Source organism: Kitasatospora sp. NPDC088548, assembly GCF_044753005.1.
Lineage (GTDB): Bacteria > Actinomycetota > Actinomycetes > Streptomycetales > Streptomycetaceae > Kitasatospora.
Window position 1 is genome coordinate 168008 of record NZ_JBIVMI010000013.1, and the last position, 53228, is coordinate 221235.

General features: G+C 70.9%; 41 protein-coding genes, 2 tRNA genes and 1 pseudogene (1 of these 44 cut by a window edge). 32 read left to right on the plus strand and 12 right to left on the minus strand.

Translation table 11 applies throughout. From position 1 onward, the window contains the following. On the plus strand, window positions 1-316 hold the final stretch of the coding sequence (locus ACIP82_RS18895; RefSeq protein ID WP_363605865.1) for a UDP-N-acetylmuramate dehydrogenase. It extends 725 nt beyond the left edge of the window; 316 of the gene's 1041 nt are visible here — the last part of the coding sequence; its start codon lies beyond the left edge, outside the window; its stop codon occupies window positions 314-316. Here ACIP82_RS18895 and ACIP82_RS18900 read toward each other — a convergent pair. Then, window positions 306-1358: an adenosine deaminase gene (locus ACIP82_RS18900; RefSeq protein ID WP_363605863.1), complete on the minus strand. Its 1053-nt coding sequence runs from the start codon at window positions 1356-1358 to the stop codon at window positions 306-308. The two genes, ACIP82_RS18895 and ACIP82_RS18900, sit on opposite strands and share 11 nt — an antisense overlap. Window positions 1359-1497: 139 nt before the next feature. Continuing rightward, a complete protein-coding gene (locus tag ACIP82_RS18905) occupies window positions 1498-2745 on the minus strand; it encodes a pyridoxal phosphate-dependent aminotransferase (RefSeq protein ID WP_363605861.1) in 1248 nt (415 codons plus the stop codon). 239 nt (window positions 2746-2984) lie between these two features. On the opposite strand from ACIP82_RS18905, the gene ACIP82_RS18910 reads away from it, so the two are divergent. The 14 genes from ACIP82_RS18910 to ACIP82_RS18975 all read left to right on the plus strand — a co-directional run bounded on the left by ACIP82_RS18910 (window position 2985) and on the right by ACIP82_RS18975 (window position 23380). Then, window positions 2985-3057 (plus strand) — tRNA-Trp (locus tag ACIP82_RS18910). A 150-nt stretch (window positions 3058-3207) separates the two neighbouring features. Beyond that, window positions 3208-3567: a preprotein translocase subunit SecE gene (secE, locus tag ACIP82_RS18915; protein WP_363605860.1), complete on the plus strand. Its 360-nt coding sequence runs from the start codon at window positions 3208-3210 to the stop codon at window positions 3565-3567. 210 nt (window positions 3568-3777) lie between these two features. Further along, the gene (gene nusG / locus ACIP82_RS18920; RefSeq protein WP_400654499.1) at window positions 3778-4683 is read left to right on the plus strand and encodes a transcription termination/antitermination protein NusG; all 906 of its coding nucleotides are present in this window, start codon (window positions 3778-3780) and stop codon (window positions 4681-4683) included. Window positions 4684-4845: 162 nt separating this feature from the next. After that, window positions 4846-5280: a 50S ribosomal protein L11 gene (gene rplK, locus ACIP82_RS18925; protein ID WP_363605859.1), complete on the plus strand. Its 435-nt coding sequence runs from the start codon at window positions 4846-4848 to the stop codon at window positions 5278-5280. Between the two features lie 77 nt (window positions 5281-5357). Further along, a complete protein-coding gene (gene rplA / locus ACIP82_RS18930; RefSeq protein WP_363605858.1) occupies window positions 5358-6080 on the plus strand; it encodes a 50S ribosomal protein L1 in 723 nt (240 codons plus the stop codon). A 197-nt stretch (window positions 6081-6277) separates the two neighbouring features. Further along, the gene (locus ACIP82_RS18935; protein ID WP_400654502.1) at window positions 6278-7072 is read left to right on the plus strand and encodes a hypothetical protein; all 795 of its coding nucleotides are present in this window, start codon (window positions 6278-6280) and stop codon (window positions 7070-7072) included. Between the two features lie 107 nt (window positions 7073-7179). Then, window positions 7180-7386 carry a hypothetical protein gene (locus ACIP82_RS18940; protein WP_400654504.1) on the plus strand — a complete coding sequence of 69 codons (207 nt, stop codon included), beginning with the start codon at window positions 7180-7182 and terminating at the stop codon, window positions 7384-7386. 52 nt (window positions 7387-7438) lie between these two features. Next, a complete protein-coding gene (locus tag ACIP82_RS18945) occupies window positions 7439-8305 on the plus strand; it encodes a hypothetical protein (protein WP_400654506.1) in 867 nt (288 codons plus the stop codon). Between the two features lie 363 nt (window positions 8306-8668). Continuing rightward, entirely contained in the window at window positions 8669-9232 is a 564-nt protein-coding gene (gene rplJ / locus ACIP82_RS18950) for a 50S ribosomal protein L10 (RefSeq protein ID WP_363605851.1), read from the plus strand. Window positions 9233-9346: 114 nt separating this feature from the next. Further along, window positions 9347-9727, plus strand: a complete 381-nt coding sequence (gene rplL / locus ACIP82_RS18955) for a 50S ribosomal protein L7/L12 (RefSeq protein ID WP_363605850.1) — start codon at window positions 9347-9349, stop codon at window positions 9725-9727. 731 nt (window positions 9728-10458) lie between these two features. Then, window positions 10459-13935, plus strand: coding sequence for a DNA-directed RNA polymerase subunit beta (gene rpoB / locus ACIP82_RS18960; RefSeq protein ID WP_363605848.1), 3477 nt, complete (start codon window positions 10459-10461; stop codon window positions 13933-13935). Between the two features lie 101 nt (window positions 13936-14036). After that, on the plus strand, window positions 14037-17930 hold the full coding sequence (locus tag ACIP82_RS18965; protein ID WP_400654509.1) for a DNA-directed RNA polymerase subunit beta': 3894 nt from the start codon (window positions 14037-14039) through the stop codon (window positions 17928-17930). A 243-nt stretch (window positions 17931-18173) separates the two neighbouring features. Further along, window positions 18174-18247, plus strand: a tRNA-Met gene (locus tag ACIP82_RS18970). A 273-nt stretch (window positions 18248-18520) separates the two neighbouring features. Then, a complete protein-coding gene (locus ACIP82_RS18975) occupies window positions 18521-23380 on the plus strand; it encodes an AAA domain-containing protein (protein WP_400654511.1) in 4860 nt (1619 codons plus the stop codon). Window positions 23381-23744: 364 nt separating this feature from the next. On the opposite strand, the pseudogene ACIP82_RS18980 reads toward ACIP82_RS18975, so the two are convergent. Then, a pseudogene (locus tag ACIP82_RS18980) lies at window positions 23745-24084 on the minus strand (AAA family ATPase); the annotation flags it as partial. A gap of 112 nt (window positions 24085-24196) precedes the next feature. Here ACIP82_RS18980 and ACIP82_RS18985 point away from each other — a divergent pair. The 3 genes from ACIP82_RS18985 to ACIP82_RS18995 all read left to right on the plus strand — a co-directional run bounded on the left by ACIP82_RS18985 (window position 24197) and on the right by ACIP82_RS18995 (window position 27711). Continuing rightward, window positions 24197-24937, plus strand: coding sequence for an NAD-dependent deacylase (locus ACIP82_RS18985; protein ID WP_363605837.1), 741 nt, complete (start codon window positions 24197-24199; stop codon window positions 24935-24937). A gap of 81 nt (window positions 24938-25018) precedes the next feature. Continuing rightward, entirely contained in the window at window positions 25019-26233 is a 1215-nt protein-coding gene (locus ACIP82_RS18990) for a cytochrome P450 (RefSeq protein ID WP_363605835.1), read from the plus strand. A 104-nt stretch (window positions 26234-26337) separates the two neighbouring features. Continuing rightward, window positions 26338-27711, plus strand: a complete 1374-nt coding sequence (locus ACIP82_RS18995) for a serpin family protein (RefSeq protein WP_363605834.1) — start codon at window positions 26338-26340, stop codon at window positions 27709-27711. A 12-nt stretch (window positions 27712-27723) separates the two neighbouring features. Here ACIP82_RS18995 and ACIP82_RS19000 read toward each other — a convergent pair whose 3' ends face one another. From ACIP82_RS19000 to ACIP82_RS19015, 4 genes are all read right to left on the minus strand, one after another. Beyond that, window positions 27724-28824: an ADP-ribosylglycohydrolase family protein gene (locus ACIP82_RS19000; protein ID WP_363605833.1), complete on the minus strand. Its 1101-nt coding sequence runs from the start codon at window positions 28822-28824 to the stop codon at window positions 27724-27726. A 55-nt stretch (window positions 28825-28879) separates the two neighbouring features. Continuing rightward, complete coding sequence (locus ACIP82_RS19005) at window positions 28880-30181, minus strand: DUF2786 domain-containing protein (protein ID WP_400654515.1); 1302 nt, start codon at window positions 30179-30181, stop codon at window positions 28880-28882. Window positions 30182-30304: 123 nt separating this feature from the next. Next, window positions 30305-31945, minus strand: coding sequence for a transporter (locus ACIP82_RS19010; protein ID WP_400654517.1), 1641 nt, complete (start codon window positions 31943-31945; stop codon window positions 30305-30307). 5 nt (window positions 31946-31950) lie between these two features. Then, the gene (locus tag ACIP82_RS19015) at window positions 31951-32757 is read right to left on the minus strand and encodes an ABC transporter ATP-binding protein (RefSeq protein WP_363605830.1); all 807 of its coding nucleotides are present in this window, start codon (window positions 32755-32757) and stop codon (window positions 31951-31953) included. A 258-nt stretch (window positions 32758-33015) separates the two neighbouring features. Between ACIP82_RS19015 and ACIP82_RS19020 the strand changes: the two genes are divergently transcribed. The 9 genes from ACIP82_RS19020 to ACIP82_RS19060 all read left to right on the plus strand — a co-directional run bounded on the left by ACIP82_RS19020 (window position 33016) and on the right by ACIP82_RS19060 (window position 44053). After that, a complete protein-coding gene (locus tag ACIP82_RS19020) occupies window positions 33016-33624 on the plus strand; it encodes a DUF1707 and DUF4190 domain-containing protein (RefSeq protein ID WP_363605828.1) in 609 nt (202 codons plus the stop codon). Between the two features lie 427 nt (window positions 33625-34051). Continuing rightward, complete coding sequence (rpsL, locus tag ACIP82_RS19025; RefSeq protein WP_014144289.1) at window positions 34052-34423, plus strand: 30S ribosomal protein S12; 372 nt, start codon at window positions 34052-34054, stop codon at window positions 34421-34423. A gap of 2 nt (window positions 34424-34425) precedes the next feature. Next, window positions 34426-34896 (plus strand): 30S ribosomal protein S7, encoded by a 471-nt coding sequence (gene rpsG, locus ACIP82_RS19030; protein WP_030055803.1) that lies wholly within the window; start codon window positions 34426-34428, stop codon window positions 34894-34896. Window positions 34897-34935: 39 nt separating this feature from the next. After that, window positions 34936-37041 carry an elongation factor G gene (gene fusA, locus ACIP82_RS19035; RefSeq protein WP_363605827.1) on the plus strand — a complete coding sequence of 702 codons (2106 nt, stop codon included), beginning with the start codon at window positions 34936-34938 and terminating at the stop codon, window positions 37039-37041. 197 nt (window positions 37042-37238) lie between these two features. Then, the gene (gene tuf, locus ACIP82_RS19040; protein ID WP_363605826.1) at window positions 37239-38432 is read left to right on the plus strand and encodes an elongation factor Tu; all 1194 of its coding nucleotides are present in this window, start codon (window positions 37239-37241) and stop codon (window positions 38430-38432) included. 208 nt (window positions 38433-38640) lie between these two features. Beyond that, window positions 38641-39834, plus strand: a complete 1194-nt coding sequence (locus ACIP82_RS19045) for an acyltransferase family protein (protein ID WP_400654521.1) — start codon at window positions 38641-38643, stop codon at window positions 39832-39834. Window positions 39835-40037: 203 nt separating this feature from the next. Next, window positions 40038-41051 (plus strand): glycosyltransferase, encoded by a 1014-nt coding sequence (locus ACIP82_RS19050; protein WP_400654523.1) that lies wholly within the window; start codon window positions 40038-40040, stop codon window positions 41049-41051. A gap of 99 nt (window positions 41052-41150) precedes the next feature. Continuing rightward, complete coding sequence (locus tag ACIP82_RS19055) at window positions 41151-43556, plus strand: hypothetical protein (RefSeq protein WP_400654525.1); 2406 nt, start codon at window positions 41151-41153, stop codon at window positions 43554-43556. Window positions 43557-43585: 29 nt separating this feature from the next. Next, window positions 43586-44053: a GtrA family protein gene (locus ACIP82_RS19060; protein WP_400654527.1), complete on the plus strand. Its 468-nt coding sequence runs from the start codon at window positions 43586-43588 to the stop codon at window positions 44051-44053. Here ACIP82_RS19060 and ACIP82_RS19065 read toward each other — a convergent pair. From ACIP82_RS19065 to rfbA, 5 genes are all read right to left on the minus strand, one after another. Continuing rightward, window positions 44040-45233 carry an acyltransferase family protein gene (locus tag ACIP82_RS19065; RefSeq protein WP_400654529.1) on the minus strand — a complete coding sequence of 398 codons (1194 nt, stop codon included), beginning with the start codon at window positions 45231-45233 and terminating at the stop codon, window positions 44040-44042. The two genes, ACIP82_RS19060 and ACIP82_RS19065, sit on opposite strands and share 14 nt — an antisense overlap. Window positions 45234-45348: 115 nt before the next feature. Continuing rightward, a complete protein-coding gene (locus ACIP82_RS19070; RefSeq protein ID WP_400654531.1) occupies window positions 45349-46305 on the minus strand; it encodes an NAD-dependent epimerase/dehydratase family protein in 957 nt (318 codons plus the stop codon). A gap of 27 nt (window positions 46306-46332) precedes the next feature. Continuing rightward, window positions 46333-47235 carry a glycosyltransferase family 2 protein gene (locus ACIP82_RS19075; protein ID WP_400654533.1) on the minus strand — a complete coding sequence of 301 codons (903 nt, stop codon included), beginning with the start codon at window positions 47233-47235 and terminating at the stop codon, window positions 46333-46335. Between the two features lie 155 nt (window positions 47236-47390). Next, a complete protein-coding gene (locus ACIP82_RS19080) occupies window positions 47391-47990 on the minus strand; it encodes a dTDP-4-dehydrorhamnose 3,5-epimerase family protein (protein WP_400654535.1) in 600 nt (199 codons plus the stop codon). After that, on the minus strand, window positions 47987-48862 hold the full coding sequence (gene rfbA / locus ACIP82_RS19085) for a glucose-1-phosphate thymidylyltransferase RfbA (protein ID WP_400654537.1): 876 nt from the start codon (window positions 48860-48862) through the stop codon (window positions 47987-47989). Before rfbA ends, ACIP82_RS19080 begins: the two co-directional genes overlap by 4 nt. Window positions 48863-48944: 82 nt before the next feature. Between rfbA and rfbB the strand changes: the two genes are divergently transcribed. The 5 genes from rfbB to ACIP82_RS19110 form a co-directional block, all read left to right on the plus strand. After that, entirely contained in the window at window positions 48945-49919 is a 975-nt protein-coding gene (rfbB, locus tag ACIP82_RS19090) for a dTDP-glucose 4,6-dehydratase (RefSeq protein WP_363605812.1), read from the plus strand. Further along, window positions 49916-51232 (plus strand): hypothetical protein, encoded by a 1317-nt coding sequence (locus ACIP82_RS19095; protein WP_400654540.1) that lies wholly within the window; start codon window positions 49916-49918, stop codon window positions 51230-51232. Before rfbB ends, ACIP82_RS19095 begins: the two co-directional genes overlap by 4 nt. A gap of 110 nt (window positions 51233-51342) precedes the next feature. Beyond that, window positions 51343-51744, plus strand: a complete 402-nt coding sequence (locus tag ACIP82_RS19100) for a DUF2304 family protein (RefSeq protein ID WP_400654542.1) — start codon at window positions 51343-51345, stop codon at window positions 51742-51744. After that, window positions 51741-52517 carry a glycosyltransferase family 2 protein gene (locus ACIP82_RS19105; RefSeq protein ID WP_400654544.1) on the plus strand — a complete coding sequence of 259 codons (777 nt, stop codon included), beginning with the start codon at window positions 51741-51743 and terminating at the stop codon, window positions 52515-52517. The genes ACIP82_RS19100 and ACIP82_RS19105 overlap by 4 nt, the downstream gene beginning before the upstream one ends. A 364-nt stretch (window positions 52518-52881) precedes the next feature. After that, on the plus strand, window positions 52882-53228 hold a 347-nt coding region (locus tag ACIP82_RS19110), incomplete at its 3' end, for a hypothetical protein (RefSeq protein ID WP_400654546.1).

Sequence of the window (53228 nt, forward strand, 5' to 3'; positions counted from 1 at the left end):
CAACCCGGTGCTGACGGCCGCCCAGTACGAGTCCTTCCGCACCCGCCCGGGCACCGAGAACGCCCCCGCCTACCCGGCGCCGGACGGTTGCACCAAGACCTCGGCGGCCTGGCTGATCGACCGGGCCGGCTTCGGCAAGGGCTACGGCGACGGCCCGGCCACCCTCTCCACCAAGCACACCCTGGCCCTGACCAACCGCGGCGCCGCCACCGCCGACGACCTGCTGGCGCTGGCCCGGGAGATCCGCGACGGGGTCCGGGCGGCCTTCGGCGTCGAGCTGGTCAACGAGCCGGTGATGGTGGGCGTCAGGCTGTAGGCCACGGGCCGGTGCCGTCCCCCAGCCAGGTGTCGATGTCCGCCAGCAGTTCCTTGCGGACGCTCTCCGGGGCGCGCGAGCCGCGCACCGACTGGCGGGCCAGCTCGGCGAGCTCGGCGTCGCCGAAGCCGAGCACGTCGCGGGCCAGGGCGTACTGGTCGGCCAGCCGGCTGCCGAACAGCAGCGGGTCGTCGGCGCCGAGCGCCAGCGGCACGCCGGCGTCGAACAGCCTGCGCAGCGGGACGTCCTCGGCGAACTCGTAGACGCCCAGCGAGACGTTGGAGGACGGGCAGACCTCGCAGGTGATCTGGCGGTCCGCCAGCCGCTGCATCAGCCAGGGGTCCTCGGCGGCCCGGACGCCGTGACCGATCCGGCCCGCGCCCAGGTCGTCCAGGCAGTCCCGGACGGACTCCGGCCCGGCCAGTTCGCCGCCGTGCGGGGCGGCCAGCAGACCGCCCTTGCGGGCGATGTCGAAGGCCCGGTCGAAGTCCCGGGCGAGGCCGCGGCGCTCGTCGTTGGAGAGGCCGAAGCCGACCACGCCCCGGTCGGCGTACCGGACGGCCAGCCGGGCCAGGGTCCGGGCGTCCATCGGGGACTTCATCCGGTTCGCGGCGACCAGCACCCGGATGCCCACCCCGGTGGCCTCGGCGGCCTGCTCCACGGCGTCCAGGATCAGCTCCAGGGCGGGGATCAGCCCGCCGAGCATGGGCGCGTACGAGGTCGGGTCGACCTGGATCTCCAGCCAGCGGGAGCCGTCCCGCCGCTCGTCCTGGGCGGTCTCCAGCACCAGCCGGCGGATGTCGTCCTCGCCCCGCAGGACGGAGCGGGCGGTGTCGTAGAGGCGCTGGAAGCGGAACCAGCCGCGTTCGTCGGTCGCCCGCAGTCTGGGCGGCTCGCCGGAGCTGAGCGCCTCCGGCAGCCGGATGCCGTGTTTGTCGGCCAGTTCCAGCAGGGTGGCGGGGCGCATCGAGCCGGTGAAGTGCAGGTGCAGGTGGGCCTTGGGGAGGTCCCTGACGTCTCGCGGATTTGGCAGGCGTTCCATTCGCCGATACTGCCGTATCGGGCCCGGATACGGGAACCGCCCCCTTCGCATCCCCCGAAGGGGTGAAAAGGGGGCGGTTCCACTCAATGCGCCCCGTCAATGCGCCGGGTCGGCGCCGACGGGGGCGGTGCGGCGCGGGTCAGTCGCGGGCCTCGCCGAGCAGCTTCTGGATCCGGCTCACGCCCTCGGCCAGGTCGGCGTCGCCGAGCGCGTAGGACAGCCGCAGGTAGCCCGGGGTGCCGAAGGCCTCGCCGGGGACGACCGCGACCTCGGCCTCGTCCAGGATCAGCGCCGCCAGCTCGCCGGAGGTCTGCGGGCGCTTGCCGCGGATCTCCTTGCCCAGCACGCCCTTGACGGACGGGTAGGCGTAGAACGCGCCCTCGGGCTCGGGGCAGAGCACGCCCTCGATCTCGTTGAGCATCCGCACGATGGTCTTGCGGCGGCGGTCGAAGGCGGTGCGCATCTCCTCGACGGCCGTCAGGTCGCCGCTGACGGCGGCGATCGCGGCGCGCTGCGCGACGTTGGAGACGTTCGAGGTGGCGTGCGACTGCAGGTTGGTCGCGGCCTTGACGACGTCCTTGGGGCCGATCACCCAGCCCACCCGCCAGCCGGTCATCGCGTAGGTCTTGGCGACCCCGTTGACCACGATGGTCTTGTCGGCCAGCTCGGGCAGCAGGGCCGGCAGCGAGGTGAACGTCGCGTCGCCGTAGACCAGGTGCTCGTAGATCTCGTCGGTGAGCACCCAGAGGCCGTGCTCCAGCGCCCAGCGGCCGATCGCCTCGGCCTCGGCCTCGGTGTACACCGCGCCGGTCGGGTTGGACGGCGAGACGAAGAGCACCACCTTGGTGTTCTCGGTGCGGGCGGCCTCCAACTGCTCGACCGAGACCTTGTAGCCGGTGGTCTCGTCGGCCACGACCTCCACCGGCACACCGCCGGCCAGCTGCACCGACTCCGGGTAGGTGGTCCAGTACGGGGCCGGGATGATGACCTCGTCGCCCGGGTCGAGGATCGCGGCGAACGCCTCGTAGATCGCCTGCTTGCCACCGTTGGTCACCAGCACCTGGGAGGCGTCCACCTCGTAGCCGGAGTCGCGCAGCGTCTTGGCGGCGATCGCGGCCTTCAGCTCCGGCAGGCCGCCGGCCGGGGTGTAGCGGTGGTTCCTCGGGTCGCGGCAGGCCTCGACGGCCGTCTCGACGATGTAGTCCGGGGTCGGGAAGTCCGGCTCACCGGCACCGAAGCCGATCACCGGACGGCCGGCCGCCTTGAGGGCCTTGGCCTTGGCGTCGACGGCGAGGGTCGCGGACTCGGCGATGGCGCCGATCCGGGCGGAGACCCGTCGGTCGGCGGGGCGGACGGAACTGTCGGGCTGCGGGGTGGAAGCGCTCATGCCTGCATCGTCGCAGAACCGGGACGGACCGGGCATGGCGGTTTCACCATGCGTACCCGCTCGTCCACATGGCGGCCCGGACCTGCGACGGCTCGAAGAAAAGGTTCGACCAAACACCCCCGGACCACGTACACTCACTGCTCGACGGCCACCGAGAAGCCAAAGCTTCCACTGCCTGTACAGACAGCGGCGGGAGATGAGGTAGGTTGGTGGTCGCTACCGGAGCCGCGAGGCACCGTAGGGCAATAGCTCAATTGGTAGAGCACCGGTCTCCAAAACCGGCGGTTGGGGGTTCAAGTCCCTCTTGCCCTGCTGCTTGATCCGTATTCAGCCCGTTCGCTCCACAGAGCGAGCGGGCTTGATGCGGAGAGGGCACCGATCAGCACCCGCTTTAGCCGGCCGCTCGTGCCCTGTCGGGCACGCAGGTGATGCTCGGCAGGACCCGGATTCAGGTGAGGACGAGTGACGGAGACCACGGGCTCCACCGCAACGCCTGAGAGCGGCAACCCCGAGGGTGCCGACGGCGCTGCCGAGACCACGCCCGCCGAGGGCGATGAGAAGGCCCTTTCGCGCCGCGACCGCAAGCGGGCAGACCGTTCAGGCGACAAGAAGTCCGGCAAGCGGGCCAAGAAGGGCGCGTTCGCCCGTCTTGCCCTGTTCTACCGCCAGATCATCGCCGAACTGCGCAAGGTCGTCTGGCCCACCCGCAGCGAGCTGGTCAACTACACCACCGTCGTGGTCGTGTTCGTCGTCGTGGTGATGGCCTTCGTGGCCGGCCTCGACTACGGATTCTCCAAGCTCAGCCTCTGGATCTTCGGCTGACCGAGCGTCCCACCTGTGAAACAGCTTCCCGACCCGGGCCGATCCTCGGCCCGGGTCGAGCTGTCGGCGCCGAACGTACGAGGCCGCTACCGTTGACTCGGTACTGTTGAAGTCTCCGAGACGTCTCCTGGCGCCCGCGTGAGCGGAGCCGCGCCGAAGTCGATCCCGGAGCGCGCCACCTTCACCATCTCCAGGAAAGAAGCAGCCACCGTGTCTGAGTCCCCCCTGTACGACGCCGACGAGACCGTCCGCGAGGCGGATGTCGCCGCCGAGCTGGACGCGGCCGAGCTGGCTGTCGAAGCCGAGTCCGCCGAGCAGATCGTGGACGCCGCGGACAGCGACGAGGACGAGGCCGAGGCGTACGACGAGGCCGAGGCCGGCGAGCCCGCCGAGGAGGCCGCGCTGCACGTGGAGTCCGACGAGGAGCCCGCCGCCGAGGACGCCGACGAGGCCGCCGCCGACGAGGAGGCCACCGACGAGGCCGACGAGGAGGCCGAGCCGGCCGTCGAGGTCGACCCGGTCGCCAAGTTCCGCGAGGACCTGCGCTTCATGCCGGGCGAGTGGTACGTGATCCACACCTACGCCGGCTACGAGAACCGGGTGAAGCAGAACCTGGAGCAGCGCGCGGTCTCGCTGAACGTCGAGGAGTACATCTTCCAGGCCGAGGTGCCGCAGGAGGAGGTCGTCCAGATCAAGAACGGCGACCGCAAGACCATCCGCCAGAACAAGCTCCCCGGCTACGTCCTGGTGCGCATGGACCTCACCCCCGAGTCCTGGGGCGTCGTGCGGAACACCCCCGGTGTCACCGGCTTCGTCGGCAACGCCTACGACCCGTACCCGCTGACCCTGGACGAGGTCGTCAAGATGCTCGCCCCGGACGTGGAGCGCCAGGCGGCCAAGGAGGCCGGCAAGCCCTCCCCGGTCAAGCCCAGCGAGATCCAGGTGCTCGACTTCGAGGTCGGCGACTCGGTCACCGTCACCGACGGCCCGTTCGCGACCCTGCAGGCGACCATCAACGAGATCAACCCGGACTCGAAGAAGGTCAAGGGCCTGGTCGAGATCTTCGGCCGGGAGACCCCGGTCGAGCTCTCCTTCGACCAGATCCAGAAGAACTAGTACGAAGCCACTGCTTCGGGGCGGGGCTTCGGCCCCGCCCCGAAGTCGTTTTGGTCCAGCGGCGCATCCGCGTTAGCCTGGTCCGATGTGTGTGCAGGCGGCCGGGTGTCGCCCCGGCCTCGCACGCGCCAGCAATCACCTCTCGGAAGGACCCGGAGAGAAATGCCTCCCAAGAAGAAGAAGGTCACGGGGCTTATCAAGCTCCAGATCAACGCCGGTGCGGCCAACCCGGCGCCGCCGGTCGGCCCCGCGCTGGGCCAGCACGGCGTCAACATCATGGAGTTCTGCAAGGCCTACAACGCCGCGACCGAGTCGCAGCGCGGCATGATCGTGCCGGTGGAGATCACGGTCTACGACGACCGTTCCTTCACCTTCATCACGAAGACGCCGCCAGCCGCGCGCCTCATCCTGAAGGCCGCGGGCGTCGACAAGGGCTCCAGCGAGCCGCACAAGACCAAGGTCGCCAAGCTCACCAGCGCCCAGGTCCGCGAGATCGCCACGGTCAAGATGCCCGACCTGAACGCCAACGACCTGGACGCGGCGTCGAAGATCATCGCCGGCACCGCCCGGTCGATGGGCATCACCGTCGAGGGCTGACCAGCTCTTTTCGTCCCTGTGGTAGGGCCAGCGCGGCCCGTTGATACCACAACTCCATTCATCATTCAGGAGCAGCAGTGAAGCGCAGCAAGGCTCTGAAGGCCGCGGACGCTCAGGTCGACCGCGAGCGCCTTTACGCCCCCCTCGAGGCCATCCGCCTCGCCAAGGCGACCAGCACCACCAAGTTCGACGGCACCGTCGAGGTCGCCATGCGTCTGGGCGTCGACCCGCGCAAGGCCGACCAGATGGTCCGCAGCACCGTGATCCTCCCGCACGGCACCGGTAAGACCGCTCGGGTCCTGGTCTTCGCGACCGGCGAGCGTGCCGAGGCCGCGCGTGCTGCGGGCGCCGACATCGTCGGCTCCGACGAGCTCATCGACGAGGTCGCCAAGGGCCGCCTCGACTTCGACGCCGTCGTCGCCACCCCGGACCTCATGGGCAAGGTCGGCCGCCTCGGCCGCGTGCTCGGTCCCCGTGGCCTGATGCCGAACCCGAAGACCGGCACCGTGACCCCGGACGTGGCCAAGGCCGTGAACGAGATCAAGGGCGGCAAGATCGAGTTCCGCGTCGACAAGCACTCGAACCTGCACTTCATCATCGGTAAGGTCTCCTTCACCGACGAGCAGCTGGTCGAGAACTACGCCGCCGCGCTGGACGAGGTGCTCCGCGCCAAGCCGTCCGCCGCCAAGGGCCGCTACATCAAGAAGACCGCGGTCTCCACCACGATCGGCCCCGGCATCCAGGTGGACCCGAACCGCACCCGCAACCTCCTGGTCGAGGAGGACCCGGCCGCCCTCTGAGCCTCCCGCTCCGACCGGTAGCCGCGTCCTGGGCGCAGCAGTAGTCCGTACGACGGGCCCGTACCCCCTTCACCGGGGGTGCGGGCCCGTCGTCGTTCCCGGACCGGGACCGGGGCGGGGCGCGACCGGTGCGCGGTCCGTCGTACGCTCGGCCGGTCCGCGCATGTGATCGATCAGCCGACCGCCGGAGTGTTGCCGTGCCGCCAGCCCTTCGACCCGCCGCCCTCGTGGCGGCCCTGTTGCTGCTCGGCGCCACGGCGGCGTGCAGCGGGATGGGAGTGCCGGGGAACCGCACCCCCGACGGCGAGCGGGGCACCGTCCGGCCGCCCAAGCAGGTCCTGCTCTCGGCCGTCCGGACGCTGGACGACGCCGGCGGCGCGCGGGTCGACGTGGTCGAGGAGGGCCCGGCCGGGCGGCGCACCGCGAGCGGCACGCTGGTCTGGGGCGCCCGCGACACGGCCGATCTGACCGTCACCGACGAGCTGGGCACCGGCCTGCTGACCGCCCGGAACGGCGCGCTCGACCTCGCGTACCAGGGCGGGCCGGCCAGGCACGCGGACCGGGCCGACGCCGAGTCGCTCGACCCGCGCGCGGCGGCCGGCGCCGGCCCGGGCGGCTACGCGGGCGGCTGGATGACCGGGCTGGTCGCCAACCCGGGCGGCCGGGCGTACACGATGGCGCTGACCGGCAGGTTCACCTCGCTCGGTGGCGAGGAACTGGCCGGCGGCACGGTGGCGCACTACCGGGCCACCGCTCCGGTGACCGACTTCTTCGGCGCCGACCAGGGGCTCACCGCCGACCGGCTCGCCGCGGTGCTGGCCTACTACCGGGAACGCGGGGTCACGGCGATCGGCTACGACTTCTGGGTCGCGCCGGGGGACCGCCTGCTGCGGCTGCGCGCCACCGCCCAGGGGACCGGCGCGACCGTGGTCACCACGACGGACGTCTCCGAGCCCGGGGCGGGTACGGAGCCACCGGCCGCGACGGACTGAGCCGCCGGGGGCCGCGCGTTGTGGCCGGGCGGACCTGGCGATCCGTTAGAGTCCGCTGCACATGAGCTGAGAATCAGCTTGGAGTTCGATCACACGGGGGACCCCCCATGCGCGCTCCGCGCCTCGCTTCCGTCGCCGTCACCGCGGCCGACGTGACGGGCGAGGGGGAGGCCGGGGCGATCGGGATCCGGGTGGTCGGCACGGACGGCGACCTCGGCGGCGAGAAGGACCTGCTCGCGCTCTTCGGCCGAGCCCGCCCGGCTCGCGTACGAGGGGGGTGGCGGCGGCAGGTCGCGGAGCGGGTGGCATGGTGAGCGGGGAGCGGAGCCGCCGGGACGGGTGGCCGGTCGAAAGGGGAGTCGGGCAATGGTGGTGCGGCGGCGACTGGCGGCCACGGTGGCCGCCGTGCTGCTGGCGAGCGGTCTGACGGCGTGCGGCCAGGCCTCCGGCCTCTCGCCGGAGCCGTCCGGCACCCCGACCCCGACCGCGACCAGCGCCTCCCCGACCGGCCCGGCCAAGCCGACCGACCGGTCGCCGCACGGTGTCCTGCTCTCGGCCCAGCTCGCGATGCAGACCGCCCGCCGGGCCAAGGTCAGCTACCGGCTGGGGGCGGACGCCGGCTCCGGACCGCTGTTCTGGCAGCCGAAGACCGCCCTCCAGGTCAAACGTTCCACCCCGGCCGACGCCGAGCAGCTGATCGTCGTGGACACCGTGGCCTACCAGGGCGGCGACACCGCCACCGCGGCCCGGCTGGGCGGGAAGCACTGGGAGCGGTTCTCCGGCGAGCCGGGCCAGGACGGCCACCGGGAGATCCCGTACGCGGGGCTGATCGACCTGCTCAACCCGGTCGAGGCGCTGGCCGCCGCCACCGCCGAGGGGACGGACCCGCAGTACGTCGGCGAGGAGAAGTTCGACGACTCGACGGTGGAGCACTACCGGGTCACCACCAGCGCCGAGCGGTACGCGGCCGCCCAGACCCAGCTGAGCCAGGCCCGCCGGGACGGGCTGCGGGCCGCGCTGGCCCCCGGCGGCTCGGTCTCGCTGACCCTGGACCTCTGGCTGAACGACAAGGACCAGCTGGTCAAGCTGGAGCGCACGGGGACCGGGGACAGCGGCCGGGCGGACGACTCGGTGCTCTACACCGACTTCGCCGGCCCCCTCTCGGTGCAGGCCCCCGCCGAGGCGGACACCAAGGACGTCGGCACCCGCACCGTCTCCTCACTGGCCCGCTGACCGCGCCGCCGGCCGTTCCGAGGGGCCGACCTGCGCCGATTTGCCCCGGACGGCGGAGTACGGCTACTGTTACCGGAGCCAAAGACCGCTGGTTGTCGCCGTGCCTCCGCGAGGAGTACGGGACCGAAGGATCTGCGACTTGTCGCAGGCAGCCCGCGCAGGAGTGTTTGGAGCTTGGACTTCCGGGTTCGCGCGTCTCGCGTGCACCTGTCGAGGTCGAACTGAGCCCCGTGCGCCTGCGCACCGGGGCTCATCTGCTTTTCCGCAGGAGCTTTCCTTCCGTACGACCGGTCGGTCCGAGGCGCAGATGGTCGACTTTCGCGGTCGGCCCGACTTCGACATCACGGAAGGAGGCGTAAGCCTATGGCAAGGCCCGACAAGGCTGCCGCCGTCGCCGAGATCACGGACAAGTTCCGTGCCTCGAACGCGGCCGTGCTGACCGAGTACCGCGGTCTGACGGTGAAGCAGGTTAAGACCCTGCGTCGCTCGCTGGGTGACAACGCCCAGTACGCCGTGGTGAAGAACACGCTGACCAAGATCGCTGCCAACGAGGCCGGGATCACGGAGCTGGACGACCTGTTCGCGGGTCCGACGGCTGTTGCCTTCGTCACCGGTGACCCGGTGGAGTCGGCGAAGGCTCTGCGTGACTTCGCCAAGGAGAACCCCGCTCTCATCATCAAGGGCGGTGTCCTTGACGGCAAGGCGCTGACCGCCGATGAGATCAAGAAGCTCGCGGACCTCGAGTCCCGCGAGGTGCTGCTCGCCAAGCTGGCCGGCGCCATGAAGGGCAAGCAGTCGCAGGCTGCCGCGCTCTTCCAGGCCCTGCCCTCGAAGCTCGTCCGCACTGTGGACGCGCTTCGCGACAAGGTCGAGCAGGGCGGTGCCGGTACGCCGGCTCCCGCCGCCGAGGACGAGGCCGCGGAGTAGTACCACCATGTCCCTCCAGGACGTGGCCGCAGGCTGACCGCCTCGCTGCGGGCCCGTGCCCGCCCAACCCGTACATACGGCACCACCTGCCGATTTAGTGGAAGGACGCCAATCATGGCGAAGCTGTCCCAGGACGAGCTGCTCGCGCAGTTCGAGGAGCTCACCCTCATCGAGCTCGCCGCCTTCGTGAAGGCCTTCGAGGAGAAGTTCGACGTCACCGCTGCCGCCCCGGTCGCCGTGGGCATCGCTGCCCCGGGCGCCCCGGTCGAGGCCGCTGAGGAGCAGGACGAGTTCGACGTCATCCTCGAGGGTGCCGGCGACAAGAAGATCCAGGTCATCAAGGAGGTGCGCACCCTGACCTCCCTCGGCCTGAAGGAGGCCAAGGACCTCGTTGACACCGCTGGTGCCAAGGTCCTGGAGAAGGTTGCCAAGGACGTTGCCGAGAAGGCCAAGGCCGCCCTCGAGGCCGCCGGCGCCAAGGTCACCGTCAAGTGACTTGTTCCCGGCCCTGACGGCCGGGAGGCAGTACCCCCGAGCCCCCTCTGAGGGGGCCCGAGGCCGGGCCGATCACCCTTGCGGGTGGTCGGCCCGGCCTTTTCGCGTACCCGGCCCCAGCGGGCCCCCGGGAGGCCCGCCGCCAGTGTGGCCGAGAGCCCACTCGGCACTGTCGGTGCGGGCGGGTATGGTGATCGCTGTCATCGTCTGTGGCCCCCACCACGGCTTCTGTAACGCCAGGGGGCTTCCGGCCGATGGACGGGTCGAGGTCCGCGCCGGAGGCCGGCCCTTGACGAACCAGGCGCGGCGCGCGATTCTCAAGGCGCGAGTCCGCCCGGTTGGTTCGCCGCTGGATGCATAACCAGCGGCTTCAGCGGGAAGTGACTCCACGTGAGTTATGGGGCCCGGCGGTGTCCGGGCCAGTGCAGTACCCGGTGGACGTACGCGTCCGCCGGCTACCGGGAGGAGTCTCCGATTCGGTCTCCGAATCAGAGCTGGACAGCAGTGTGCCGTTTGGCTACACTGTCCCTTTGCGCTGCCTGTTAGCTGCTCCGTGACTCGTCGCCCGGAGTCGGCGTTGCCCTGAAGGGGTCTGGCACTGCCTTCGCAAAACGGCTCTGACCTGGGATTTCGATCCCGGCGGAGGCCAGTGGCGGAAGGCGGCACCAAACCCGTCCAGGCCCGGCTGGTACGCGCGCAGTGAGCTCCGAGCCCTCGGAAGGACCCCCCTCTTGGCCGCGCCGCGCAACGCCTCGAACAATTCCGCCGCATCCACCGCCCCGCTCCGCGTCTCGTTCGCGAAGATCAAGGAGCCCCTTGAGGTCCCGAACCTCCTGGCCCTGCAGACCGAGAGCTTTGACTGGCTGCTCGGCAACGCGGCCTGGAAGTCCCGGGTCGAGGCGGCCCTGGAGAGTGGTCAGGACGTCCCCACGAAGTCCGGTCTGGAGGAGATCTTCGAAGAGATCTCCCCGATCGAGGACTTCAGTGGGTCGATGTCGCTGACCTTCCGCGACCACCGTTTCGAGCCGCCGAAGAACTCGATTGACGAGTGCAAGGACCGCGACTTCACGTTCGCCGCCCCGCTCTTCGTCACGGCCGAGTTCACGAACAACGAGACCGGTGAGATCAAGTCTCAGACGGTCTTCATGGGTGACTTCCCGCTCATGACCCACAAGGGCACGTTCGTGATCAACGGCACCGAGCGTGTCGTCGTCTCCCAGCTCGTCCGTTCCCCCGGTGTCTACTTCGACTCCACCCTGGACAAGGTGTCCGACAAGGACATCTACTCCTGCAAGGTCATCCCCTCGCGTGGTGCCTGGCTCGAGATGGAGATCGACAAGCGTGACATGGTCGGTGTCCGCATCGACCGCAAGCGCAAGCAGTCCGTCACGGTGCTGCTCAAGGCTCTCGGCTGGACCAACGAGATGATTCTCGAGGAGTTCGGCGAGTACGAGTCGATGCGCGCCACCCTGGAGAAGGACCACACCCAGGGCCAGGACGACGCGCTGCTGGACATCTACCGCAAGCTGCGTCCGGGCGAGCCGCCCACGCGTGAGGCCGCGCAGACGCTGCTCGAGAACCTCTACTTCAACCCGAAGCGCTACGACCTCGCGAAGGTCGGCCGCTACAAGGTCAACCGCAAGCTGGGCAACGCCGAGTCGCTGGACTCCGGCGTGCTCACCGAGCCCGACATCATCGGTGCGATCAAGTACCTGGTGAAGCTGCACGCGGGCGAGACCGAGTGGCGTGACGACGCCGGCCGCGACATCGTGGTCGAGGTCGACGACATCGACCACTTCGGCAACCGCCGCCTGCGCAACGTCGGCGAGCTCATCCAGAACCAGGTCCGTACGGGTCTCGCCCGTATGGAGCGCGTCGTGCGCGAGCGCATGACCACCCAGGACGTCGAGGCGATCACGCCGCAGACCCTGATCAACATCCGGCCGGTCGTCGCCTCCATCAAGGAGTTCTTCGGCACCAGCCAGCTGTCGCAGTTCATGGACCAGACGAACCCGCTGTCGGGCCTGACCCACAAGCGCCGTCTGTCCGCCCTCGGCCCCGGCGGTCTCTCCCGTGAGCGCGCCGGCTTCGAGGTCCGTGACGTGCACCCCTCGCACTACGGCCGCATGTGTCCGATCGAGACCCCCGAAGGCCCGAACATCGGTCTGATCGGGTCGCTGGCCTCGTACGGCCGGGTCAACGCCTTCGGCTTCATCGAGACCCCGTACCGCAAGGTCGTCGACGGTGTGGTCACCGAGCAGGTGGACTACCTCACCGCCGACGAGGAGGACCGCTACGTCATCGCCCAGGCGAACGCCCCGCTGACCGCGGACCTGCACTTCGCCGAGCCGCGTGTCCTGGTCCGCCGCCGTGGCGGCGAGATCGACTACATCCCGGGCAGCGAGATCGACTACATGGACGTCTCGCCGCGCCAGATGGTGTCGGTCGCGACCGCCATGATCCCGTTCCTCGAGCACGACGACGCCAACCGCGCGCTCATGGGCTCGAACATGATGCGCCAGGCGGTGCCGCTGCTGAAGAGCGAGGCCCCGCTGGTCGGCACCGGCATGGAGTACCGCTGCGCGGTCGACGCCGCCGATGTCATCACGGCCGAGAAGGCGGGTGTCGTCCAGGAGGTCTCGGCCGACTACGTCACCGTGGCCAACGACGACGGCACGTACACCACGTACCGCGCCGCCAAGTTCACCCGCTCCAACCAGGGCACCGCCTTCAACCAGAAGGTGCTCGTGGACGAGGGCGCCCGGGTCGAGTCCGGCCAGGTGCTCGCGGACGGTCCCTGCACCGACGAGGGCGAGATGGCCCTCGGCAAGAACCTGCTCGTGGCGTTCATGTCCTGGGAGGGTCACAACTACGAGGACGCGATCATCCTGTCGCAGCGCCTCGTGCAGGACGACGTCCTCTCCTCGATCCACATCGAGGAGCACGAGGTCGACGCCCGTGACACCAAGCTGGGCCCCGAGGAGATCACCCGGGACATCCCGAACGTCTCCGAGGAGGTCCTCGCCGACCTCGACGAGCGCGGCATCATCCGCATCGGCGCCGATGTCGTCACCGGCGACATCCTGGTCGGCAAGGTCACCCCGAAGGGTGAGACCGAGCTGACCCCGGAGGAGCGCCTGCTGCGCGCGATCTTCGGAGAGAAGGCCCGTGAGGTCCGCGACACCTCGCTCAAGGTGCCGCACGGTGAGTCCGGCAAGGTCATCGGCGTCCGCGTCTTCGACCGCGAAGAGGGCGACGAGCTGCCCCCGGGCGTGAACCAGCTGGTCCGCGTCTACGTGGCCCAGAAGCGCAAGATCACCAACGGTGACAAGCTCGCCGGCCGTCACGGCAACAAGGGCGTCATCTCCAAGATCCTGCCGGTCGAGGACATGCCGTTCCTGGAGGACGGCACCCCGGTCGACATCATCCTGAACCCGCTGGGTGTCCCGTCCCGAATGAACCCGGGACAGGTCCTGGAGATCCACCTCGGGTGGCTCGCCAAGCAGGGCTGGGACGTCTCCGGTCTCGCCGACGAGTGGGCCCAGCGCCTGCAGGCGATCGGCGCCGACACCGTCGAGGGTGGCACCAACCTCGCCACCCCGGTCTTCGACGGCGCCCGCGAGGACGAGATCACCGGCCTGCTGGACAACACCACCCTCACCCGTGACGGTGAGCGCCTGGTGAACTCCACCGGTAAGGCCCGGCTGTTCGACGGCCGCTCCGGCGAGCCGTTCCCGATGCCGGTCTCGGTCGGCTACATGTACATCCTCAAGCTGCACCACCTGGTCGACGACAAGCTGCACGCCCGTTCGACCGGTCCGTACTCGATGATCACCCAGCAGCCGCTCGGTGGTAAGGCGCAGTTCGGTGGTCAGCGCTTCGGTGAGATGGAGGTGTGGGCCCTTGAGGCGTACGGCGCGGCCTACGCGCTGCAGGAACTGCTCACCATCAAGTCCGACGACGTTCTCGGCCGCGTGAAGGTCTACGAGGCCATCGTCAAGGGCGAGAACATCCCCGAGCCCGGCATTCCCGAGTCCTTCAAGGTGCTCATCAAGGAAATGCAGTCGCTCTGCCTCAACGTGGAGGTGCTGTCCTCGGACGGCCAGTCCATCGAGATGCGGGACTCCGACGAGGACGTGTTCCGCGCCGCCGAGGAGCTCGGCATCGACCTGTCCCGGCGCGAGCCCAGCAGCGTCGAAGAGGTCTGACGGAGGTTGGGCCGGCTGCCCGCTGAGCAGCCGGCCCGCCCCCAGGCCCCCCTCAGACCACATGAACGACTCTCGACTTACGAAAGAGGGCTTGACGACCAGTGCTTGACGTCAACTTCTTCGACGAGCTCCGCATCGGCCTGGCCACCGCCGACGACATCCGCCAGTGGTCGCACGGCGAGGTCAAGAAGCCGGAGACCATCAACTACCGCACCCTGAAGCCCGAAAAGGACGGCCTCTTCTGCGAGAAGATCTTCGGCCCGACCCGGGACTGGGAGTGCTACTGCGGTAAGTACAAGCGCGTCCGCTTCAAGGGCATCATCTGTGAGCGCTGCGGCGTCGAGGTGACCCGCGCCAAGGTGCGCCGTGAGCGGATGGGCCACATCGAGCTGGCCGCTCCGGTCACCCACATCTGGTACTTCAAGGGTGTCCCGTCGCGTCTGGGCTACCTGCTCGACCTGGCGCCGAAGGACCTCGAGAAGGTCATCTACTTCGCCGCCTACATGATCACCTGGGTGGACGACGAGCGCCGTCAGCGCGACCTCCCGTCCCTGGAGGCGCACGTCTCGGTCGAGCGTCAGCAGATCGAGAACCGCCGCGACTCCGACCTCGAGGCCCGTGCCAAGAAGGCCGAGACCGACCTGGCCGAGCTGGAGGCCGAGGGCGCCAAGGCCGACGTGCGCCGCAAGGTGCGCGAGGGCGCCGAGCGCGAGATGAAGCAGCTGCGCGACCGCGCGCAGCGCGAGCTCGACCGCCTCGACGAGGTGTGGGCCCGCTTCAAGAACCTCAAGGTCCAGGACCTCGAGGGCGACGAGCTGCTCTACCGCGAGCTGCGCGACCGCTTCGGCACCTACTTCTCCGGCTCGATGGGCGCGGCGGCCCTCAAGGACCGCCTCGAGACCTTCGACCTGGCGGAGGAGTCCGAGCGCCTGCGCGAGATCATCCGCACCGGCAAGGGCCAGAAGAAGACCCGTGCGCTGAAGCGCCTCAAGGTCGTCTCCGCGTTCCTGCAGACCACCAACAAGCCCAACGGCATGGTGCTGGACTGCGTCCCGGTCATCCCGCCGGACCTGCGTCCGATGGTGCAGCTGGACGGTGGCCGCTTCGCGACCTCCGACCTGAACGACCTGTACCGCCGCGTCATCAACCGCAACAACCGCCTGAAGCGCCTGCTCGACCTCGGTGCCCCCGAGATCATCGTGAACAACGAGAAGCGCATGCTCCAGGAGGCCGTCGACGCGCTGTTCGACAACGGCCGCCGCGGCCGTCCGGTCACCGGCCCGGGCAACCGCCCGCTGAAGTCCCTCAGCGACATGCTGAAGGGCAAGCAGGGTCGTTTCCGTCAGAACCTGCTCGGCAAGCGAGTCGACTACTCGGCCCGTTCGGTCATCGTCGTCGGCCCGCAGCTCAAGCTGCACCAGTGCGGTCTGCCCAAGGCCATGGCGCTGGAGCTCTTCAAGCCGTTCGTGATGAAGCGCCTGGTCGACCTGAACCACGCGCAGAACATCAAGTCGGCCAAGCGCATGGTCGAGCGCGCGCGCCCGGTCGTGTGGGACGTCCTCGAAGAGGTCATCGCCGAGCACCCGGTTCTGCTGAACCGTGCGCCCACCCTGCACCGCCTCGGCATCCAGGCCTTCGAGCCGCAGCTGGTCGAGGGCAAGGCCATCCAGATCCACCCGCTCGTCTGCACCGCGTTCAACGCGGACTTCGACGGCGACCAGATGGCCGTCCACCTGCCGCTCTCCGCGGAGGCGCAGGCCGAGGCCCGCATCCTGATGCTGTCCTCGAACAACATCCTGAAGCCGGCCGACGGTCGCCCCGTCACCATGCCGACCCAGGACATGGTGCTCGGTCTGTTCTTCCTCACCTCGGACCGCGAGAACGTGAAGGGCGCCGGCCGCACCTTCTCGTCGACCGCCGAGGCGATCATGGCCTTCGACGCCCGCGAGCTGGACGTCCAGGCCCCGATCGAGCTGCGTCTGCCGATCGGCACCGTCCCGCCGCGCGGCTGGACCCCGCCGGTGGACGAGGACGGCCAGTCGTCCTGGTTCGAGGGCGAGTCCTTCCGCCTGAGCACCACCCTGGGCCGCGCGCTCTTCAACGAGCTGCTGCCCGAGGACTACCCGTTCGTCGACTACGAGGTGGGCAAGAAGCAGCTCTCCGCGATCGTCAACGACCTGGCCGAGCGCTACCCGAAGGTCGTCGTCGCGGCGACCCTGGACAACCTGAAGGCGGCCGGCTTCCACTGGTCGACCCGTTCCGGTGTCACCGTCTCGATCTCCGACGTCGTCGTCCCGCCGAGCAAGGGCCAGATCCTTGAGGGCTACGAGGCGCAGGCCGAGAAGATCCAGAAGCAGTACGAGCGCGGTCTGATCACCAACGACGAGCGCAAGCAGGAGCTCATCGGCATCTGGACCCGGGCGACCAACGAGGTCGCCGAGGCCATGAACGAGAACTTCCCGAAGACGAACCCCATCTTCATGATGGTCGACTCGGGTGCTCGTGGAAACATGATGCAGATGCGCCAGATCGCCGGTATGCGTGGTCTGGTGTCGAACGCGAAGAACGAGACGATCGCCCGTCCCATCAAGGCGTCGTTCCGTGAGGGCCTGTCCGTGCTGGAGTACTTCATCTCCACCCACGGTGCCCGTAAGGGTCTGGCCGACACCGCTCTGCGTACCGCCGACTCCGGTTACCTCACCCGTCGTCTGGTCGACGTCTCCCAGGACGTCATCATTCGCGAGGAGGACTGCGGCACCGAGCGCGGCCTGAAGCTGGCGATCGGCTCCGTGGGCGTCGACGGTGTGCTCCGCAAGGCCGACGACGTCGAGACCAGCGTCTACGCCCGCATGCTCGCCGAGGACATCACGGTGGACGGCAAGCTCCTTGCCACCGTCAACACCGACCTCGGTGACGTGCTGATCGACGAGCTGATCCGCCACGGCATCGGCGAGGTCAAGACCCGCTCGATCCTGACCTGTGAGTCGGCCGTCGGCACCTGCGCCATGTGCTACGGGCGTTCGCTGGCCACCGGCAAGCTGGTCGACATCGGTGAGGCGGTCGGCATCATCGCCGCCCAGTCCATCGGTGAGCCCGGTACCCAGCTGACCATGCGTACCTTCCACACCGGTGGTGTGGCCGGTGACGACATCACCCAGGGTCTGCCCCGTGTCGTCGAGCTCTTCGAGGCCCGTACCCCCAAGGGTGTGGCCCCGATCTCGGAGGCCCAGGGCCGGGTCCGCATCGAGGACACCGAGAAGACCCGCAAGCTGGTCGTCACGCCGGACGACGGCACCGACGAGATCGCCTACCCGGTCTCCAAGCGTGTGAAGCTGCTCGTCAGCGAGGGCGAGGCGGTCGAGGTCGGCCAGAAGCTGACCATGGGTGCCACCAACCCGCACGACGTGCTGCGGATCATGGGCCAGCGTGCCGTCCAGATCCACCTGGTCGCCGAGGTCCAGAAGGTCTACAACTCGCAGGGTGTGTCGATCCACGACAAGCACATCGAGATCATCATCCGGCAGATGCTCCGCCGTGTGACGATCATCGAGTCGGGCGACGCCGAGCTGCTCCCGGGCGAGCTCGTCGAGCGCGGCCGCTTCGAGACCGAGAACCGTCGGGTGGTCTCCGAGGGCGGTCACCCCGCCTCCGGCCGTCCGCAGCTGATGGGTATCACCAAGGCCTCGCTGGCCACCGAGTCCTGGCTGTCGGCCGCCTCCTTCCAGGAGACGACCCGGGTCCTCACCGACGCGGCGATCCACGCCAAGTCGGACCCGCTGCTGGGCCTCAAGGAGAACGTCATCCTCGGTAAGCTCATCCCGGCCGGTACGGGTCTGCCCCGCTACCGCAACATCCGGGTCGAGCCGACCGAAGAGGCCAAGGCCGCGATGTACTCGGCCGTCGGCTACGACGACTACGACCTGTCGCCCTTCGGCGCCGGCTCCGGCCAGGCGGTTCCGCTGGACGACTACGACTACGGCCCCTACACGGGCTGACGGTCTCGTACCGCAGGGCGGTCACCCCGATTCGGGGTGGCCGCCCTGCGGCGTTTCGGGGGCGGTCACCGCCGGGCGGGACGGTCGGGTACGCGGGTTGTCGCTACCGGGCCGGCTCGTCGGTGAATGGCGTAAATCGCCTCCGCCCGGCGGTGTTTCGCCCGGCTGCCCGGTGCGGCCCGAGGGGCCCGGGGAAACCGATTCGGTTTCCCGGCCGAAGTAGCGTAGAGTCAGGTTTACCGACGCGGGGTGGAGCAGCTCGGTAGCTCGCTGGGCTCATAACCCAGAGGTCGCAGGTTCAAATCCTGTCCCCGCTACTGCAGTGAAGGGCCCGGAGGCATTTCGCCTCCGGGCCCTTCGGCATTTCCGGGCGGGTGGGGCGAAGCCTGTGGTTCCAACTCGGTCTCGGCTTCCGAAGCCGTTTCAGAACGGGCGCGGAAGGCGCCTAGGCTTTCCCGGGCACACATTTCCTCCATGTCTTCTCCTTTCCTGAGTGAGGCCCGTTGTCCAGCCACGGCACCATCACCCCCGGGGACGCTCTGAGGGTCCGGCAGATCTTCCGGTACCTCGCAGAGGCGGGGGAGAGCCGGGTGAAGCCGATCCGTTCGCTCGACCAGGCCAAGCACGTGCTCTGGCTCGCTGAGGTGCCGAGGGAGACACCGCAGGTGCGGAGCTTCCTCGAAGCGCCGCTGGAAGGCGATGAACCTCATTGGCTCGCGGTAACCCGGCCGGAGCACCGGGATTGCCCACTGCCCGACGACACCCTGCGGCGCTGGCTGGAGGACGCCGACCTGACGGACCACCGGCTCGCAGGGCCGCCAGCCCTGCGGGACTCCGCCGAGCTGCCGCACGACGTGGTCCACCCGGACGGGTCGGTCGAGGAGACCACTCGGACGGTGCGGCGGTCCGAGTGGAAGGCCACACAGCGGCTGGAGGCGGACCACCAGGCCTGGTCTGCCGCGTGGAGCGACTGGGCTGCCTGGCAGAGCGCGACGGCGCCCCTGCGCCGGCTGTACGAGCAGCTGTACCGGATCCACGAGGATGCCACCGGCCTCGGCGAGAACTACGAACTCGTGCTTTCCTTCGGCTACCTCACCTGGGAGGCCTCCGACGAACCGATCCGCCGGCACCTGCTGTCCGTGCGGGCCGTGCTCGAACTCGACCGGCAGACCGGGCTGCTCACGCTGGCCGCCGACCCGGACACGCCGGGCCTGGCACTGGAGGAGGGGATGCTCGACGCAGGCCAGAAGATCCGCAGCGAGAGCCGCGAGACGATTCTCGGGCTGCTGGAGGAGGCTGGGAATGCCACGGGGCCGGATGGGATCGAGCTGGTCCACCAGGCGCTGGAGGTGTGGGCGATCGCAGCCCACGAGAGCGGCGGCTACCACCGCGACGTCCGGCAGCACCGGGCGACCGGCGGCGGTCGGCCCGTCGTGGGCTTCGCTCCCGCTGTGGTCCTGCGCGAGCGCAGCCGGCGGACCAACATCGAGGCTCTGCACGGGATAGCCCGGCAGATCGAGCAGGGCGCCGAGCCCACCGAGCTGCTCCGGTTCATCGCGGGCGCGGACACCGATGCGGAGACCGGGACGGATTCCGAGAACCCGGCCGACGGGGCTGGTGACACCGGGGAGACGTACTTCGCGCTGGCGTCCAACGAGGAACAGCGGACCATCGCCGAACGGCTGCGCGACAGCAGGCTGGTGGTCGTCCAGGGCCCGCCCGGCACCGGCAAGACCCACACCATCGCGAACCTGGTCACGGATCTGCTGGCGCACGGACAGCGGGTGCTGATCACCAGCCACACGGCACGGGCACTCAAGGTGCTGAAGGAGAAGCTTCCGGTCAGCATCCGCGAGCTCTGTGTCAGCCGGACCGACGACGGACTGGCCGCCCAGCAGGAGCTGCGTGGGTCGATCCAGGCGATCCTGGAACGCCAGGGCGGTTACGACCCCCGGGCCTATGCGCGGCGGATCGCGGAGCAGGAACAGCGACTGCGTGCGGCGCGTGGCGCCCAGTCGCTGGCCCTCGGTGAGCTGCGGGCCATCCGGGAGCAGGAGACCTACCGGCACCCGCCGGGGATCGGGGACTACCAGGGAACCCTCCAGGAGATCGCCCGGCGGCTCTCGGCGGAGCAGCCCGAGCTGGACTGGCTGGGTCCGGTGCCGGCCGAGCAGCCGCAGCCCGGAGCCGCGGCGGCACTGGCACTGCTGGCCGCGTCCCGCGCCTGCACCGCCGACCACCGGGCCGCCGTCGAGGGGGTCCAGGCGCTGCCGGACCAGGCCGAGCTGCCCGGCCCCACCGCGTTCGAGCAGGACGTGACAGCCGTGCGGAACGCCGAGCAGGGCCGCGCCGCGCTGGCCGGGAGCGAGTTGGCGGGCCTGCTCGACGAGGAGATCGAGCGGCTCGACCCCGTCGCGCAGGACACCCTGGCGACGGCGCTGGAGGCGTTCGAGACGGCCCGGGCCGTCGCCGAGAACCAGGCTCCGGCGTGGGCGGAGCCGCTCCTGGAGGAAGCGCTCACCGGCCAGGACTGGCAGTTGCGCGGCCGCCACGCGGCGACGGTACAGGCCCTGGAGGGCGCCCGGCAGGCCGTCCGGGCGCTCGGCGGTACCCAGGTGGATGGCCTGGACGCCTACGAACCGGCCCACGCACTGACCCTGGCCACCGTGCTGCGGGATGGCCTCGCGGCCGGGGAGAAGCTGCGCGGTGCACTCGGCCTGAAGACAAAGCTGCGCAAGGAGGTCGGCGACTTCCCTGAGCAGGTCCGGGTGGACGGCGCCGTCACCGACACCGAGGCGGCCGCGGCACTCGTGCTCCAGCAGGTGCTGCTCGAACGGCACCTCCAGGAGGTCGAGCGGGAGTGGGGCGAGGGTGCCCGACCGTGGCAGGCTCAGTCCCGTCGGCTGGCCGTTCTGGAGGCCGCGGCCGCCGTGCTCCAGCGGCTCGTCGACCTCGCGGCTCGGCGGGCCGACCTGATCGCGGCCCTGACCCTGGCACCGGTACTGACGGTCCGGCCCTGGCAGCGGCGGGAGACCTGCGAGGCCGCCCGGGACGTGCTGCGGGCCCACCGCGCCTTGCGGCTCGCCGAGGAGCCGCGTTCCCGGCTGGCCGGCCTCGAACAGACTCTGGTCGGCTGGGCCGACCGGCCGGGGACCGGCCGCGCGCCGCTGCTGCCGCTGCTCGGCGCCGTTCGTGCCCGGGATGTCGAGCGGTACCGTGAGTATGTCGGGGAACTCGCCGCGCTGTCTGCTTCGTTGGAGCTGTGGACCGCCTTTGAACAGGCGCGGGTGCCCGTCCAGCGGGCTCTGCCGGAGCTCGCGGACCGGCTGGCGCAGACCCCCGAGGACGGCGATTGGGACCACCGGTTGCCCCGGCTCGCCGAGGCCTGGGCCTGGTCGGTTTGGTCGGCGCGGATGCGGGAGCTGACCGACCCGGCGGCGGAGATGAAGCAACGGACCTTGCTGGCGGAGGCCGACGGCGAGATCCGGATCATGCTGGAGAAGCTGGCGGCGGACCGTTCCTGGGACGGCTGTCTGCGGCGACTGACCAACTCCGAGGCGGTGGCTCTCACTTCGTACCAGCAGAGCGTCGGCCGCTTCGGCAAGGGGACCGGTAAGTACGCCCACCGCTACCGGCAGCAGGCCCGGGACGCGCTGCGCGAGTGCCAGGGCGCCGTACCCGCCTGGATCATGCCGCTCTACCAGGTGACCGCTACTGTGCCGATGGAGGAGGCGGGCCGGTTCGATGTGGTGATCATCGACGAGGCCAGCCAGTCCGGGCCGGAGGCCCTGCTGCTGGCCTGGCTCGGCAAGAAGATCATCGTCGTCGGTGACGACAAGCAGGTCAGCCCGGCCAACGTCGGTCTGGACCAAGAGCAGCTCTTCCAACTGCAGAACCGCCTGCTGGACGCGTTGCCGGCCTCCCGCCGCAATCTCTTCAGCCCCACCGCCAGCTTCTTCGACATCGCCGGCGGGCTCGCCGGCGGGCGGGGCAAGCTGATGCTGCAGGAGCACTTCCGGTGCATGCCGGAGATCATCGGTTTCTCCAACGAACTCGCCTACAACGGCAGGCTTCAGCCGCTGCGTCAGTTCGGCGCCGACCGGCTGCCGCCGATCCGCACGGTCCACGTGCCGGGCGCCTTCATCGAGGGCACCGGCACCCGGCAGCGCAACCGGGCCGAGGCCGAGCGACTGTCCGAGGCGGTGGTTCGGTGCTGCGCCGACCCGGCGTACCGGGGCCGAACCATGGGCGTCATCACCATGCTGGGGAACGGCCAGAAACAGGAGATCGAGGACCTGCTGGCCGACCGGCTCCCGCTGGACGAGCGGCAGCAGCGGCGGATCAGGGTCGGGGACGCCGAGGACTTCCAGGGCGACGAGCGGGACATCGTCTTCATCAGCCTGGTGGTGAGTCTCGCCGACGAGCACGGCGCGCGCCGGCCGGGCCCGTTCTCCAGCGAGGCGATGCAGCAGCGGCTCAATGTCGCTGCCTCGCGTGCCCGGGACCAGGTCTGGCTGTTCCACAGCTTCACCTCGACCGACCTCGGGGCGACCGACCTGCGGCGCAAGTACCTGGATTACTGCACCCGGCCGGGCGAGGAGCAGGACGGCCTGGGCCTCGACGACGTGACGGCGGACGTCCGGCACGAGGCCTTTGACAGCCTCTTCGAGCAACGGGTGTTCCTCGCGCTGCGAGGGCGCCGCTTCCGGGTTCGGCCGCAGTACCCGGCCGGCCGGTACCGGATCGACCTGGTGGTGGAGGGGGGCACCCGGCGGCTGGCAGTCGAGTGTGACGGCGATGCCTTCCACAACGAGGAGAACGCGGACGCGGACGCGGCGCGTCAGCGCGAGCTGGAACGGGTGGGGTGGACGTTCGTCCGAATCAGGGGGAGCCGCTACTTTCTCGATCCCGAGCGGGCGCTTGAGCCGCTCTGGGCGGAGCTGGCGCGGCTCGGGATCGAGCCGGAGGGTGCGGGGGCGGTTGCGGAGCTGGCCGGGCTTGCGCCGGTGCTTCTGCCCGTGTCCGAGCCCGGGCCCGGATTGGTCCTGCGGCGGCGGCCCGTGTCGGTGAACTCGTACGAACGGGTGCAGCGGGAGCTGGCCCGGCTGGCGGAGCGTCTGCACGCCCCGGCCGGGGATGCGATGGCCCGGGCCCGCGACGAGGAGCGGCTGGAGTTCCTGCGCCACTACCTGGCCAGGGTGACCCCGGACCCGGCGCTGGCCGGGAGCGGGGTCGTCCTGCCGGGCACGATCGTCGGGGTCGAGCACGAGGGCTCGTCGGAGGTGGTCCGCTACGTGATGTCGGCGGTTCCGAACTCGGAGGCCGAGCGGATCTCACCGCACTCCGGCCTTGCGTCGGTGCTGCTCTGGTCCGAGGTGGGCGAGCGGGTGTCCTACACGGTCGGGCGGGACGGCAGCGAGCACGCCGTGGTGCGCTTCGTCGAGGACTGATCCCGCGGAGCGGAAGGCCGGGAGCCGCGTGACTCCCGGCCTTCCGCCGCGAGTTCCCTCGTAGAGGGCGCCGGGGAGACCGTTCGGGCGGGGGAGGCCCAGGGCGTGTCGGGAACCGGGACGCGGCGGAGGAGCCCCGGTGGAAAGGTGGGCGTTGACGGGGGTGGGCCGGTCGTTCGACGGCGCTGTTCACGGTAGCCGGGGAAGGACTCAGCGCATTCGGAAGACCGGCCCGCGCGGGGTGAAGGGCAGGCCGGCGCCCTGCGGGACGAGGAAGGCGTGCTCGCGGCGGATGCGCAGGACGTCGCACTCGCCGTCGGTGATCACCAGGACGGGGGCGCCGGGCGGGAAGTCCTCGGCGCGGGCGGTCCAGGATCAGTGAGTAGAACGCCTTCTGGACGTCCGGGGTGGCCGCGTTGAGCTCGTCCAGGAAGAGGCAGTACGGCCTGTCGCGGGCGATGTGCTCGGGCGGGCAGAACCGGGAGCGGCCCTCGGGGGTGAGCTGGGGGACACCGATCAGGTCCTCCGGGGCGAGCTGGGTGCCGACCAGGCTCACGCACTCCAGGCCTAGCGAGTCGGCGAACGCCCGGACCGGGCTGGACTTGCCGATGCCGGAAGCGCCCCAGAGGAACACCGGCCGGACGGTGGCCAGCGAGCAGCAGCTCGGGGATCTGGGCGGGCGAGACAGGGACGGCTCCCTGCACGGGGCTCCTTCGGTACGGTGGTGGCGGCCCGGCAAGTACGCGACGGGAGTTGACGCGGCGCATCCGGATTTCCGGTGGCGGCCGCGGCGCGGGTGCCCGTACCGTCCGGGGCATGAACGCGAAGCGCCCGCTGATCGCCGTGCTCACCGGTGCCGGCATCTCCACCGACTCCGGCATCCCCGACTACCGCGGTCCGAACGGCCTCTGGCAGCGCGACCCGGCCGCCCAGGAGCTGGTCACCATCGGCCCCTACCTGACCGATCCGCAGGTGCGCCGGCGGGCCTGGCTGATGCGCCGGGACGCGGGCGCGCTCGCCGCCGAGCCCAACGCCGGCCACCGGGCGCTGGTCGAGCTGGAGCGCGGCGGCCTGCCGGTGCGGGTGCTCACCCAGAACGTCGACGGCCTGCACCAGCGGGCCGGTCTGCCCGCCCGCAAGGTGCTCGAACTGCACGGCACCGCACGGGAGGTGCAGTGTGTGCGCTGCGGGGTCCACGGGTCGATGGCCGAGGCGCTGGAGCGGGTCGCGGCGGGCGAGCCGGATCCCGCCTGCCAGGAGTGCGGCGGGGTGCTCAAGCCCCGCACGGTGATGTTCGGCGAGGCCCTGGATCCGGTGGTGCTCCAGCAGGCCGACGCCATCGCCAGGGCCTGCGACCTCTTCGTCGCGGTCGGCACCAGCCTCCAGGTCTACCCGGTGGCCGCCCTCCCGCAGATCGCCGTCGAGTCCGGCGCCCGTCTGATCGTGGTCAACGGCGAGCCGACCCCGTTCGACGAGGCCGCCGCCGAGGTGGTCCGTGAGCCGATCTCCATCGCCCTCCCGGCGCTGGTCCGGCGGCTGCTGGCCGGATCGGTCTGACCGGGTGGGCCCCGGGGCGAACCGGCCGCATGCGTACGATAATCCTTCCGGCTTCCCCTCACAGCCTGGAGTGATCGAGCAATGACGACGACGGCGAAGTTCGACCCCTGGTCGGCGGCGTTCGTGGCCCATCCGTACGACGCGTACGCCGAGCTGCGCGAGCAGGCACCGGTGACGTACTACGAGCCGACCGGGCAGTGGCTGGTGTCGCGCTTCGAGGACGTCAGCGCGCTGCTGCGGGACCGGCGGCTCGGGCGCACGTACACCCACCGGTTCACCCACGAAGAGTTCGGCCGGCCCGTGCCCGACCCGGCGCACGAGCCGTTCCACACCCTCAACGACCACGGGCTGCTCGACCTGGAGGCCCCGGACCACACCCGGATCCGCCGGCTGGTGTCCAAGGCGTTCACCCCGCGCATGGTCGAGGGGCTGCGGCCGACCGTCCAGCGGCTGGCGGGGGAGCTGGTGGACGGGCTGCTCGCGGCCGGCGGCGGGGACCTGATCAGCGCCGTCGCCGAGCCGCTGCCGGTCGCGGTGATCGCCGAGATGCTGGGCGTGCCGACGTCCGACCGGCACCTGCTGCGGCCGTGGTCCGCCGACATCACCGGCATGTTCGAACTCAACCCCACCGAGGAGGCCGCCCGCCGGGCCGTCACGGCGAGCATCGAGTTCTCCGACTACCTGCGGACCCTGATCCGCGAGCGCCGGACCGCCCCCGGCTCCGACCTGATCAGCGCGCTGATCCAGGCCCAGGAGGGCTCGGACGCGCTCAGCGAGCAGGAGATGATCTCCACCTGCGTGCTCCTCCTCAACGCCGGCCACGAGGCGACCGTCAACACCACCGGCAACGGCTGGTGGGCGCTCTTCCGCAACCCGGACGAACTCGCCCGGCTGCGCGGCTCGGTGGACGAACTGCTGCCCACCGCCGTCGAGGAGCTGATGCGCTGGGACACCCCGCTGCAGATGTTCGAGCGCTGGGTGCTGGAGGACATCGAGGTGCGCGGGGTGACCATCCCGCGCGGCTCCGAGATCGCGCTGCTCTTCGGCTCCGCCAACCGCGACCCGGAGCGTTTCGCCGACCCCGACCGGCTCGACCTCGGCCGCGCCGACAACCCGCACATCACCTTCGGCGCCGGAATCCACTTCTGTCTGGGCGCTCCCCTTGCCAGACTTGAGCTCACCGAGTCGTACGGCGCGCTGCTGCGCCGGGCGCCGGGCCTGCGGCTGGTCCGCGAGCCCGAGTGGCGCCCGGGCTATGTGATCCGCGGGCTGGAGGAACTGCTGGTCGAGGTCTGAGGCCCCGAGAGGCCCGGGCCGCCGGGAGACCCGGGCCGGCCGAGGTCCGGGCCGCCGGAAAGGGCGTGGCGGAACCGCTCGGGCCGGTGCCGCGTCGAACCGCCATGACGAGCCGCACCAGCCGCAATCGCAGCCACCGCCGTCTCCACCGCGACGGCCGCCCGCCCGCCGCCCGCAGCTCCCGCGGCCCGGCGGCGCTGCTGCTCACCGCCGCGCTCGCCGCGTCGCTGCTCACCGGCTGCGGCAGCACCGGCGCCGCCGACCCCGTGGTCGTCCGGGTCTCGGCGCCCGAGACCCCGGCGCCCGTCGACCCCGCCCGGGTCGCCGCCACCGCCACCGCCACCAGCGCCTTCGGCCTGGACCTTCTGCACACCCTCACCGCGGCCCCCGACCAGGCCGGCCGCAACCTCGTGCTCTCCCCGTCCGGCCTGGCCACCGCGCTCGCCATGCTGCTGCCCGGCGCCCGCGGCGCCACCGCCGACGAACTCGCCAGGGTCCTGCACACCGACCTCGCCCCGGAGCAGTACGCGCTCGCCACCGGCGCCCTCAACCGCCGTGTCCCGCCGACCGACGGCCTGACCCTGCGCCAGTCCGACGCGCTCTGGGCCCAGCAGGGCTTCCCGCTCGGCCAGGACTACCTGCGCACCCTCGCCGCCGCCTTCGACACCGGCGTCCACACCACCGACTTCGCCAAGGACCCGGACGGCTCCCGCAGGACTGTCAACGCGGCCGTGGAGAAGGCGACCGAGGGGCGGATCAAGGACCTCTTCGGGAAGGGCGCGATCACCTCGGACACCAGGCTGGCGCTCACCGACGCGCTCTACCTCAAGGCGAAGTGGGCCTCGCCGTTCAAGGCCGCGCACACCTCCGACCGGCCGTTCCACCGGCTGGACGGCTCCGCGCCGAACGTCGGCACGATGGGCCAGACCGGCACCTTCCGCTATGCCGAGGGCTCCGGCGGCATCCTCGGGGAACCCTGGCAGGCCGTCGAACTCCCCTATGAGGACGGCGGGTTGGCGATGGATCTGGTGGTGCCGGCGCAGGGCGGCTTCGCGGCCTTCGCCAAGGGTCTGGACCAGGCCCAGCTCGACACGATCCTCGGCGCGCTCGCCGAACGGCCGGTCGATCTGACCCTGCCGCGCTTCCGCTTCGACACCGCCGACGACCTGGTGCCCGCGCTGCGCGCGCTCGGCGTGGCGGCGGCCTTCGACGCGGCCGACCTCAGCGGCCTCACCGGGCCGGGGGCGCACGAGTCGCTGAGGGTCGGCACGGTGGTGCAGAAGGCCACCGTCCAGGTGGACGAGGAGGGCACGGTGGCCGCCGCGGGCAGCGGCGTGGGCGTGGTGGCAACGGCCGCGCAGGCCCCGCGGCAGGCCGTCGAGCTGCACATCGACCGGCCGTTCCTGTTCCTGGTCCGGGACACCACGACCGGCCGGCCGCTCTTCCTCGGCCAGGTCACCGACCCGCAGGCCGGGTGACCGGGCGCCGGCTCACCCGGCCGGGTAGCGCCCGCCGAGCGCCGGGTGGGCCGGCTCCCGGCTGCCGAACAGCACCACCAGGTCGTCGGCGACCCGCAGCAGCGTCTCCCGGCCCTCGACCGCCTCGGTCCACTCCGCCGGCAGGGCCGAGGCGCCGTACGCCGCGCCGACCAGGTTGCCGCAGACCGCGCCGGTCGAGTCGCTGTCCCCGGAGTGGTTCACCGACAGCAGCAGCGCCGCCCGGGCCCGGTCCGGCCCGGAGGCCGCGGCCAGCAGGCAGTACACCGCGATGGCCAGGCACTCCTCGGCGATCCAGCCGAGTCCGACCCGCTCCACCGCGTCCGCCGACGGCTCGCCCTCCTCGGCCACCCGCACCGCCCGGTGCAGCGCCCGGACCGTCTCCTCGGCGCCCGGCCAGGTGCCGGTCTGCTCGATGGTCCGCCCGACCGCCGTCCACGGCTCGACCCCGTCCGCCAGCCGCTCGACCAGCGCCGCGAAGGCGCCCGCCGCCAGATAGCCGGTCGGGTGCCCGTGGGTGAGCTGCGCGCACTGGGCGGCCAGTCCGAAGGACTGCTCGACGCCCAGCCGGGCCAGCCCGAACGGCGCCGAGCGCATCACCGTGCCGCACCCCTTGGAGTGCGCGTTGACCGGCCCCGGCTGCCCGAACGCGACCGGCGCCGGGAACTCCGGGTACTGCGACACCCCGCTCAGGCAGGCGTTGCCCGGGGCCCGCCGCGCGTACAGGAACGGCTCGCGCAGCAGCCAGCCGTCGTACGGGCGGGGGAGTGGACCGGGGTCGGGCGCGTCCTGCTGCTGCGTCAGCAGCCAGCGCCGGTAGGCACCGTGGACGGCCTCCGGCACCGAGCCGCCGCCGCCCGTCCAGCCCCGGACGAAGCCGCGGATCAGCCCCTCGGCGGTGAACAGCGTCATCTGGGTGTCGTCGGTGACCTCGGCGACCCGGCCGCCGGCCGGCAGCCCGGTCACCCCGGCCGGGCCGTACCGCTCCCGGATCTGGTAGAGCTGCTGGAACTCCACCGGCCAGCCGAGAGCGTCCCCGACCGCCCCGCCGAGCAGCGCCCCGCGCACCCGGTCCGTGTACCCCGACTCCGTCATCGTCGGTCCCCGTCGTTCGCAACGGATTCCGTTCTATCAGGCCCGGCCCCACGGCCTAGCCGCGGATCTCCCCGGCCCGGCCGTGCAGGGCGGCCCGGTCGGCGGCCGCCCGCCCGGCCGCCCAGCCCTCGCCGTCGCTCACCCGCACCCGCTGCGAGACCAGCTTCGGGAACATCCGCCCGACCTCCTGGTCCACCGCCTCCGAGCGGGCCGCCAGCGCCGGCAGCAGCCGCTCGTCGGGCACCAGTTGCTCCTCGGTGCCGTCCTCGCGCAGGTGCCGCCCGGCCGCCGCGGCGCTGGTGGCCTGCTCGGTGGCGGCGGTCAGCCGCTCGCGGATCCGCGCCGCGTACGCCACCAGGAAGGACTGCCGGAACGCCTTGGTCCGCGAGGCGCCGTCCAGGTGCTGGCGGGCGCCCGACCTGTTCATGGCCGCGGTGGCCTGCACCAGCAGCGAGGTGTACAGCAGTTCGACGCCGTCCAGGTCGCCGTCGAAGCCGATGATGGTGCAGAAGCCGAACTCCTTCGCCCACACCACCCGGCACCGGTTCGCCGCCGCCACCGCGTCCAGCAGCATCGCCTTCGGGCTCTCGTACGGGTTGTCCACGCCGATCCGCAGCGACGCCGGGGCGTCCCGGTCGGCGCTGACGGCCAGCAGCGCCTCGTCGATGCTGTGCTGGGCGATCAGCTGCTGGGCCTTGGCGGTCAGCGCCTCGGCCTCCTCCGGGTACTCGGTGGACTCGGCCTTCGCCAGCAGCGCCCGGATCCGCGACAGCATCCGCGGCTCGCCCGGCACCGGGCGCCGCGCCCGGTGTTCCACCCGGGGCGGCTGCCCGGGCGCCGGGCCGACCGGGGCGATCGGCGGCAGCCGGCCCCAGGTCCGCAGCAGCTCCAGTACGGCGGTGGCCAGCGCGAAGCGGTCCAGCCGGTGCCGGTGGGCGAAGGCGGCGAGGTACGCCTCGTCGTCCGGCCACCAGGCCTCGGTCTCCAGCTCGCGCAGCTGCTCCTGCCAGCGCCGGTCCAGCGCGGCCGCCGGGTGGCGTCGGCCCTCGGCGGCGATCAGGTCCACCGCGAGCGCCAGATGGACCGGCTTCAGCTCCCGCCGCACCACCCGGGTCAGGTCCGCCGGGCGCCACCCGGCCGACCAGCACCGCCCGACCGCCGTGTCCGCGTGGCCCAGCAGCGCCCGGCTCACCGCCGGCCACTGCCCGGCCGAGGCGGCCAGCAGCGAGGCCCCGGTGTCGAGCGCGAGATCCAGCCCGTCCTCCGGTGCCGTCAGCACCGCCCGCAGCGCCTGGTCCAGCAACGGCCCGGCGCTCCCGTTCGCCCCGGCCCCGCCGTGCTGCCTGCGCTTGCCCACGGTGTGTCCCGTCCTCGTCACGCCCGGTCCCGTGACCGGGCCGGCTCTCCCGCCCATGATGCCGGAGCGCCCGGCCCCACCGCGGGGACCGGGCGCTCCGGCGGACGCTTCAGCGGGACGGGCTCAGCGCTCGACGGCCTTGGCGAGGATCTCCGGGCCGCGCTCCAGCAGCCGGCCGGCGGCCAGCCGGATGCCGAGGACGGCGACCAGGGCTCCGTAGAGCGGCCCGAGCAGCAGGACCGGCCAGGCGGGGCCGTCGGTGATCAGGGCCCAGCCGAGGTAGCCGGTGACCGGCAGGCAGAGCAGCGTCGCACCGAACACCGAGCCGAAGCTGTTGAGCATCACCAGCCCGCCCTGGCCGGGGGCGGCGTTGCGCATCGGGTTGCTGTCGGCGGGCATGGTGTACGGCGCCAGCACGCTCAGGACGGAGCCCAGCGCGATGCCGCAGCCGAGCAGGGCCAGCGCGAGACCGAGCGCGGGGGCCAGGCCGGCCCAGTCGCCGGTGACGGCGGCCAGCGCCACCGCGAGCAGCACGGTGACCGGCAGCGCGTAGGAGAGCACCGCGTACGCCCGCCCGCGCAGCTCGTCCCGGGCGTCGGCGGGGGTGCGCAGGGTGGCGGCGACCATCCAGAACGCCGAGCCGTCCATGCCGAACAGGTTGAGCATCTGCAGGCCGAGGAACATCCCGGCCATCGCCACCAGGTAGACGCTCGACCAGCCCTGGATCACCGACAGCACGCAGAGCACCAGCGCCATCCCGATGCTGGTGAACACGGCGGCCTTGGCCCGCGGCTCCCGCCAGGCGTAGCGCAGGTGACGCTGCATCACCGCGCCGGTCCGGCCCTCGGGCAGGAAGCCCCAGCCGCGCGAGGCCCGTACGCCGCGCGCCACCTCCAGGGTGGAGGCGTCCGCGGTGACCATCAGCTGCTGGAGGCTGCCGCGCCACCAGCGCAGCAGCAGCGCCAGCAGCACCGCGGTGGAGGCCAGCTGGAGCACGGCGAGCCCGTACCGCCCCTCGCCGGCGGTGCGGGCGGCGTCCACCGCCCCGACGGGCGGCACCCAGCGCAGCACGGAGGCGATCGACGCCAGCGGGCTGAGGTCGAGGCCGTGCTCGCCGGTCTTGCCGAAGACGCTCTGGGAGCCGATGTTGGCGATCTGGATCAGCAGCGCGAAGAGCAGCCCGCCGAAGATCGCGAAGTCCTTGCCGCGCCGGCTGGAGAGCAGCCGGGCGTTGCCGGCCGCCACCGAGCGGGACAGCGTCACCAGGCTGACCACCGCGAGCGGGACGCCCACCACCGCGGCCACCGCCGAGGCGGCGCCGTTCGCGCCGGACAGGGCCGCGCCGGTGACCAGCACCAGGGAGACCAGTGGCCCGGGGCCGATCAGCGCGGCCAGTACGGAGCCGCGCAGCAGCGGACCGGGGCGCAGCGGCAGCATGGTGAGCCGGGTCGGGTCGGCGCTCTCGTCGCTGGCGAACAGGAAGAGCGGCAGTGCGGCCCAGCCGATGGCGAGCGCGCCGACCAGCATCACGCCCGCGTCGCCGGCGCCGCGGTGGCCGTTCAGCAGCACCATGCCCAGCGCGATCAGGGCGGAGAGCAGCAGGCCGAGCACCGCGCCGATGATGTAGACGGCGGCCCGCCCGGGGCTGCGCCGGAGGCCGTTGCGGAGCAGCCGGAGCTTGAGCGAGACGAGGGCGCGGACCACCGCGCGCCCGTCGGGCACCGGGGTGCGGGCTTCGCGTATCCCGCCGGTCACGCCGGCCACGCCGCTCACTGCCCGCCCCCGAGCCAGCCGAGCGCCTGCCCGTCGTCCTCGCGTACGCCGATCAGCGCGAGGAACGACTCGTGCAGGCTGCGCTCGCCGCGGACGGTGTCCAGCGGGCCCTGGGCGATCACCTGGCCGGCGTTGATGACGGCGACCCAGTCGCAGAGCTGCTCGACGAGCTCCATGACGTGGCTGGAGAACACGACGGTGGAGCCGGCCGCCGCGTACCGCTTGAGCACGCCGCGGATGGTCTGGGCGGAGACCGGGTCGACGCCCTCGAAGGGCTCGTCGAGGAAGAGCACGTCGGGGTTGTGCAGCAGCGCGGCGGCCAGGCCGATCTTCTTGCGCATGCCGGTGGAGTAGTCGGCGACCAGCTTGTCGGCGTCGCCGGCCAGGTCCAGGACGGCGAGCAGCTCCTCGGCGCGGCGGTCCACCTCCGCGCCGGGCAGGCCGCGCAGCCGGCCGTTGTACTGGAGCAGTTCACGGCCGCTGAGCCGCTCGAACATCCGCAGGCCCTCGGGCAGGATGCCGATCCTGGCCTTGACCGCGACCGGGTCGGCCCAGACGTCGGCGCCGTGCACCAGGACGGTGCCCTGGTCGGGCCGGAGCAGGCCGGTGACCATCGACAGGGTGGTGGTCTTGCCGGCGCCGTTCGGGCCGACCAGCCCGATGAACGCGCCGGCCGGAAGCTCCAGGCTCAGCCCGGCCACGGCGGCCTGGCTGCCGAAGCGCTTCCACAGCCCCCGGATGCTGACGGCGGCGGGGGTGCTGGACACGGGGGCGGGGAACGGCGGCGGTGCTGACGCCTGCATGGCGGCCTTCTCTGTTCGGTGGTAGGGCTGCGGTCCAGGCCAGCCTGCCATTGCCCGGGCGGACTGTCGCCCGGGTGGGCGATCTTCGGCGGGTCTGGGCCGAACGGATGAAGGCCGAAGTGACGGTCCCTCGCCCGACCGGTGTGAGCGCGCCACATGCTCGTCGGGAAAAGTGGCAACTACTCAGGACCCCCGTTCGTCCTGCACTATGAAGGTCGGTGAGCGCGCGCGGCGCGCCGGGGCGTCGGGAGGTGGCGGATGGCCGTTCAGCCGTGGGGCGAGCAGGGCCCCGGGTACGGCGGTCGGCCGCCGCAGGTGCCGGCCAAGCCGTACGCCGGGTCCTGGCAGCCCGCGCCCACGCCGCAGTCGGCGATGCGGGCGGCGCACACGGACCGCGACCGCACGATCGACGTGCTGAAGGCCGCCTTCGCCGAGGGCCGGCTCTCCGCGGACGAGTACGGGCAGCGCTTCGAGGCGGCGAGCGGCGCGCAGACCTACGGCGAGCTGGCCCGGCTGGTGGCCGATCTCCCGTCCGGTCCGATGGTGACGCCGATGCTGACGCCGATGGGCGCACCGGCCCCGGTGGTCCCGCCGACCTTCCTGCCTCCGCCGCCGCGCCGCACCAACGGCGCCGCGGTGGCATCCCTGGTGCTCGGCGTGCTGACCCTGCCGACGATGGGGATGACCGGCCTGCCCGCCGTGATCTGCGGGCACATCGCCAAGAGGCAGCTGTCCGTCCGGCAGGAGGAGGGCGACGGCATGGCCGTCACCGGCCTGGTGCTGGGATGGCTCTCGGTCGCCGGCTGGACCCTGCTGCTCCTCGCGGGGATCTTCTTCAGCGGTGGCGGCGGCTCCGGATCGTACTGACGGCACCCCGCCCCGGGCGGTGGGAGGCGGCTGCGGTGGCGACGGGCTCCGGACTGTGGTAGAGCGGCAGGTAGGCGGTCCGACACCGGACGTCCGCTCGCGGGACATCCCCGCGACATCCGGCCGACGGCCGCGACCTGCGGCGTTGCATTTGTTTTGACCGAGCTCCATGCGCTAGGTACGCTCTGACCTTGTGCCTGGGGTGTCCCCGGGTCCTTGTGCGTGCATGCACACCGGTCGCCGCGCCGAGCCGGAGCGCCTTCCAGCGCCCCGCGCGTTGAGCGCCGTCGCTGTACATCAGCTCATGGGATTCCGTGTCGGAATAAGCCCAACACACCCGACCGCGTGGGTCGACCACGGGGCCGTGTGTGAGGGAACACCACAGGTTAGTTCCACCAAGCCTTGGCACACAGAAAACGGAGAAACGGTGCCTACGATCCAGCAGCTGGTCCGAAAGGGCCGGCAGGACAAGGTCGAGAAGAACAAGACTCCCGCGCTGAAGGGCTCGCCCCAGCGTCGCGGGGTCTGCACGCGTGTGTACACGACCACCCCGAAGAAGCCGAACTCGGCGCTTCGTAAGGTCGCCCGTGTGCGCCTCACCAGCGGGATCGAGGTCACCGCTTACATCCCGGGCGAGGGCCACAACCTGCAGGAGCACTCCATCGTGCTGGTGCGCGGTGGTCGTGTGAAGGACCTTCCTGGTGTCCGCTACAAGATCATCCGCGGTTCGCTTGACACCCAGGGTGTCAAGAACCGCAAGCAGGCTCGCAGCCGCTACGGCGCCAAGAAGGAGAAGTAAGAATGCCTCGTAAGGGCCCCGCCCCGAAGCGCCCGGTCATCATCGACCCGGTTTACGGCTCCCCGGTCGTCACCCAGCTGGTCAACAAGATCCTGCTGCACGGCAAGCGCTCCACCGCCGAGCGGATCGTCTACGGCGCCCTCGAGGGCGTTCGTGAGAAGACCGGCTCGGACCCGGTCGTGACGCTGAAGCGCGCGCTGGAGAACGTCAAGCCGGCCCTCGAGGTCAAGTCCCGCCGTGTCGGTGGCGCGACCTACCAGGTCCCGGTCGAGGTCCGTCCGGGCCGCGCCAGCACCCTGGCGCTGCGCTGGATGGTCGGTTACTCCCGCGCCCGTCGTGAGAAGACCATGACCGAGCGCCTGATGAACGAGATCCTCGACGCCAGCAACGGCCTGGGCGCTTCCGTGAAGCGTCGCGAGGACACCCACAAGATGGCCGAGTCCAACAAGGCCTTCGCGCACTACCGCTGGTAGTCCCTACCCCGTCACTAGACAGAGAGAGAACGAGCCACCATGGCTGCAACCTCCCTTGACCTCGCCAGGGTCCGCAACATCGGGATCATGGCGCACATCGACGCGGGCAAGACCACCACCACCGAGCGGATCCTGTTCTACACCGGTGTCTCGTACAAGATCGGTGAGGTCCACGATGGCGCTGCCACCATGGACTGGATGGAGCAGGAGCAGGAGCGCGGCATCACGATCACGTCGGCCGCGACGACCTGTCACTGGACGGTCGACGACGTCGACAACACCATCAACATCATCGACACCCCGGGTCACGTCGACTTCACCGTCGAGGTGGAGCGTTCGCTGCGCGTCCTCGACGGTGCGGTGACGGTGTTCGACGGTGTCGCCGGTGTCGAGCCCCAGTCCGAGACCGTGTGGCGGCAGGCTGACCGCTACGGCGTCCCGCGCATCTGCTTCATCAACAAGCTGGACCGCACGGGCGCGAACTTCTTCTTCTGCGTCGACACCATCGTGGAGCGCCTCGGCGCGACCCCGCTGGTGATGCAGCTCCCGATCGGTGCCGAGGCGGACTTCAAGGGCGTTGTCGACCTTGTCCGCATGAAGGCGCTGGTCTGGTCCGCCGAGGCCGCCAAGGGCGAGATGTACGACATCGTCGACATCCCGGCCGAGCTGCAGGAGCAGGCCGACGAGTACCGCGAGGCGCTGCTCGACACCGTGTCGAACGTCAGCGACGAGGTGATGGAGCTCGCCATGGAGGGCGAGGACGTCCCCGAGGAGCTGCTCTACGCCGCGATCCGCAAGGGCACCCTGGAGTCGGCCTTCACGCCGATCTTCTGCGGTACCGCGTTCAAGAACAAGGGCGTTCAGCCCCTGCTCGACGCGGTCGTCAAGTACCTGCCGTCGCCGCTGGACATCGAGTCCATCGAGGGCACCAAGCCCGGTGACGACACGGTCAAGATCTCCCGCAAGGCCTCGGACGACGAGCCGCTCGCCGCGCTCGCGTTCAAGATCATGTCGGACCCGCACCTCGGCAAGCTCACCTTCGTCCGGGTTTACTCGGGCCGCCTGGAGTCCGGCACCTCGGTGCTGAACGCCGTCAAGGGCAAGAAGGAGCGCATCGGCAAGATCTACCGCATGCACGCGAACAAGCGTGAGGAGATCGAGTCGGTGGGCGCCGGCGACATCATCGCCGTCATGGGCCTGAAGCAGACCACCACCGGTGAGACGCTGTCCGACGAGAAGAACCCGGTCATCCTGGAGTCCATGGACTTCCCGGCCCCGGTCATCCGCGTCGCGATCGAGCCCAAGTCCAAGGGTGACCAGGAGAAGCTGGGTGTCGCCATCCAGCGTCTCGCGGAGGAGGACCCCTCCTTCCAGGTCAACACGGACGAGGAGACCGGCCAGACCATCATCGCGGGTATGGGCGAGCTGCACCTCGAGGTGCTGGTCGACCGTATGCGCCGTGAGTTCAAGGTCGAGGCCAACGTCGGCAAGCCGCAGGTCGCGTACCGCGAGACGATCCGCAAGGCCGTCGAGCGTATCGACTACACGCACAAGAAGCAGACCGGTGGCTCCGGCCAGTTCGCGAAGATCCAGATCGCGATCGAGCCGATCGAGTCCGGCGAGGGCTACGAGTTCGTGAACAAGGTCACCGGTGGCCGCGTGCCGAGGGAGTACATCCCCTCGGTCGACGCCGGCTGCCAGGAGGCCATGGAGTTCGGTGTGCTCGCCGGCTACCCGCTGCAGGGTGTCCGCGTCACGCTGCTCGACGGTGCCGCGCACGACGTCGACTCCTCCGAGCTCGCGTTCAAGATCGCCGGTTCGATGGCCTTCAAGGAAGGCGCCAAGAAGGCCGGTCCGGCCCTCCTGGAGCCGATGATGGCCGTCGAGGTCACCACGCCCGAGGACTACATGGGCGATGTGATCGGCGACATCAACTCTCGCCGTGGCCAGATCCGGTCCATGGACGAGCGTCACGGTGCCCGCGTCGTTTCGGCGCTGGTGCCTCTCTCCGAGATGTTCGGCTACGTCGGTGACCTGCGCAGCAAGACCTCCGGTCGCGCGAGCTACTCGATGCAGTTCGACTCGTACGCCGAGGTTCCGCGGAACGTGGCGGACGACATCATCGCCAAGGCCAAGGGCGAGTAACGTCCCGACATTCGGGATGTTTGCGAACCCTTAGGCTATTAGGAGGCAACCCGGGAGAATCCGGTCGGATTCTCCCGGGGGCCTCCGGCCCCCACCCGCGGGACGGCATGGGGTGCCCACCGGCACCCCGTACCCAACCCGATCAAAGACCAACTGACGTCAGCACGGCGTACAGAACTGTCCTCAGGAGGACTGCAGTGGCGAAGGCGAAGTTCGAGCGGACGAAGCCCCACGTCAACATCGGCACCATCGGTCACATCGACCACGGTAAGACGACCCTTACCGCGGCCATCACCAAGGTGCTGCACGACGCGTACCCGGAGATCAACCCCTTCACGCCGTTCGACCAGATCGACAAGGCGCCGGAGGAGCGGCAGCGCGGTATCACCATCTCGATCGCGCACGTCGAGTACCAGACCGAGGCGCGTCACTACGCCCACGTCGACTGCCCCGGTCACGCGGACTACATCAAGAACATGATCACCGGTGCGGCCCAGATGGACGGTGCGATCCTCGTCGTCGCCGCCACCGACGGCCCGATGCCGCAGACCAAGGAGCACGTGCTCCTGGCCCGCCAGGTCGGCGTCCCCTACATCGTTGTCGCCCTGAACAAGGCCGACATGGTGGACGACGAGGAGATCCTGGAGCTCGTCGAGCTCGAGGTCCGTGAGCTGCTCTCCGAGTACGAGTTCCCGGGCGACGACCTGCCGGTCGTCCGCGTCTCCGCGCTGAAGGCGCTGGAGGGCGACAAGGAGTGGGGCGAGAAGCTCCTCGGCCTGATGCACGCGGTCGACGAGGCCATCCCGACCCCGGCCCGCGCCGTGGACCAGCCGTTCCTGATGCCGATCGAGGACGTCTTCACGATCACCGGTCGTGGCACCGTCGTCACCGGTCGTATCGAGCGTGGCATCCTCAAGGTCAACGAGACTGTCGACATCATCGGCATCAAGGAGACCAAGACCACCACCACGGTCACCGGCATCGAGATGTTCCGCAAGCTGCTCGACGAGGGCCAGGCCGGTGAGAACGTCGGTCTGCTCCTCCGTGGCATCAAGCGCGAGGACGTCGAGCGCGGCCAGGTCATCATCAAGCCCGGTTCGGTCACCCCGCACACCGAGTTCGAGGCCCAGTCGTACATCCTGTCGAAGGACGAGGGTGGCCGTCACACCCCGTTCTTCAACAACTACCGCCCGCAGTTCTACTTCCGTACCACGGACGTGACCGGCGTTGTGACCCTCCCCGAGGGCACCGAGATGGTCATGCCGGGCGACAACACCGCCATGACGGTCGTGCTGATCCAGCCGATCGCCATGGAGGAGGGCCTGAAGTTCGCCATCCGTGAGGGTGGCCGCACCGTCGGCGCCGGCCAGGTCACCAAGATCATCAAGTAATTGATGCTCTAGACCTGCCTGTACCGCACAGGCGAGCCGAAGGGCCCCGCACACTTCCGGGTGTGCGGGGCCCTTCGGCGTGTCGGGTGGCCGGGGGAGGGCCCCGGCGGGTAGGGGGTTCCCGGTCCGGATAGACTGAGCCACCCGCAGCCGTCGCCAGGGCGAGGCTGACCGAGGCTCTCCGCCCCACTGCCGAAAGCGCTCCGGAATGACCTCTGCCCCGCTTCTGACGAAGCCCTCGCTCCTCCGGCGCCGCTCTGCCGCCCGCGCGGGCCAGCCGTCCGACGGCCGCACCAAGCGTCCACGCCTCTACGCGCTGGACGGGATGAGGCTCTTCGCGGCCCTGAGTGTGATGTCCTTCCACTGGACCGCGTACGTCGGAATCCCCGGGGTGTGGCAGGGCGTCACGCCCAAGGACGTGCTGCCCCTGGTGAACCGGGTGGCGGCGTACGGCTGGCTGGGCGTCGAGCTGTTCTTCGTCATCAGCGGCTTCGTGATCTGCATGAGCTGCTGGGGCAAGCGGCCGGGGGAGTTCTTCGTCTCCCGGGTGGTGCGCCTCTACCCCGGGTACTGGGCGGGCATCGCGCTGACCAGCCTGGTGGTGCTCAACTTCAAGCAGTTCGCCCGCCTCGGAGCCGGCGACGGGCTGACCGCCAGCACCATCCTCGGCAATCTGACCATGCTTCAGACCCCGCTCGGGATGCGGCACGTCGACGGTGTCTACTGGACGCTCTGGGTCGAGATGCGGTTCTACCTGCTGTTCGCCCTCGTCGTCGCGACCGGCCTGACCTACCGCAAGGTCGTCGCGTTCTGCGGGATCTGGACCATCGCCGCCGTACTGGCACCACAGGCGCAGATCCCCCTGCTGACCACCCTCGCCATGCCGAACGAGTCGCCGTTCTTCATCGCCGGCGTCGGCATGTTCCTGATGTACAGGTTCGGCCAGAACCTGCTGCTCTGGGGGATCGTGGGCTTCTCCTGGATCCTCGCGCTGACCCGGCTGGACTCGATCCAGGAGGTCTACGTCAACGTCCTCGGCCACACGCTGTCGTGGAACGTGATGGCGGCCGCGGTGACCGCCGCGTTCGCCCTCGTCCTCGGTGCGGCGCTGGGCCTGTTCGACTGGGTGCAGTGGAAGTGGCTGACCGTCGCCGGGGCGCTGACCTACCCGCTCTACCTGATCCACCAGGAGATCGGCTGGACGCTGATCCACTACCTGCTCACCCGGCACTTCAGCGTCCAGCTGGCGCTGGTCACGGCCCTGGCGACGGTCCTGGTCGCCGCTTGGCTGATCCACCGGCTGATCGAACGGCCGGTGTCCAGGCTGCTCAAGAACGCCCTGGACCGTTCGATGGCGACCTTGCGCCGCGTCTCGGACGAGCCCGTGCCCCGGAAGTCCTGACGCCGCTCCCGGGAGCCGGGTGAACGTCCGGCCCAACGCTCGTTCATGGCATGGCAAAATCCTGCTGCTAGCCTGGCCGCCACCTGGCCGGCTCCGGCCCTGAACTTCCCCTCGCATCCATCAGCTCGGTCGGCCGGGTCAACCGGCGTGTACTCCGGCATCGATCGAACGTTCTCGAAGACACAAGGGACAGGCGACAACTGATGTACAACGCAGCTGTATCGGCAGAGCAGGTGGCCGCCCAGCCGGCGCCGCTGCTGTCGGTCGTGATGCCGATCTACAACGAGCAGGAGGCCCTGCCGTTGACGGTCCAGCGCCTGCGTCCGATCCTGGACGAGCTCGGGATCGACTACGAGGTCGTCGGCATCGACGACGGCAGCACCGACGCCACCCCGGCGCTCATGCAGAAGATCCACCAGGACTGGCCGGAGTTCCGGATCGTCCGCTTCGCCCGCAACTCCGGGCACCAGGCGGCGCTCACCGCCGGCATCCACCGTGCCTTCGGCGACTACGTCGTCTCGATCGACGCCGACCTGCAGGACCCGCCGGAGAAGATCCCCGAGATGCTCTCGCTCGCCCGCGAGCGGAACCTCGACATCGTCTACGGCGTGCGCGGCGACCGCGGTACCGACACGTTCTTCAAGCGGCGTACGGCCGGCGCCTACTACTGGCTGATGCGCAAGCTCGTCGGCAAGAACATGCCCAACCAGGCCGGTGACTTCCGCCTGCTCAGCCGGGCCGCCGTGGACGCGCTCAAGGCGCTGCCCGAGCACCAGCCGGTCTACCGCCTGCTGGTGCCGTGGCTGGGCTTCCCCAGCGGCGAGGTCGTCTACGTGCGCGAGGAGCGGGTGGCCGGCAGCACCCACTACCCGCTCTCCAAGATGGTCCGGCTGGCCATCGACAGCATCACCAACTTCTCCGCCAGCCCGCTGCGGCTCGCCACCTGGCTCGGTCTGCTGAGCTTCGTGCTCTGCTTCGCCCTGGGCATCTACACCACGGTCGAGTACGCGCTGGGCAAGACCGTGCCCGGCTGGTCCTCGCTGTTCATCGGCATGCTGTTCCTCGGCGCCGTGCAGCTCGTCTGCATGGGTCTGCTCGGCGAGTACGTCGGCCGGATCTACTCGGCGGCGCAGGCCCGCCCGGCCTACTTCGTGGGCTACGACTCGGCCGAGGACCGCGGCGCGCGGACCTCGAAGGTCTCCGAGTACGTGGCGTGACCCCCCGTCCCGTCCCGCGACGGCCGGCCCGTCGCGGGACGGGACACCTCGCCGCAGCAGCCAGGCCGCCGATGCAGAGCCCGCAGGAGAAGAAGAGCGATGGGCACCACTGACAGCACCGCACCCGCCCCGGGGACGCCGACCGCGCCCGCCGGGAGCGGCAGTTCCGCGCTCGGCGACGGGCCGGGCGCCGAGGGTGCCCCGCTCGGGACCACCGCCCGGCTGGTGCGCTTCCTCCCCGCACTGGCGGCCTACGCCTTCCTGGTCGCCCTGCTGCTGGCGGCCGACACCTCGGTCGGCGATGTGGCGCGTTACACCTTCTACGTCCTCTGGGGTGTTCTGCTCCCGGGCACGCTGGTGTTCCGCGCGCTCCGCCGCCGGCCGCACACGCTGGTCGAGGACCTCGCGTTCGGTGCGGTGGTCGGTCTCGTCCTGGAACTGGCGGCCTGGGCCGTCCTGGTGGGCCTGGGCCTGCAGTCGGTGGCCACGGCCTGGCCGCTGGCGGTCGTGATCCCGTTCGCCGCGGTGCCGGGGCTGCGGCGGCACTGGTTCCCGCGCGGCTACCGGCGCACCTCGACGGCCTGGTCCTGGTCGGTCGCCGGGACGGTCGGGCTCACCAGCGCCTACCTGTACGCGGTGGTCCTCAGCAAGAACCCCATCGTGCCGGACACCGAGACCACCCGGCAGTACATCGACCTGCCGTACCTGCTCTCACTGGCCGGGAACGCCAAGCACAACTTCCCGCTCACCTTCCCGCAGGCCGCGGGGGAGCCGCTGCACTACCACTGGTTCACCTTCGTCCACATGGCGATGACCGACCTGGTCGGCCACATCGACCTGCCGGTGGTCCAGATGCGGCTGATGGTCCCCGCGCTGGTCGCCCTGGCGATGGTGATCACGGCCGTGGTGGCGCACCGGCTGAGCGGCCGGGCGTGGGCCGGTCCGGTCGCGGCCCTGCTGGTCTTCGCGGTGGGCGAGTTCAACGCCGTCTACCCCAACAACACCCCGAGCTGGACCTTCGGTGCCCCCGCGGTGCCGCTGATGGCGTGGGCGAGCCTCTCGCTGACGTACAGTCAGCCGCTGCTGATGGCGCTGATCGGCGTGGTCGGTGACGCCCTGCGCGGCCGCGGCGAGGACGACGGGGAGCGGCAAGGCCGGATCCCGTCGCTCGGCCGGGGCGCCTTCGTGCTGGCCGCCCTGTTCGCGGTGGCCTCCAGCGCGGCCAAGGCGAGCTCCCTGCCGGTCACCCTGGCGGCCCTGGCCTTCGCCGGCCTCATGGTGCTGATCGGTACCCGGCGGATCCCGTGGACCATCGTCGGCCTCGGCGCGATCATCGCCGGTGCCCAGCTGTTCGCCACCGCGGTGCTGTTCAAGTTCGAGAGCTACGGCCTCGAGGTGGTGCCGTTCGGCAACATCGAGCGGTACTGGGCGGACCCCGAGCACACCCGGACCGCGGTGACCCAGGCCGTGGTCGTCACCGCCACACTGGGCGCCTTCCTGCTCAACCACCAGCTCCGGCTGGTTGGCATGATCCCCCTGCTCTGGCGCCGGCGGCTCCGCCTCGAACAGACCCAGTGGTTCCTGCTCGGCGGCGCCCTCGCGGGCCCGTCCGTCTACCTGGTGGTCAACGGCTTCAACGCCAGCTACTTCACCCTCGCCGGCCTGCCGTTCGGCGTGCTGCTGTCGGCGTGGGGCTACTGCGAGGTCTTCGAGCGCGCCGCGCTGCCCACCCGGGCCAAGGCCGCGCTCGCGGTGGGGGCGCTGGCCTTCGTCGGCCTGCTCACCTACGGCATCTACCACTACGCGGGGGACTGGGCGACCTTCGCCCTCAAGGCGGTCGGTGACGCCAAGGGCACCAAGTCGTACACGGCGCTGGTGCCCGCGCTGGCCGCGGCCGCCGCGCTGGCGGGCATCGCGGCGGTCTGCGGTGTGCTCTGGTGGGCGGTCGGCCGTGTGCGGCCCGCCCTGCGCCGGCGAGGCGGGCTCGTCCTGCTGACCGCCGCGCTCGCGGCCGGCGCCCCCTCGCTGCTGCTCGACGTCCAGCAGACCCGGCAGATCCCGTGGGACGGGGCCTGGCCGCTGCCGGCCAGCCAGGTCGAGGCGGGCCGCTGGGTCCGTGCGCACAGCGACCCGTCGGACGTCCTGGTCACCAACGGTCACTGCCGTTCGGAGAACGACTACGCGGTGCCGGGCCAGACCTGCTGGAACTCGCTGTCCTTCTGGCTCAGCGCCTACTCCGAGCGCTCGGTGCTGGTGGAGGGCTGGGCGTACTCGCCGCGGCTGATGTCGGAGAAGTCCGGCACCTTCTGGGACCAGCCGTTGCTCAAGCTGAACGACGACGCCATCTACCAGCCGACGGCCGATATCCTCGATCAGCTGCACGATCGGTACCACGTTCGCTATCTGGTGGTGAACCGTAAGCTGGCGCCGGAGTCCCCGCTTCTGAAGACCCTTGCCACACAGGTCTTCGACAACGGCCGGATGGCCGTGTACGAGATTTCCTGACCCGACAAACCGATCACATGGGTGCTCACATGGTTTCCACCGACGAGTCGACCGACGCGGCCGAGGTGCCGACGGCCGGCCAGGGCGTGCAGCCCTCCGGCACGGGCACGGCCAAGCGCCAGATCCCGTCCTTCCTGGTGATCGGGGTCCTGAGCACCCTCTTCTACCTGCTGCTGTACGTGGTCGCCCGCCGCTTCGTCGACCCGCAGGTCGCGAACCTGATCGCGCTCGCGGTCAGCGCCGTCGCCAACACCGCCGCCAACCGCCGGTTCACCTTCGGCATCACGGGCAGCGAGGGGGCGTTGCGGCACCAGCTCCAGGGCGCCGTCGCCTTCGTGATCGGCCTCGGCCTCAGCGCGGGGGCGCTCGCGCTGCTCGATCTGGCCGCCCCGGACGCCTCGAAGGTCGTCGAGGTGGCCGGACTGATCGTCGCCAACGGCCTGGCCACCGTGGTCCGGTTCCTGCTGATGAAGGTCTGGGTCTTCAAGGGGAAGTGACGTCGGCGGGCCGCTGTTTCCCGGCGGCCCGCTTCAGCGGTCCAGGTGTCCAGCCCCTGAGGCGCATCGCCGGCCGCTCGACGGCGTACCAGGAGAGCACGGCCAGGACGCCGGTCGCGGTCAGGGCGCAGCCCAGGAACGCGGGCTTGCCGTAGCCCGCGCAGCCCAGCACCGCGAGCGCCTGCTCGACCGGAAAGCCGTAGATGTACACGCCGTACGAGAAGTCGCCGCGTCCGCCGATCCGGCGGCACCGGCCGGGCAGCCTCGCCGCCGCCCAGAACAGCAGGTAGACCAGGGCGGGCTGGCCGACCGCGGCGAAGCCGCCCCAGCGGAACGAGGCGGCCAGGGCCGGCGCGGCGGCCAGTGCCAGCCCGTCGTGGACCGGGATCCGGTCGGCGTGGAGCCGTAGGGCGCTGCCGAGCAGAAACGCGAAACCGAGTGTCGTGACGAGGTGGACGGAGAACTGGCCCAGCACCGGCAGGGTCACCCCGGGGCCGCCGGCCGGGGGCGCGCCCGCGGGGAGGTCCACCGCGCCGGTGGCGATCAGGATCCACAGCGTGAGCACCGCCGTCGGCACGACCAGCCGTCGGCCCAGCAGTCCGGCTGCGGCCAGCAGCCCGGCCAGCAGGTAGCAGAGCATCTCGTACTTCAGCGACCAGAGGGCGCCGTTGAGGCTCCGGTCGAAGTTGGTCCCGGCGCGGATGCCCTGCGCCAGCACCCCGGAGATGTCCCAGCCGGCGGTGGGCGCGCTGCCGCCCAGGCTGGTCAGGTAGCTCAGCGGGCCGTCCGGACGGCTCAGGAAGCCGTCCAGGGAGCCGTGTTGCCACCGGTACAGCAGTGGCATCAGCACGGCGGCGGAGAACAGCAGCGAGCCCGCGAGGCCGGGGACGAGGCGCAGCGTCCGGTGCCAGGCGAAGCGGCCGCCGCTCAGCCGCCGGGCGCTTTCGGTGATCATGAAACCGGAGAGGGCGAAGAAACCGAGGACGGCGGCCTTCCCCAGGTCGGTCTGCCGGCCGCTCCAGAGCCAGAGCGGGTCCGGGCGGCCCCAGCCGATGGGGTAGACGTGCGACCCGACGACGGCGACGGCCAGCAGCAGGCGCAGTGCCCCGAAGCCGTTCGCCCGCCCGTGGCAGAGCTGCGCGAGCGTGCCGTGCGGGCGGAGCAACGCGGGCCGTCTCATGGCTCCCTCGGGCGCAGCGGGCCTGGGTGGCGTCCGCGGTCGGGCTGCGGACGCCACCGTGTCGTGGGTGGGCCCGGCGTCTGCCGGGCCGCGTTTTCCCTGCCGGGCCCGGTGCCTACGGGGCGGGCGTGGCGGCCTGGGCCTGCCAGAGCTCCGAGACGGCCTGGCGCAGGGTGCGCCGGGGGGTCCAGTCGAGCCGCTCACGGGCGATGGTGATGTCGAGCTGCTGCCACTCGGTCTCCGGGCCGGTGCCGGCCGGCGCGGGCACCTCGGTGATCTCGGTGGGCACCCCGCTCTCCTCGATCAGCAGCTCGACGAGCAGCCGGGCGGAGGCGGCGGAGCCGGTGCCGATGTTGACCACCGGCGGGGCCGAGCGGTCGGTGGCGGCCAGGATCACGGCGTCGAGGGTGTCGGTGAGGTCGACGAAGTCGCGCTGCGCGGTGAGCGGCTGAAGCGAGAGCTGAGCGGTCTCGCCGGCCCGCCGGGCGGCGTCCAGCTTGGCGGCCATCACGCCGAGCAGGCTGTGGCCGGGCTGGCCGGCGCCGACCACGTTGCCGAGCCGCAGCACCACGGCGCCGATCCGGCCGGCCTCGACGGCGCGGACCACGGCCTCGGTGGCGGCGAGCTTGAGCCTGCCGTACTCCATCACCGGGGCGGCCTGGTCGCTCTCCCGCTGGCTGACGCCGATCGGCGCCATGCCGTACTCGTGCACGGTGCCGAGGTGGACCAGCCGGGCGGGGGCGGCCATCGCCGAGACGGCCTCGATCAGCCGGTCGACCAGGACCACGTTGGCCTGGTACATCTGCTCGTCGGTCAGGCCCCACATGCCGCCGGCCGCGTTGACCACCGTGTCGATCCGCTCCCGGTCGAGCAGCTCGGTGAGGTCGGCCGCGGCGTCGGAGGAGAGGTCGAAGGCGACGAACCGGCCGGGGGCCGGGTCGGCGGGGGCCTTGCGGGCGAGGCTGATGACCTCGGCGCCGTGCTCCAGGAGCCGGGCGCCGAGCACCCGGCCGATGAAGCCGGTGCCGCCGAGGACGGCCACCCGGGCCGGGGCCGTGTGCGGTGCGGTCATTGCGGGGGACTCCAGGGGTGGGGAGGGTCAGCGAGGCCGGCTGGCCGTGCTGGTGGCGTTGCGCAGCAGGGTCTTCGCGCCGTCCCACTGACCGGCGCGCATCGCACCGGGGACCAGGGTGAGGGCGTGGATCCGGGCCGACAGGTGCATCCGGGACGCCTTCGCGGCCTTCGGCCAGCCGTGCGCGTCGAGGCGGTCGGCGGCGTCCAGGAAGTACCGCCGGGCCTCGGTGAAGCGGGTGCCGCTGAAGGCGGACTTGGAGGAGATGCTGACGGTGTGCCGGCGGTACTGGAACACCCGGACGTCGTCGACGACCATCTGCTCGCCGGCCTGCAGCAGGTCGATGACCAGGGCGAGGTCCTGGATGATCTCCAGGTTGTCGCGGAAGCCGGTGGTCCTCACGGCGTCGGTGCGCCAGCAGATCGACGGGAAGTACAGCCAGTTGCCCTTGAGCAGGCTGACCGCGAGGTCCTCGCCGCCCATCAGGACGCGGCCCTGCTGCCGGGGTGCGTAGATCCGCCGCTTGGCCTCGTCGGCGAGCGAGCTGCTCGGCTTCCCGCTGCCGTCGATGACCTCGACGCCGGGCTGGATCATCGCGACGCCGGGGTACTGGGCCAGGATCGAGCGGACGGTGGCGACGTACTCGGGCAGCATGATGTCGTCGGTGCCCATGAACACCAGGTACTCGTGCTCGGCCATGCCCAGGCACTTGCGGTAGTTGCCGGTGACACCGAGGTTCCGCTCGTTGCGGAAGTAGCGCACCCGCGGGTCGCCGAGCTCCGCGAACCACTCCGGGACGCCCGGCTCCCGGCCGTCGTCCACGACGGTCAGCCGCCAGTCCGGGTCGCTCTGGGCCAGCACGCTGCGGACCGCGGCCTGCATCAGCGCGACGTCTCCGTAGTACGGAAGCAGGATTTCCAGAGTGGTCATGGTGGGGCACATCCGCTGGTCGGAGTCGGGGCCGGAGGCAGGGCGAAGACCCCGCGGCGGGCCCATCATACTGAGCCCGTGGACGGCCCTCGCCGGGGCCGGACGCCGATGCCCGGGCCGGCGCCGGAGGGCGCGGACCCGGGCATCGGATCGGTTCAGCGGGTGCGCAGGCTCTCGGTGAACGCCCGGCACTTCTCGTAGTCCGGGAGCAGACCGGTGGCGAGCGCCTCGGCCAGCGAGGGGGCGGCGGCGTCCCGGGCGGACAGCTGCGGGGCGTCGGTGGGCCACTCGATCCCGAGGTCCGGGTCGAGCGGGTGCACCGCGTGCTCGCCGGTCGGGTTGTAGGTCTCCGAGCAGACGTACGACAGCGTGGCGTCGTCGCTCAGCGCGCAGAAACCGTGGCCCAGGCCCTCGGAGAGGTAGACGGACTTGCGGTCCACGTCGTCCAGCCGGACGAACTCCCAGCGGCCGAAGGTGGGGGAGCCGACCCGCAGGTCCACGATCACGTCGAGCACGGCGCCGCGGACGCAGCTGACGTACTTGGCCTGGCCGGGCGGGACGTCGGCGAAGTGGATACCGCGCACCACGTCCTTGGCGGACACCGACAGGTTGCCCTGGGCGAGCCGCAGCGGGTGGCCGACGGCCTCCTCCAGGCGGTCGAAGCGGTACCACTCCATGAACAGGCCGCGGGGGTCGCCGTGCTGCTGCGGGGTGACCTCGACGGCGCCGGCGATGGACAGCTCGCGGAACCTCACTGGTCGCCCTCCTCGTCGAGCAGGGCGATCAGGTAGTCGCCGTAGCCGCTCTTGCACAGCGGCTCGGCCAGCTCGCGCAGCCGCGCGGAGTCGATCAGGCCGGCCCGCCAGGCCGCCTCCTCGATGCAGCCGATCTTGAAGCCCTGGCGCTCCTCGATGACCCGGACGAACTCGGAGGCCTGGACCATCGAGACGAACGTGCCGGTGTCGAGCCAGGCGGTACCGCGGTCGAGGATGGTGACGTGCAGTTCGCCGGTCTTGAGGTACTCCTCGTTGACGGCGGTGATCTCCAGCTCGCCGCGGGCGCTCGGCTTCAGGCCGGCCGCGATCTCGACCACGCGGTTGTCGTAGAAGTAGAGGCCGGGCACCGCGTAGCGGGACTTCGGCTGGGTCGGCTTCTCCTCGATGGAGATGACCTGGCCGCTCTCGTCGAACTCCACCACGCCGTACGCGGTCGGGTCGGCCACCGGGTAGGCGAAGACCATGCCGCCGGTCGGGGCGGTGCGCTGCGCGAGCCGGGTGCCGAGGCCGCTGCCGTGGAAGATGTTGTCGCCCAGGATCAGCGCGACGGGCTCCTCGCCGATGAAGTCGGCGCCGAGCACGAAGGCCTGCGCGATGCCCTCGGGCTTCTCCTGGGCGGCGTACTCCAGCTTGAGCCCGAACTGGGAGCCGTCGCCGAGCAGGCGCTGGAACTGCTCCTGGTCCTGCGGGGTGGTAATGATCAGGATCTCGCTGATACCGGCCATGACCAGGGTCGACAGCGGGTAGTAGATCATCGGTTTGTCGAAGACCGGCAGAAGCTGCTTCGAGACTGCTCGGGTCAGCGGCCACAGTCGTGACCCGGTGCCGCCCGCCAAGAGGATTCCACGCATGCCCCGCAGCTTATGTGAGTGGCCGGGCCCCCCGCTGGCCCGGGGCGATGGCCCCGGGGCGCACCGGTAGACTGCCCGCACTATGCGCATCCTCGTCACCGGCGGCGCCGGCTTCATCGGTTCAGAGTTCGTCCGGCAGCTGCTCGGCGCCGACGCAACGGATCAGATCACCGTCTTCGACAAGCTCACCTACTCGGGCGTCGAGGCCAACCTGGCGCCTGTCGCCGGTCACAGCGGCTACTCCTTCGTCCGCGGTGACATCTGCGACGTGGACGCCGTCGACCAGGTGATGCCCGGGCACGACGTGGTCGTGCACTTCGCGGCCGAGTCGCACGTCGACCGGTCGATCGAGGGCGCGGGCCCGTTCGTGGTCACCAACGTCCTGGGCACCCAGGTGCTGCTGGACTCGGCCCGCAAGCACGGTGTCGCCCGCTTCGTGCACGTCTCCACCGACGAGGTGTACGGCTCGATCTCCGAGGGCTCGTGGACCGAGGAGTGGCCGCTGGCCCCCAACTCCCCGTACTCCGCCTCCAAGGCCGGGTCGGACCTGCTGGCGCTGGCCTACCACCGCACCCACGGCATGGACGTGGTGGTCACCCGCTGCTCCAACAACTACGGGCACTACCAGTTCCCGGAGAAGGTCATCCCGCTGTTCACCACGAACCTGCTGGACGGCCGGAAGGTGCCGCTGTACGGCACCGGCGGCAACATCCGCGACTGGCTGCACGTCTCCGACCACTGCCGCGGCATCGAGCTGGCCATGCGCAAGGGCCGGGCCGGCGAGGTCTACAACATCGGCGGCGGTACCGAGATCACCAACAAGGAGCTGACCGGCCTGCTGCTGGAGGCCGCCGGCGCCGACTGGTCCATGGTCGAGCCGGTCGCCGACCGCAAGGGCCACGACCTGCGCTACTCGCTGGACATCACCAAGATCGGCGAGGAGCTCGGCTACGCCCCGCAGGTCCGTTTCGAGGACGGCCTCGCCGCCACCATCGCCTGGTATCGCGAGAACCGCGCCTGGTGGGAGCCGCTGAAGGCCAAGGCCACGCTGCGATGACGAACCCGGTGGCCAAGCTGCTGGGGGCGCTGCCCCCGGGGGTGCGGCTCGTGGCGGGGGGCACCGTGGTCCTCGGTGTCTCCTCGTACATCTTCCTGGCACTCGCCGGGCACAGCCTGGACACCACCCAGGTCGCCGGGGTCTCGATGCTCTGGACCCTGGTGATGTCCGTCGGGTACGGGCTGTTCTCGCCGGTCGAGCTGGAGCTGACCCGCCTGGTCGCCGCCCGCGACGTGGCCGGCCAGGGACCGGGGCCGGCCATCCGGCGGGTGCTGCTGGCCACCGCCGTGGTGCTGGTCGTGGTGCTGGCCGCGGTCGCGGCCGCCGCCCGGCCGATCGCGGACCGCTTCTTCTCCGGCGACCTCGGTCTGGTGGCCGGCATGGCAGGCGCGCTGGTCGGCCTGGCGGTCAGCTCGGTGGCCCGCGGGGCGCTGGCCGGACTCGGCAGGTTCGGCGCCTACGGCCTGCAACTCGGCGTCGACGGCGGGCTGCGGATCGGGCTGGCCGCGCTGATCCCGCTGTTCGGCGCCCATTCGGCCCTGGCGTTCAGCCTGATCCTGGTGGTGGCGCCGCTCGCCGCCTCGGCGATCGGGATGCGTTCGGTCCTCGCCGACCGGCGCGGCGGTCCCGCCCCGGTCTGGCGCGACGTCGTCACCGGCCTCGGCCTGCTGACCGGCTCGACGCTGCTGGCGCAGCTCATGGTCAACGCCGCGGTGGTGAGCGTCGGCGTGCTCTCGCCGTCCTCCAAGGCGCTGATCGCCGCCCTGCTGAACGCGGTGGTCCTGGCCCGGGTGCCGCTCTTCGCCTACGCCGCGATCCAGGCCTCGCTGGTCTCGTCGCTCTCGGGCGCCGCGGCGGCCGGCAACCACGCGGAGTTCCGCAAGGTGCTGCTGCGCACCGGCGGCATCGTGGTCCTGATGTGCACGGCCGCCGGGCTGCCGACGGTGATCCTCGGCCCCTGGGCGATCCGGCTCTTCTTCAAGGCACAGGACGTGCTGGGCTCGGTCGACTTCCTCTGGCTGTCGCTCGGCACCCTCTGCTACATGCTCGCCACCGTGTTCGGCCAGGCGCTGCTGTCGCTCGGCCGCCACCAGCGGCAGCTGCTCGCCTGGCTGACCGGCTCGCTGGTCCTGGCGGCCGTCACCCTGGTGCCCGGCGACATCGCCACCCGCGTCGAACTGGCCTACCTGGCTGGTGCGGGTGTGAGCGCGGCTGCCATGCTATGGGCGCTGGCCCGTTCCCTGGCCGCCCCGGCCGGTGCCGTGGCGGAGCCGAAGGAACCGCTGGCGGCGCGTCACACGTCGGAGGTGTGACGCTTCGTCCTCGGGCCTAGCACAACTGGCGGCGGCGGCCCGTTCACGCCACGCCTTTAATATGTGATTACCCTTGGCCACGCCACTGCCGCTGAAAGGCGCTTCCAGTCGTGCATCTCACCGTCATCACTTCGATCACCGGCGTGCTGGTGCTCGTCTACATCCTGGAGCTGCTGCGCCGACAGCAACTCCGGGAGAAGTACGCGGCAATCTGGCTCGCGATCGGCGTCGTCGTGGCGCCGCTCGGATTCTTCCCCACGATTCTGGACTCAACCGCGCGCCGGCTCGGAATCGCGTCCGGCGTGAGCCTGGTCCTCTTCGCGGGCTTCGTGCTGGTCCTGCTGGTCTCCCTGCACCTCAGCTGGGAGGCGTCCCGGCTGGAAGCGGAGACCAGGACCCTGGCCGAGGACGTCGCCATGATGCGGGCCCACCTGGCCGAGCACCACGGCTACCCGATCGCGCGCAGCAACAACGACGGCAGCAAGTCGACCGACCCCGGGGTGACCGCATGATCGACGGCAAGCGGGTACTGATCATCCTCCCCGCGTGGAACGAGGCGGAGGGGCTGCCCAAGATCCTCCGCGAGATCCAGGAGAAGCTCCCCGGAGTGGACACCCTGGTGGTGGACGACGGCTCGGTGGACAACACCGCGGCCGTCGCCGCCGGGGCCGGCTCCCGGGTCGCGCAGCTGCCGTACAACCTCGGCGTCGGCGGCGCCATGCGGTTCGGCTACCGCTACGCGCACCTGCACGACTACGACGTGGCCATCCAGTGCGACGCCGACGGCCAGCACGACCCCGCGTACGTGCCGGACCTGCTGGCGAAGCTCCAGGAGGCGGACCTGGTCATCGGCGCCCGCTTCGCCGGTCAGGGCAGCTACAAGGTGCGCGGCCCGCGCAACTGGGCGATGAAGCTGCTGTCGGTGGTGCTCTCGCGGATCACCGGCACCCGCCTCACCGACACCACCTCGGGCTTCAAGGCCTGCAACAAGCCGATGATCGAGTTCTTCTCGCAGTGGTACCCGGTCGAGTACCTGGGCGACACCATCGAGAGCATGGTCGGCGCCGCCCGCTGCGGCTTCGTCATCCGGCAGGTCCCGGTGGCGATGCGCGAGCGGACCACCGGCACGCCGAGCGCCTCCCCGATCAAGGCGACGATCTACCTGGCCCGCGCCGGCCTGGTGCTGCTGCTCGCGATGATCCGCCGGATGCCCAAGCACCTGAAGTCCATCCAGCCCGCCACCCGTGCGGCGGCCAACCGGCGCGAACTCGTCGGCAGGGCGTAGGACGGTTCGTCCGCGCCCCCGGCGCCCGTGCGGCGGCGGGCCCGGACCACTTGCGCAAACGGTTCCGCTCCGGCGGTCGGCACAGTGCCGACCGCCGGAGCGCGTTATGGCACATTCTTTGCCCGCCGTTAGGGTGAGCGCTACGCGGAGTGTGCTAAGGGAACAGACCGTCGGGGACGGCGGTCCGTGTGCGACCGCCTCCGAGGGGTGCGCGGGCGCCGGGTCTGCGCGAGTTGTTAGCGTGACCTCCACAACTGGTCTGCCGAGTGGAGCCCCGCGGGCTGCCGGGCGGGCCGCGGACAGGCCGGCCCGGCCTGCCGCATCCATCTCAGAGCCGGGCTACCAGGGGAAGAGTCGGAGATCAGTGCAGACTTCAACAGAGACCGTCGAAGAGCACCCGGGCGGTGCCCCGGGGAGTAGGACTCCGGCGGCCGCCGCGACCCGCCCGTCGGGCCTGCCGGGCCGGGTGGTGCGGCGGTTCGACGAGGCCCGGGGCCGCCGCTGGTTCTGGCCGGTGGCGCTGCTCGTCGGCTACGCCGTGGAGGTGCTCTTCCGGCTGGTGCTCGTCCGGCACCTGAGCTACCCGTCGGTGCACGCGGACGAGGACGGGTACCTGGTCCTGGCCCGGGTGCTGGCCGGCCGGCCGACCACCGAGATGCCGGTCGGCGTGGTGATCCCCGGCGGCTACCCGCTGCTGATCTCCCCGGCGCT

Excerpts from the sequence above, each read along its gene's own strand:
- ACIP82_RS18900 (WP_363605863.1), bottom strand. The coding sequence starts at position 1,358 with ATGGAACGCCTGCCAAATCCGCGAGACGTCAGGGACCTCCCCAAGGCC.
- ACIP82_RS18905 (WP_363605861.1), bottom strand. The coding sequence starts at position 2,745 with ATGAGCGCTTCCACCCCGCAGCCCGACAGTTCCGTCCGCCCCGCCGAC.
- rplK (WP_363605859.1), top strand. The coding sequence starts at position 4,846 with ATGCCTCCCAAGAAGAAGAAGGTCACGGGGCTTATCAAGCTCCAGATC.
- ACIP82_RS18940 (WP_400654504.1), top strand. The coding sequence starts at position 7,180 with ATGCGCGCTCCGCGCCTCGCTTCCGTCGCCGTCACCGCGGCCGACGTG.
- ACIP82_RS18945 (WP_400654506.1), top strand. The coding sequence starts at position 7,439 with ATGGTGGTGCGGCGGCGACTGGCGGCCACGGTGGCCGCCGTGCTGCTG.
- rplJ (WP_363605851.1), top strand. The coding sequence starts at position 8,669 with ATGGCAAGGCCCGACAAGGCTGCCGCCGTCGCCGAGATCACGGACAAG.
- rplL (WP_363605850.1), top strand. The coding sequence starts at position 9,347 with ATGGCGAAGCTGTCCCAGGACGAGCTGCTCGCGCAGTTCGAGGAGCTC.
- ACIP82_RS18985 (WP_363605837.1), top strand. The coding sequence starts at position 24,197 with ATGAACGCGAAGCGCCCGCTGATCGCCGTGCTCACCGGTGCCGGCATC.
- ACIP82_RS18990 (WP_363605835.1), top strand. The coding sequence starts at position 25,019 with ATGACGACGACGGCGAAGTTCGACCCCTGGTCGGCGGCGTTCGTGGCC.
- ACIP82_RS18995 (WP_363605834.1), top strand. The coding sequence starts at position 26,338 with ATGACGAGCCGCACCAGCCGCAATCGCAGCCACCGCCGTCTCCACCGC.
- ACIP82_RS19000 (WP_363605833.1), bottom strand. The coding sequence starts at position 28,824 with ATGACGGAGTCGGGGTACACGGACCGGGTGCGCGGGGCGCTGCTCGGC.
- ACIP82_RS19015 (WP_363605830.1), bottom strand. The coding sequence starts at position 32,757 with ATGCAGGCGTCAGCACCGCCGCCGTTCCCCGCCCCCGTGTCCAGCACC.
- ACIP82_RS19020 (WP_363605828.1), top strand. The coding sequence starts at position 33,016 with ATGGCCGTTCAGCCGTGGGGCGAGCAGGGCCCCGGGTACGGCGGTCGG.
- rpsG (WP_030055803.1), top strand. The coding sequence starts at position 34,426 with ATGCCTCGTAAGGGCCCCGCCCCGAAGCGCCCGGTCATCATCGACCCG.
- fusA (WP_363605827.1), top strand. The coding sequence starts at position 34,936 with ATGGCTGCAACCTCCCTTGACCTCGCCAGGGTCCGCAACATCGGGATC.
- ACIP82_RS19045 (WP_400654521.1), top strand. The coding sequence starts at position 38,641 with ATGACCTCTGCCCCGCTTCTGACGAAGCCCTCGCTCCTCCGGCGCCGC.
- ACIP82_RS19050 (WP_400654523.1), top strand. The coding sequence starts at position 40,038 with ATGTACAACGCAGCTGTATCGGCAGAGCAGGTGGCCGCCCAGCCGGCG.
- ACIP82_RS19055 (WP_400654525.1), top strand. The coding sequence starts at position 41,151 with ATGGGCACCACTGACAGCACCGCACCCGCCCCGGGGACGCCGACCGCG.
- ACIP82_RS19060 (WP_400654527.1), top strand. The coding sequence starts at position 43,586 with ATGGTTTCCACCGACGAGTCGACCGACGCGGCCGAGGTGCCGACGGCC.
- ACIP82_RS19065 (WP_400654529.1), bottom strand. The coding sequence starts at position 45,233 with ATGAGACGGCCCGCGTTGCTCCGCCCGCACGGCACGCTCGCGCAGCTC.
- ACIP82_RS19070 (WP_400654531.1), bottom strand. The coding sequence starts at position 46,305 with ATGACCGCACCGCACACGGCCCCGGCCCGGGTGGCCGTCCTCGGCGGC.
- ACIP82_RS19075 (WP_400654533.1), bottom strand. The coding sequence starts at position 47,235 with ATGACCACTCTGGAAATCCTGCTTCCGTACTACGGAGACGTCGCGCTG.
- rfbA (WP_400654537.1), bottom strand. The coding sequence starts at position 48,862 with ATGCGTGGAATCCTCTTGGCGGGCGGCACCGGGTCACGACTGTGGCCG.
- rfbB (WP_363605812.1), top strand. The coding sequence starts at position 48,945 with ATGCGCATCCTCGTCACCGGCGGCGCCGGCTTCATCGGTTCAGAGTTC.
- ACIP82_RS19095 (WP_400654540.1), top strand. The coding sequence starts at position 49,916 with ATGACGAACCCGGTGGCCAAGCTGCTGGGGGCGCTGCCCCCGGGGGTG.
- ACIP82_RS19105 (WP_400654544.1), top strand. The coding sequence starts at position 51,741 with ATGATCGACGGCAAGCGGGTACTGATCATCCTCCCCGCGTGGAACGAG.